Genomic DNA, 56,907 nt, shown 5'->3' with positions numbered 1-56,907 from the left:
ACCCGGATATTGGGCCACCACCTGCTGCAGAATGCCCTTGACCTTGTCAGTGTGGCCCAGACGGCGCTCTACGTCAGCCAGCTTGTACAGCGAGTCCGGCACCTTGGCATGCTTCGGATACAGCTGGGAGACCTTGGCAAATGCCTGGCCGGCACCTTGCAGGTCGCCTTTGGCCAAGTTCACTTCGCCCAACCAGTACTGGGCATTACCCGCGTATTGGCTGTTTGGGTATTTACGCAGGAACGCGGCGAAAGCCTGGCTGGCCTTGTCGAAATCCTTGGCCTTGATCAGGTCGAAGGCTGCTTCGTAATACAGCTTTTCCTTCGCCGGATCGCCCGGTTCACTGCTTGCCGCTGGAGCTTGCGAGGCCGCCCCGGCAGCTGCACCGGCGGCACTTGCATCGCCACCGGCAGAAGAATTATCAGGAGTCGCGGCAGGTGCACCGCCCGCTCCAATGCGTCGATCAAGATCCTGGTAACGCTCCAGGCTTTCCTGCTTCATACGCGCAATATCGTTTTGCAGTACTTCAATCACACCTTGTTGCCGAGCGATTTGATCCTGCATTTGCTGCAGTTGCTGGAACAGCTCGCCCTGTGCCGAGACAGGGGTCGAAACCCCTCCCCCGGCATAGGCGCCGTTCGTGCCATAACCCGCTGGCGGATAACTGCCTCCGCTATTGTTATAGCCCGAGTTGTTATCGACCACAGGAACCGCAGCCCACACCGAAAGCGGCGCGAGGCTGAGAGCCAAGACAGTTAGAGCACGACGGCACGTTCGCATGACGAATTACTTACGCAGTTCGACGCGACGGTTTTGAGCCCAGGACTGCTCGTCGTTGCCGGTAGCAACTGGACGCTCTTCGCCGTAGGAAACCAGTTCCAGCTGAGCTGGGGAAACGCCTTGCAGCACCAGGTAGCGCTGAACGGCCTTCGCACGACGCTCGCCCAGAGCCATGTTGTACTCACGAGTACCACGTTCGTCGGTGTTGCCTTCCAGAACAACGCGAGCGCCGTTTGCTTTCAGGTCCTTGGCGTGAACGTCCAGAGCGCGCATGGCTTCTGGCTTCAGGTCCGAGCTGTCGTATTCGAAGTAGAAGGTGGTGATTGCGCGCAGAGCAGCTTCTTCGCTCAGGGAGCCGTCAACTGCACCAGTGTTAGCGCCGTAACCAGCGTTTGGATCAACAGCGCCTTCACCAGCGTTGTCGCCGCCTTTGGAGGAGCAACCTACAGCTACAGCCATGGCCAGAGCCAGCGCAGCAAACTTACCAAACTTCAGCATTTCCATCGTGAAACTCCTAATGAACCCCAGTGTGTTAAGTAAAACGTAAAGCGCCGCGTCAGTTCAGGTAAGGGGACCAGGACGGTTCTCTGACTTCGCCTTGAGCGGTAGGAAGCGGGAGCCTCACGCGTCCATTAATGGACACGAGCATCAAGACTCCCCGGCCCTGCTGGCGGGTGGCGTAGATTACCATGGTGCCGTTGGGCGCAACAGTAGGCGACTCATCAAGTGTGCTGTCGGTAAGGATTTTTACGTTGCCACGCTGCAAATCCTGAGCAGCTACCTTGAAGTTTGTGAAGCCGTCCTGCCGGTGAATCATGACCAGGGTTTTTTCATCCGCGGACAGTTTCGGGTTGGCGTTGTAGTTGCCCACGAAAGTCACCCGTTCCGCACCGCCACCACCGGCACTGGTCTTGTAGATCTGTGGCTTGCCACCACGGTCCGAGGTGAAGTAGATGGTCGAACCATCCTTGCCCCAGAACGGTTCGGTGTTGATGCCCGGCCCCGCGGTCACACGCGAGATCTGACGCGAACCCAGGTTCATCACATAGATGTCCGGGTTGCCGTCCTTGGACAGCACGAACGCCAGGCGCTGGCCGTCCGGCGACCAGGCAGGCGCGCCGTTCAGGCCTTCGAAGTTGGTGATCTGCTCGCGACGGCCAGTGTCGATGTGCTGAACGAAGATGCGCGGGCGCTTCTGTTCGAACGACACATAGGCAATGCGCTTGCCGTCCGGCGCGAAGCGCGGCGACAGGATCGGCTCACGGGATTGCAGCAGGGTCACCGCGCGCGCGCCGTCATAGTCGGAGCGTTGCAGGGTGTAACGCGTGTTCTTCTCGGAGAAACGCTCTGCCGTGACGTACAGCATGCGGGTCGAGAAGGCGCCCTTGATACCGGTGAGCTTTTCGAACGACTGGTCGGAGATGTAGTGAGCCATGTCGCGCAACTGGTCGACGCTGCCCGAGACGCTGCCGGTCAGCACTTGCTGTTCGGTGGCGACGTTGAACAGGGCGTATTGCACCTGCAGGCGACCGCCCGCCGGGACAATGCTGCCGACCATGATGTACTGGGCGCCCAGGGCCTTCCAGTCACGGTAGATGACTTCGCTGGCCTGGGTCGGCAGGCTGATCATGTTCTGCTTTGGAATCGGCGAGTAGTAACCCGAGTTGCGCAGGTCGTTGCCGATGATTTCCGCCATGTCGTCGGGCAGCACGCTGCCCCCTTGCCAACCGAATGGCACTACGGCGATTGGCGTGGCCCGGTCACTGCCACTGGTGACCAGAATGTTCTTTTCATCCGCTGTCGCTATCCCTGCCATACAGCAAATAACGACAAGCAATCCTCGAAGAAGGTTTCTCACAAGGCTAGATCCTCAGGTGTGAATGTCATCTTGAATGAACGATACGGAGCGAAATCGCTCGGCTTCATTCCCTGCATTTCTGTCAAACGTCCAATGTTCTTGACCGCAGCTACCGCCGAGGCATCGAACGGACCATCGCCGCTGGACTTGGCCACCGACACGGATGTCACCGTACCATCCGGCAACATGCCGATTTGCAGCACGACAGTCATGTTGTTGCGCGCCGAAGGAGGACGAGCCCAGCCTTCCGCCGCACGAGCACGAATCAGATCGTCGAAACTGCCCGCGACTTCGTCGCCCTGCTCGTCCGCCAAGGCCTGCTGACGCTGCGGCGTGTCGGAAAGCAAATCAGCCAGGGCCTGAGCCTTTTTATCTTCGGCGGATTTACGCGCTGCTTCCTGGGCCTTTTTCTTGGCTGCGTCGGCGGCGGCTTTCTTCTTCGCGTCCTCGGCGACCTTCTTCTTCGCCTCGTCCGCTTCAGCTTTCTTCTTGGCGTCTTCCGCGGCTTTCTTCTTCGCGTCTTCGACTATCTTTTTCTTCGCCTCTTCAGCGGCCTTTTTCTTGGCCTCTTCTTCGGCGGCTTTCTTGGCTTCTTCTTCGGCTTTCTTCTTGGCTATATCAGCCAATTGTTTCTCTTCAGCCTTTTTCGCTTCCGCAGCCTTCTTCGCGTCGTCGGCTTTCTTGGCTTCATCAGCCTTCTTCGCCTCATCCGCTTTCTTGGCTTCGTCGGCCTTTTTCGCTTCCTCGGCTTTTTGAGCAGCCTCTTCTTTCTTTTGTTCCGCAGCCTTGACCGCTTCCTGCTCGACCTTTTTCTGCTCCATCTGCTCGACTTCGGTCTGGCGCGCGGCGGATTTCTTCGCCTCACCCGCAATCTTCTGATTGGTCTGGGTGGTCGCCTGACTTTTCGATTTCAGCTGATACAGGGTCGCCTGGACGATCGGCTTGGACGGCGGCAACTCCGGCGTCATGGCAAAACTGACGAACAGCATGCCGAACACCAGAACGTGCAGGGCAATTGCCCACACGCTAGGCCAGAAGTAGCTTTCCGAGGCGGACGGCTCTCGCTGTTGCTGCATCAGGGCGCCTCGGTAATCAAGCCAACGTTACCGACGCCGGCCTTCTGCAGTCCGCCCATGGCGCCCATGACGGCGCCGTAGTCGACGGACTTGTCGCCGCGAATGAACACCTGGGTATGCTTGCCGCCTTCATTGCCGGCGCGAATGATCTTGGTCACGGCGTCGGTCATCTGCGGCAAGGTCATGGCCTTGTCCATCTGCTTGTCGGTGTCGACTTCGCTGCCAAGGTTCCAGTAGTAGGTCTTGTCAGCCTTGATCGAAATGGTCAGGACCTGGGTGTTGTTGTCCTGCGGCAAGGCTTCGCTGGAAACCTTGGGCAGATCGACTTTCACGCCCTGATTGAGCATCGGCGCGGTCACCATGAAGATAACCAGCAGTACCAACATCACGTCGATGTAGGGCACCACGTTCATCTCGGCAACCGGCTTGCGTTTGTGGCGAACTCGGGCCATGGGGATTTACCTGCTCACTCTTCGCTGGTGTGCACTTTACGGTGCAGGATCGCCTGGAACTCGTCGGCGAAGGTGTAGTAACGGCTGATCAGGGTCTCGCCACGGGCCGCAAAGCGGTTGTAGGCGATAACGGCCGGGATCGCGGCAAACAGGCCGATCGCGGTGGCGATCAGGGCTTCGGCGATACCCGGTGCCACGGTCGCCAGGGTCGCCTGCTGGGCGCTGGCCAGGCCGCGGAAGGAGTTCATGATCCCCCAGACGGTACCGAACAGACCGATATACGGGCTGACCGAGCCGACAGTGGCGAGGAATGGCAGGCTCTGCTCAAGCTTCTCTTCTTCGCGGGAGATGGCGACACGCATGGCACGCGCGACACCTTCCATGACCGCCTCGGGATCAACGCCCGACTGCTGGCGCAGGCGCGAGAATTCCTTGAAGCCGGCACGGAAGATCTGCTCCACGCCCGAATCAGGGTCCGGGTTGCTGCCCGCCTGACGGTACAGCTTGGACAGGTCGATACCCGACCAGAAGCGCTCTTCGAAGCTCTCCAGCGCGCGTCGACCGGCACGCAGCAGGTTGCTGCGCTGAAAGATCATGATCCATGAGGTCACCGATGCGGCTACCAGGGTCAGCATTACCAACTGCACAACGATGCTGGCATTGCTGACCAGGCTCCACATGGAGGAATGGTCGACGACGTTAGCTTCCACGCTTTATCTCCTGCTCTGAGTGTGTACCCGCGCCGCTCACGTCGGCGAAGGCCGCACGTAGAGCTTCGGGAATGGCCCGGGGTTTCAAATTGTCGGTGCGCACACAGGCCACCAGAAACTGCCCTTCGCAGAGCAGTGCATTATCCGTGGCTCGCCTGACCTGCTGTTTGAAGCGCAGGCTGGCCCGGTTCAATTCGATGACTTCTGCACTTACCAGAAGCTCGTCGTCCAGTCGCGCCGGCGCGTGGTAGCGCGCTTCGCTGGAATGCACGACGAACAACAGGTTCTCCCCTGCCAGCTGCGATTGGGCAAAGCCCAGATCTCGTAGCCGCTCGGTTCGAGCCCGTTCCATAAACTTAAGGTAATTAACGTAATACACGATGCCGCCGGCATCGGTGTCTTCGTAATAAACGCGACAACGATGTGCGAACGACTCAAGCCCGTTTTGCGCGCGCATACTCTAGTGCTTACTCCTCAGGTTGCCAATCCGGCCGGGCAACTGTTTTTCATTCTCGAACGGCTTTCTGGCGAAATAACGACAATGCCAGCCCCCTAGGACCGCACAAGCTGCGAATAAATCGCTGCCCAAGCGGTTATTAATCGTCCACGGCATCGAGGAATTCGTCTACCACAGGCATCTCCCCCAATCGTGACGGGATGTTTAGACCGAAATGCAGATAGGCATGCCGGGTCACCACACGCCCCCGCGGCGTACGCATGATATAGCCTTGCTGGATCAGATAGGGCTCGAGCACATCCTCGATGGTATGCCGCTCCTCGCTGATGGCGGCCGCCAGGCTGTCGACCCCCACCGGCCCGCCGTCGAACTTCTCGATCATGGTCAGCAGCAGGCGCCGGTCCTGGTGGTCGAAGCCACGTTCGTCGACATCCAGCAGGTTCAGCGCCAGGTCGGCGATGGGCTTGGTGATGTGGCCCTTGGCGCGAACCTCGGCAAAGTCCCGCACCCGGCGCAACAAGCGGTTGGCGATACGCGGCGTCCCGCGGGCGCGCCGAGCGATTTCAAAGGCACCGTCCGGGTCCAGCGGCAAGCCGAGAATGCCGGCGGAGCGCCCGACAATGGTCGCCAGGTCCGCGGTGCTGTAGAACTCCAGGCGCTGGACGATACCGAAGCGATCGCGCAGCGGGTTGGTCAGCATGCCCGCGCGGGTCGTCGCCCCCACCAGCGTGAACGGCGGCAAGTCGAGCTTGATCGAACGGGCCGCCGGCCCTTCGCCGATCATGATGTCCAGTTGGAAATCTTCCATGGCCGGGTACAGCACTTCCTCGACGATCGGCGACAAGCGATGGATTTCATCGATAAACAGCACGTCGTGCGGCTCGAGATTGGTCAGCAACGCCGCCAGGTCGCCAGGGCGCTCCAGCACCGGCCCCGAGGTGCTCTTGATCGACACCCCCATTTCCTGGGCGATGATGTTGGCCAGCGTGGTCTTACCCAGGCCCGGCGGGCCGAAGATCAGGGTGTGGTCCAGCGACTCGCTGCGCCCGCGGGCAGCCTGGATGAACAGCTCCATTTGCTCGCGCACCGTCGGCTGGCCGATGTATTCGGCCAGGCTGACGGGGCGAATCGCACGGTCCTGGACTTCCTCGCGCTCACGGGGGCCCGTGGCGGCGATCAGACGATCTGCTTCTATCACTTAAATCATTCCCTTCAGGGCGCGGCGAATCATGTCTTCACTGCTCAGGCCTTTTTCCTTGATCGCGGAAACGGCCTTGCTGGCTTCCTGCGGCTTGTAGCCCAGGGAAATCAGGGCGCTGACCGCATCGGTCTCGGCACTGGCCACCGGCATCGGCGCATCCGGCTGGTTCGGCACCAGGGCAAACATGCTCGGTACGGTTTCCCAGGCCTTGAAGCGGTCCTTGAGTTCGACCAGCAGGCGCTCCGCGGTCTTTTTACCGACCCCCGGCACCTTGGTCAGCGCCGAGGTGTCCTGCGCTTGCACGCAACGCACCAGCTCGTCGACCTCCAGGCTGGACATCAGTGCCAGCGCCAGTTTCGGCCCCACGCCATTGAGGCGAATCAGTTCGCGAAAGAAGTCCCGCTCGCGCTTGCTGGCAAAACCATAGAGTAACTGGGCATCTTCACGCACGACCAAATGGGTATGCAGGGTGAGCGGTTCACCGACCGACGGCAGGCGGTACAGGGTGGTCATGGGGACTTCCACCTCGTAACCCAGGCCGTTTACATCGAGAATCAGGTACGGCGGCTGTTTTTCAGCCAAGGTGCCGCGCAAGCGTCCAATCACGTTTCAGATCCTTAGCTCAGGCCAGATCAGCGGCCGGCGAGTCATAGAGCGAAGATCCGGGCCGGGCAGACAGGCGCGGGATGCTCCACTCATCAAATGTTTGCGCAGATGCTATCAGAGACGCAGGCGGCCGCCACGACTGCGTGCGGTGCCCAGGCCGTGGGGCAGCAGGCTGGAACGGGTGTGGGCATGACAGATGGCAATCGCCAGGGCGTCCGAGGCGTCGATCTGCGGCTTGCTGGTCAACTTGAGCAAGTGCATGACCATCATTTGCACTTGTTCCTTGTTGGCCCCACCGGTGCCCGCCACGGCCTGTTTGACCTGAGTGGCGGTGTATTCGGCGATTTCCAGGCTCTCCTCGGCTCCCGCCACGATCGCCGCACCACGGGCCTGACCCAGTTTCAGGGCCGAATCGGCATTACGCGCCATGAACACCTTTTCAATGCCCATGGTCACCGGACCGTAGGTCTGAATGACCTCGCGAACCCCGCGATAGACGATTTGCAGCCGCTCATGCAGCTCGCCGGCGCCCGTGCGAATACAGCCCGAGGCCACGTACACGCAGCCACGCCCGGTATCACGTACCACGCCGTAACCGGTGATGCGCGAACCCGGGTCGATACCAAGAATAAGAGTCATAACGCCTGCAAAGAGAAAATTCGGTTGCCTAAGGTAACGCCGGGAGAAGCCGGAAAAACAAAAAATCGCAGCCTTCGACAGCTCCCCTACAGGTACAGCGTAACCCTGTGTGTAAAGGGGGGAAACCGCCGAAGGCTGCGATCTTTTATCGCGCTATCAGCCGAGTTGCTCGGCAACCGACTGGGGAATATCCGCGTTGGAGTAGACGTTCTGCACGTCGTCCAGGTCTTCGAGCATGTCGATCAGCTTGAGGATCTTCTCGGCGCCTTCCAGATCCAGCTCGGCACTGGTGGTCGGCTGCATGACGATTTCCGCGTCATCGCCTTTGAAACCGGCCTCTTCGAGCGCGTTGCGTACCGCATAGAAGCCAGTGAACGAGGTAAACACATCGATCGAGCCGTCTTCGTGAACGACCACGTCATCGGCGTCGGCTTCCAGCGCCGCATCGGTCAGTGCGTCCTCATCGACGCCCGGCGCGAAGCTGATCTGCCCCTTGCGTTCGAACAGATACGCCACCGAACCATCGGTGCCAAGATTGCCGCCACATTTGCTGAACGCATGGCGCACGGCCGCGGCGGTACGGTTGCGGTTGTCGGTCATGCACTCGACCATCACCGCCACGCCACCCGGGCCATAACCCTCATAGGTCAGCTCTTCGACGTTGTCGGCCTCGGTCGCACCCGCGCCACGGGCGATGGCGCGATCGATGATGTCGCGGCTCATGTTGGCGCCCAAGGCCTTGTCCAGGGCCAGGCGCAGACGCGGGTTGGAACCAGGCTCGCCACCGCCCTGACGAGCGGCGACCGTCAGCTCACGGATCCACTTGGTGAAGATCTTGCCTCTCTTGGCATCCTGACGCTCTTTGCGGTGCTTGATGTTCGCCCACTTGGAATGACCTGCCATAACGCGCTCCAAATTCTCTTTGAAACATTGCCCGCAACGCCTGTAACAGCGGGCGGGCAACAAATATCTCGACCCAATAGAAAAAGGCGCATCCGAAGATGCGCCTTCAGGTCGGCCTTACTCAGCCTTTGGCTGTTCGCGCAAACGGATGTGCAGTTCGCGCAGCGCCTTGGCGTCGACCAGGCCAGGAGCCTGGGTCATCACGCAAGCGGCGCTCTGGGTTTTCGGGAAGGCGATCACTTCACGGATCGACTGGGCGCCGGTCATCAGCATCACCAGGCGATCCAGGCCGAACGCCAGGCCACCGTGCGGCGGCGCGCCGTACTTCAGGGCGTCCAGCAGGAAGCCGAACTTCTCTTCCTGTTCCGCTTCATCGATGCCCAGCAGACGGAAGACCGCCTGTTGCATTTCCTTGCGGTGGATACGGATCGAACCGCCACCCAGCTCGGTGCCGTTGAGCACCATGTCGTAGGCGCGCGACAGAGCGGTCGCCGGGTTGGCTTCCAGTTCTTCCGGCGAGCATTTCGACGCAGTGAACGGGTGGTGCAAGGCGGTGAAGCTGCCGTCGTCGTTCTCTTCGAACATCGGGAAATCGACAACCCACATCGGCGCCCATTCGCAGGTCAGCAGGTTCAGGTCGTGACCGAGCTTGATCCGCAGCGCGCCCAGGGCCTCGCTGACGATCTTGGCCTTGTCGGCACCGAAGAACACGATGTCGCCGTCGACCGCACCCACGCGATCGAGGATCACATTCAGGTTGGCTTCCGGGATGTTCTTGACGATTGGCGACTGCAGACCGTCAACGCCATTGGCGCGTTCGTTGACCTTGATGTAGGCCAGGCCCTTGGCACCGTAGATGCCGACGAACTTGGTGTAATCGTCGATCTGCTTGCGCGGCATGCTCGCCCCGCCAGGAACGCGCAAGGCGGCGATACGGCATTTCGGATCGTTGGCCGGACCGCTGAACACCTTGAATTCCACGTCCTTGAGCTGGTCGGCAACGTCCACCAGTTCCAGCGGGTTACGCAGGTCCGGCTTGTCGGAACCGTAGCGACGCATGGCTTCTTCAAAGGTCATGTGGGGGAATTCGCCGAATTCCAGATCCAGCACTTCCTTGAACAGGTTGCGGATCATGCCTTCGGTCAGGCCCATGATGTCTTTTTCATCGAGGAAGCTGGTTTCGATGTCGATCTGAGTGAACTCAGGCTGACGGTCGGCACGCAGGTCTTCGTCGCGGAAGCATTTGGCGATCTGGTAGTAGCGGTCGAAGCCGGCGACCATCAGCAGCTGCTTGAACAGCTGTGGCGACTGCGGCAGAGCGAAGAAGCTGCCGGCGTGGGTACGGCTCGGCACCAGATAGTCACGCGCGCCTTCAGGGGTGGCACGGGTCAGGATCGGGGTTTCGACGTCGAGGAAACCGTTCTCGTCCAGATAGCGACGGATGCTGGTGGTCATGCGCGAGCGCAGACGCAGCTTCTCGGCCATTTCCGGACGGCGCAGGTCGATAAAGCGATAGCGCAGGCGGGTTTCTTCGCCCACGTCGGAGTATTCATTGAGCGGGAACGGCGGGGTTTCCGCTTCGTTCAGCACTTCCAGCTGGTAGCCCAGGACTTCGATCATGCCCGAGGCCATGTTGGCGTTGCCGGCACCGGCCGGACGCAGGCGCACCTTGCCGGTGATCTTGACCACGTATTCGCTGCGCACGCGGTCGGCGGCGGCGAAGGTTTCAGCGCGGTCCGGGTCGAACACCACCTGGGCCAGACCTTCACGATCACGGATATCGAGGAAGATCACCCCGCCATGGTCGCGACGACGGTGGACCCATCCGCAAAGGGTAACTTCCTGACCTTCCAGGCTTTCGTTCAGTTGGCCGCAATAATGGCTGCGCATCATGGTAGTGGTTTCACTTCTCGTAATTCGAAATTCGATGGGAGGCCTTGCGCACCTCGGGGTACCGGATAATGCAAGAGCTCGCGCGTGTCGTTCAACTTAATCAGCTTTGTCGCCACCGGCCAGGTTCTTCTTGGCGCCGGTTTTGAAGTCGGTCTCATACCAGCCCGAACCGCTGAGGCGGAAACCTGGCATGGACAGCATTTTTTTCAGCTCGGGCGCCTGGCAGGCAGGGCAATCGACCAACGCAGGCGCGCTGATCTTTTGAATGGCTTCCAGCTGATGACCACAGGAAGCACATTGGTAGTCGTACATGGGCATGAGAGCGTCTCGGCGTACTTAACGTCTGGCTTAACCCGTGCCGAGGCCCGGGTTATATAGCAAAGGGCGGGATTATATCCATTAAATCGGCCCTGTGCAGCCGTATGACGGCACCGATAGACCACCGCCCGCCGAAACAAAGCCAGCGTCCCGCTGCCATACCCCACTCATCGGGCCTGAGGACGAACAGCCATGATCGGACGACAGGTCACGCCCCATAAAGGCAAATGGCGCCGATAACGGCGCCATTCGGTCTGCGGGACTATTGCTCGCTCAACAGCGAGCGCAGCATCCACGCGGTTTTCTCATGCACCTGCATCCGCTGGGTCAGCAAGTCTGCGGTGGGTTCGTCGCTGACCTTGTCGATGATCGGGAAAATGCCACGGGCAGTGCGGGTCACAGCCTCCTGCCCCGCCACCAGTTGCTTGATCATCTCATCCGCGCTTGGCACCCCCTCTTCTTCCTTGATCGAAGAAAGACGCGCGTAGATGGAATAGGCACCTGGCGCCGGGAACCCCAGGGCGCGGATACGCTCGGCAATCAGATCCACCGCCAGCGCCAGTTCGTTGTACTGCTCCTCGAACATCAGATGCAGCGTGCGGAACTGCGGCCCCGTGACGTTCCAGTGGAAATTATGAGTCTTCAGATAAAGCACATAAGTATCTGAAAGCAGGCGAGAGAGACCCTCCACGATAGATTTGCGATCTTCTGCGCCGATACCGATATCGATTGCCATGTCTATCTCCGTTAGCACATTGAATTCAACAGGTCAGGTACCGGACCACTCTAGCAAGACTGCCCTGCACCCGCAGCCCGGGATTGCCCGAGGCACTGCGACAGATTGCCCACCAAGCGGGCGGCCAGTACCTGCAAGAAGGCCCACGCCGGTTGTGACCCGCCTGAAAAGCCGCCGTTCCACTTTTTTGGGGTGCTGGCTCTCTAGAACAAGGCTTTGCCCGATAGTCCGGTATTCCCTCAGGACAACCAGGGCTTTCTCCCTCCTCCCGGCCACAGCGCCTGATTTGAGAAGGCCTGGGCTTTGCTGTTAAATAGAGGCCGTGTCGTTGTTGCCTATTTCTCGGCCTCAGCGCATAGGCTGATCCCGCGCACGTGCTCACCGCCTCCCATTGTTCAGAAGCGAACCGTGCACGCTCAGCTCTTCCTTGTGATCCGTCTTAACGTGAGTTCATTAAAATGTTGAAAATCGTCCACCTGCTAACGGGCGCAGCAGCCTTGCTGCTGTCCTTTATCCCTAGCCTGCGATCTGAAGCCGTTCCCTTCCTGCAACAACCCGATGCTCTTTACCTGGCCTTTTTCGGCCTGCTCAACCTGACACTGGCTCCGGTTATCCCCTACTGGAACAAAGGCCCGCGTCACCAACTGCAAAACCTGGTCAGCGCGCTCCTGGTGCTGGCGGTGGTCTTGCAGACCTTGACCCTGCTGGCACCAATGCCGGTTATCGCAGGTCAACCAGCTGTGCTGTTCAGCCTGCTGACCGCGGCGATCGCCGTTCTTCTGCACCTGGCCGTCAGCTTCTACAAATCGTCTCCCTCGGCCAATACCTCGCAAACCTACGACATGAGCAATCGCGATACCGGCACCGTCAAGTGGTTCAACACTTCGAAGGGGTTCGGCTTCATCTCTCGCGACTCCGGCGATGATATCTTCGTGCACTTCCGCGCCATCCGTGGCGAAGGTCACCGCGTCCTGGTGGAAGGCCAGCGCGTGGAGTTCTCCGTCATGAATCGCGACAAGGGCCTGCAAGCCGAAGACGTGATTGCGGCATTGCCGCGGCGCTGATTCACGCCCATAAAAAAACCGCGACGCAGCCATGCTGCTCGCGGTTTTTTATTGCCTGAACGGCCAGCCGCCCGATGCTCAGTAATGTGGCGGCGGAGCCTCTTCTTCGAATGATTCGAACTGCCCCACCATTTCCTCTTGTCGCTTGAGCAAGGCGGCCATCTGCAATTGCAGACGTTCGACCACCCGCTGCTGCCCTACCAGCACGTCGTTCAGGGCTTGAATGGTGTCATCCTGAAAAGCCAATCGGCTTTCCAGATCGGTGACCCGCTCTTCCAGGTTCATGACTCAGCCCTCCAGAAACTTGAAATCATCGGTCAGGACCAGTCGTAACCGCTCACGAATCGCAACCACCTGTTCGGCATCGTAGGGCCTGGCAGGCAGCTTGCCCCATACCGGAGCAGGCCAGGCCGCATCGTCGCGTTTGCGAACGATAACGTGCATGTGCAACTGACTGACGACATTACCCAGAGTCGCCACATTCAACTTGTCCGCATCGAACGAGTCTTTAAGCAACTCCGCCAGCGCCGTGGTTTCTCGCCATAGTTGCTGCTGGTCCGCGTCATCCAATTGAAACAACTCACTGATATCTTCCCGGCGCGGTACCAGGATGAACCACGGGTAATTGGAATCGTTGGACAACAGCAGCCGGCAAAGGGGGAAATCCCCAATGGACAGTGTGTCTTGTTGAAGTCGTGGATCTAAAGCGAACACCGCGCGCACTCCCGCTCAGCTCATCAAGTTTCAGCTTAGCGAACGCCATGACCGGCTGCCCGCCAAGCGACAGAACGGCAGCATACCTGCGAAAGCTCTCCCGTTCATCGCTCTGCTGCGCAGATCCCGCCTCAACATTCATCCTCGATACCACACGTCAGAGCGCCCCGACCTGGAACATTTTCCAGCGGGCTGCACCACGACAGAACGAAGCTCATAAAAAACAAGGAGAAAACCACGAAAGAGCCCCTTGCCTGCGCATTCTTCCAGTGCCCGACGCCGGATGACGATTGAGCTGCATCAAGAAACTTTTGCACCAAAACCTCACAGTGCGTCTACGCTCAGTGCGTTAACCATCCGCCATCTACTCACTCAGCAGGGTGAACCGGTAACGTTTTGGAATGACATGCGTTTTTTTCAGGGATCAACACCAGGAGGACAGGGAACGTCAAGCCCAAACAAAACGACCTTAAAACCACTGTTTTATGCGGTTTTTACAGCCAGAAGGGCTATCACCGAAAAAAACTCGGTGCCTTTGCGTTTTGTGCACGCTTGTTGCATTCACACCCACATTGTCCCAGGAGGAGCCACCGGAAAAAGGCCTCTCCTGTGACTAATAACAATAGTGGCAAGGCTGCCCCATGGAGATTTGACTGCTTGACCAAAGTTCTTTTTGTTCCAGGTTCAAGCCTTCGAAAACAGCGCTGAAGTTGTCAGTCCGGGTACATGCGGACTGCGGATTTGCGACATTGATCGAGCATTTTGCGACAGGGTCGTAAAGAAGCTGAAAGGACTGATACGCAAGTATCGCCAACATTGTCGGCGTGATATAAGTTTGCGCCGACACAAAAAGAAAGAGCCGCCCAGATAATAAAACAGGTGGGACGGCAGTACTCTTCTAAAAACCAAAGGAGCAAATCACGATGCGCGTGATGAAGTGGAGCATGATCGCACTGGCAGTTGCAGCAGCCGCCAGTACTCAAGTGGCTACGGCCGCACCTTTTGTAAGTGACCAGTCTGAAGCCAAGGGCTTTGTTGAAGACGCCAAGTTCGACGTACTGCTGCGCAACTATTACTTCAACCGTGACAACAAAGACCACAGCAACGATCAGAAAGACTGGACCCAGGGTATCTGGGGCAACTTCAGCTCCGGTTACACCCAAGGTACCGTCGGCGTTGGCGTTGATGCATTTGGTTACCTGGCAATCAAACTGGACGGCGGCGACGGCACTGGCGGCACTGGCAACATGAGCCGCGACTCCGATGGCGACGTCAACAATAGCCAGGGCAAAGCAGGCGCTGCGGTCAAATTCCGCATCTCCAAAACCGAGTTGAAAGCTGGCGATATGCAGCCAAGCACCTCTCCGGTCTTCGCGGTCGGCGGTTCCCGGATCCTTCCTCAAACTGCCAGCGGTTTCCAACTGCAGAGCAGCGAGATCAAAAACCTTGATCTGGAAGGTGGCCACTTCTATTCGGCCACCAGCCAGGACTCCAACGCCCGTAACGGCAACTTGTATGCTAACTATGCCGGCGTGGCATCCAATAGCATCGACTACTTCGGTGGCAAGTACGGCATCACCGACAACCTGAGTGCATCGCTCTACGGTGCCAAGCTGGAAGACATCTGGAACCAGTACTACGCCAACCTGAACTACACCATCCCGATGGGTGGCGATCAGTCGCTGAACCTGGACGGTAACATCTACCGCACCACCGATGCTGGTAGCGCCAAGGCTGGTGACATCAGCAACACCACGTTCTCCCTGGCAGCTGCTTTCTCGTTCCTGAAAGCACACACCATTACCGTCGCTTTCCAGAAGGTTAATGGTGATACTCCATTCGACTACATCGGTGTAGGTGGTCACGACTCCTCCCGGCGCGGTGCCAACCGTGGCGGCGACTCGATCTTCCTCGCCAACTCCATCCAGTACTCTGACTTCAACGGCCCGAACGAGAAGTCCGCACAGATCCGTTACGATCTGAAAATGGCCGAGTACGGCGTTCCTGGTCTGAGCTTCATGACCCGTTATGTTAAAGGCTGGGACATCGACGGCACCGGTCTGGCTGACAACAGCGCGTACCGTAAAAGCAACGGCGATCCGATTTACGGTGCCGATGGCAAACACAACGAGACCAACTTCGAAGCCAAGTACGTTGTGCAGTCTGGCCCGGCAAAAGATCTCTCCTTCCGCGTGCGCCAAGCTTGGCACTTCGCTAACAGCGACCAGGGTGAAGGCGATATCAAAGAGTTCCGCCTGATCGTCGACTACCCACTGTCGATCTTGTAATAGCGGTTACTTCGCAAGTAATAAAAAAGGCCCATCATTCGATGGGCCTTTTTATTGGGGCTGGCAGCTCGCTGAAGCTCCGGTTGTCGACAGCCTATTGTTACAACCAGGTTTCAAACACTCTCCAGCAAGTATCGCGTTAAAAGCCTGACCACTCGATCAGACTTTTAATCCCTATCCCCGTTACTTACTCAAACAGCCGCTTCCTGAACCACACGAATCACTCGTTGTGGAAAGGGGATATCAATACCCGCTTCCTTCAAGCGATCACGGGACAACTCGTTGAAGCGGAACATCACGTCCCAGTAGTCCGCGGTCTTCACCCAGACTCGCAAGGAAAGGGTAATGGCGCTGTCACCCAGCATGGAAACCACCGCCACCGGCTCCGGATCGGCCAGCACACGCTCGTCCTTGGCCAGGTCCAGCAGAACCTCACGGGCCTTTTGCAGGTCAGCCTCGTAGTTCACGCCGACATCGAAGATCACTTTGCGGGTCAGCTGGCGGTTGTGGTTGGTGATGATGCCGTTGGACAGGTTGCCGTTAGGCACGATGACGGTCTTGTTGTCACCGGTACGCAGCACCGTGTGGAAGATCTGGATGCTGTCGACCGTGCCGCTGATGCCTTGGGCTTCGATCATGTCGCCGATGCGGAAAGGACGGAACAGCAGGATCAGCACGCCACCGGCGAAGTTGGCCAGGCTGCCTTGCAAGGCCAGGCCGATGGCCAGGCCCGCCGCACCGATCGCGGCAACGAACGAAGTAGTTTCGACACCGATCATCGAGGCCACGCTGACAACCAGCAGCACCTTGAGAATGACGTTCGCCAGGCTGCTGATAAAACCCTGCAGGGCCTGGTCGGCATTACGCAGCGCCAGCAGCTTGCCGACTTTTTGCGTCAGACTGTTGATCAGCCACCAGCCGATGGCCAGCGTGATGACGGCCAGCAGTACCCGACTGCCGTATTCCATGATCATCGGAATCCAGGCTTGGGAAGCCTTGACCAGGTTGTCCACTTCAGCATTCAAATCCATCTATCTCTCCTGACTCCCGGCTGCCGGGCACACAAAAAACAAGGGCAGAACGAGTAGCTTTCTTTATAAAGGCTTAATCGTTTCTGCCCACTACTCGGGCCTCGGACGCCAATAAACTCGCGAGGTTCCCGAAAAATCCCATCAATCGCGGAAGTTGTTGAACTGCAGCGGCATGCCGAACTCTTTCGCCCGCAGGGCGGCGATGGCTTCCTGCAGATCGTCGCGCTTCTTGCCGGTCACCCGTACCTGCTCACCCTGGATCGCAGCCTGGACCTTCAGCTTGGCGTCCTTGATGTGGGCAACGATCTTTTTCGCCAGCTCTTTGTCGATGCCTTCCTTGAGGGTGGCTTCCTGCTTCATCACCTTGCCCGAAGCGTAAGCGTCCTTGACCTCAAGGCACTGCACATCGATCTTGCGCTTGACCAGGGCCAGCTTGAGGATCTCGATCATCGCTTCCAGCTGGAATTCGGCTTCAGCGGTCAGGTTGACGGTGAGTTCCTTTTCCTTGAACTCGAAGCTGCCCTTGCCCTTCAAGTCATAGCGGCGGTCCAGCTCCTTGACGGCGTTTTCCACTGCGTTGGTGACTTCGTGTTTGTCCAGTTCGGATACCACGTCGAACGACGGCATGTAATTTCTCCAATAAAAAAGGGGCGCAGCTCGATAAAGATGGAGCACGCCCGGTTTGCGGTTAAAATCCGGGCTCATTATAACGGGTCTTTCCCCTCCTTCACTGCGAGCCTCGCATGCGCCTGCCAAACCGAGCACCACGCTGATGTCGACTATCTGGCACATTCTGGGCGCGGGCAGCCTCGGCACCCTGTGGGCGACACGCCTGGCCCGGGCCGGCTTGCCGGTACGCCTGATCCTGCGCGACCAGGCTCGCCTGCAGGCCTACCAGGCCGCGGGCGGACTGACGCTGGTGGAACAAGGGCAGGCCAGTTTTCATGCCATTCCCGGCGAGACGGTCGACAGCCCTGAGCCCATCACTCGCCTGCTGGTGGCCTGCAAGGCCTATGACGCGCAACAGGCCGTCAGCCAGCTGGTCTCGCGCCTGACGCCGGATGCCGAACTGGTCCTGCTGCAGAACGGCCTGGGCAGCCAGGACGCCGTGGCCGCCCAGGTGCCGCAGGCCCGCTGCATTTATGCCTCGAGCACCGAAGGCGCCTTTCGCGATGGCGACTGGCGCGTGGTGTTCGCCGGCCATGGCTACACCTGGCTGGGGGACGCCAGCCACCCTACCGCGCCCTTCTGGCTCGACGACCTGAGCGCCAGCGGCATCCCCCATGAGTGGAGCGCGGATATCCTGACCCGCCTCTGGCGCAAGCTGGCGCTCAACTGCGCGATCAACCCCCTGACGGTCCTGCACGACTGCCGCAACGGCGGCCTGCTGCAACACCATTGCGAAGTGGCGATGCTGTGCGTCGAGCTGAGCGAACTGCTGGAACGTTGCGGCCAGCCCGCCGCGGCCGAGAACCTGCAGCAGGAAGTGGAGCGGGTGATCCAGGCGACCGCCGCCAACTACTCCTCCATGTACCAGGACGTCGCCAGCCGGCGCAGGACCGAAATCAGCTACTTATTGGGGCATGCCTGCGACGTTGCCGCCAGGCACCAGCTGCATCTGCCCAACCTCGGCCGCCTGCGCCGGCTATTGGTGGAACACCTGCAGCAGCGCGGATTGCCCAGCGACTGAGCAGCGGCTACGCTGCCCACGTGTTCCTCTCTAGCGACGTCCCCGATGCCATTGCGCCAGCGCCTTGAAAACCTGCCGGTCGGCCAAAAACTGCTGGCCGCCTTGCTCGTCCTGCTGATTACCGTACTGCTGGTCGCCAACCTGACCTTTATCAGCGCCGCCTACTGGATCTCTCAGGAAAGCATGGCGCCGCAAGCCTTGCAGACCATCGGCCGACTGGTATCCAACCCGACCCTGGCCGCACAGGCGCTGGACTCGCCACAAAATGCCGAGAAGCTGCTCAACGAACTCAACAGCTACTCTCCCCTGCGCGCCGCAGCGATCTATGACGGCAAGGGCACGCGCCTGGCCCAGTTGCAACATGGCGAACGCCTGAATCTGCCGGAACGCTATCGGCATATCGAAGCCTGGCAACTGACCGAATTTCGCAGCAACCAGATCATCACCCTGCCCCGCGCCGGCCAGCCCCCCGGCCACCTGTTGCTGGTGGCCAGCAGTGAGCTGCCGATGGCCTTCTACACCGGCACCCTGACCGCGAGCCTGGGCATCCTGATCTTCAGCGTGCTGCTGTGGCTGATCATTGCCCGACAGATCAAACGGCTGATCACCCAACCCATCCATCAGCTGGAAGAACTGTCCCGGCAGGTGACACGCGAGGAAAACTATTCCCTGCGCGCCGCCCGTGGCAACCACGATGAAATCGGCAGCCTGGCCGAGGCCTTCAACACCATGCTGTCGCGCATCGAAGCGCGAGAACAGCAACTCAAGCGGGCCCGCGACGACTCCCAGGCGGCCTATGACCAGGCCCAGGGGCTGGCCGAGGAAACCCGTCACACCAACCGCAAGCTGGAGCTGGAAGTCCAGGTGCGCAGCAAGATCGAAAAGAAACTCACCGGCTTTCAGAACTACCTCAACAGCATCATCGACTCGATGCCCTCGGCCCTGATCGCCCTCGACGAGCAGCTCTATGTCACCCAATGGAACCAGGAGGCCAGCGCCCTCTCCGGCACCCGCCTGGACGAAGCGCTGAATCAGCCGATCTTCCTCGCCTTCGAACCGCTCAAGCCGTTCCTGCCGCAACTCAAGGAAACCGTGGAGCAACATACGGTCACCAAGGTCGAGCGGGTCACCTGGGTCAAGGACGACGAAGCCCGGCATTACGCCCTGACCTTCTACCCGCTGATGGGCGGTGCCGGGCGCGGCGTGGTGATCCGGATCGACGACATCACCCAGCGCCTATCCCTGGAAGAAATGATGGTGCAGTCGGAAAAAATGCTCTCCGTGGGTGGCCTGGCCGCCGGCATGGCTCACGAAATCAACAACCCGCTGGGGGCCATCCTGCACAACGTGCAGAACATTCGTCGGCGCCTGTCCCCCGAGCTGCCGAAGAATCAGGAACATGCCGAGCAGATCGGCATCGAGCTGGAAACCGTCAACCGTTACCTGCAGAGCCGCGAAGTGCCGCAACTGCTCGATGGCATTCAGCAGGCTGGCGCCCGGGCGGCGAAGATCGTGACCCATATGCTCAGTTTCAGCCGGCGCAGCAACCGGCAGATGGCGCCCTGCGACCTGCCGGCATTGATCGACCAGGCCGTGGAGATTGCCGGCAACGACTTCGACCTGGCCATAGGCTTCGACTTCAAGGGCCAGGCCATCATCCGCCAGTTCGACTCGCAACTGGGGCCGGTGCCCGGCACCGCCAACGAACTGGAGCAGGTCCTGCTCAACCTGCTGAAAAACGCCGCCCAGGCCATTCACCAGCGGGTAGACGACAGCGAACCCGGGCGCATCATCCTGCGCACCCGGCTGAACCCGCCCTGGGCGGAAATCCAGGTCGAGGACAACGGCATCGGCATGAGCGAAAACGTGCGCAAGCGTACCTTCGAGCCGTTCTTCACCACCAAGGAAATCGGCCAGGGCACCGGCCTTGGGCTTTCGGTGTCTTACTTCATCATCACCAACAACCACAAAGGCCAGATGGAAGTGCAGTCGACGCAGGGCCAGGGCACTTGCTTCACCTTGCGTTTGCCATTGGCGGGCAGTCAGCCGCCACCACTGGAACATCCCCCACTGGAGAGGTAAGCATGGGCTTTCGCTTGTCGAAGATTTACACCCGCACCGGCGACAAAGGCGAAACCGGGCTGGGTGACGGGCGCCGGGTTCCCAAGGACCATCCGCGGGTCGAGGCCATCGGCGAAGTCGATACGCTGAATAGCCAGCTGGGGCTGCTCTTGGCCGGGCTGGCGGAACAGCGTCTAGAGCATCCCGGCTTGCAAGAGCTGATCGACGTCCTGGCGCCTTGCCAGCACCGCCTCTTCGACCTGGGCGGCGAGTTGGCCATGCCGGTGTATCAGGCACTCAATACCGCGGAAGTCGAACGCCTGGAAGCGGCCATCGATGCCTGGAACGAAGAGTTGGGGCCGCTGGAGAATTTCATCTTGCCGGGCGGTTCGACCTTGATCGCCCAGGCCCATGTCTGCCGCAGCCTGGCGCGCAGTGCCGAGCGACGCTGCCAGCATCTGAATGCCGTGGAACCGCTGGAGGGGGTCGGCCTGGCCTACATCAATCGCCTGTCCGACCTGCTGTTCGTGGCGGCGCGCCTGATTGCCAAGCGCCAGGGGATTGCCGAGATTCTCTGGCAAGCAGCAGCGAAACCCGAATAGCGGGCGTTTCCTGTTGATCGCGAGCCAGCTCGCCCCTGCGGCTCATGCAGGAGCGAACTGGCGGGTGAATGGCCTCAGGGCCAGAACGCGCGAATCCCCGCCACCCCTTGCGCACCGGCCTGCCAGGCCTGCTCGCGCTGATCCGGACCGACGCCGCCCAGCAGGTACACCGGCTTGTTGAAACCGCTGATCAGTCGGGCGGCCTGCTCCCAACCCAGTGGCTGCGCCTCAGGGTGGGTCTGGGTCGGCTGGACCGGCGACAGCGTCACGAAGTCCACATCCATCTGCTGCGCCAATGACAACTCTTCAGCATTATGGCAAGACGCTGCCAGCCAGCGCTCCTTGCCAAAGGGACGCCCGGCGCTGGCGTATTTGCGCAGCTGCGCCGAAGTGATATGCCAGCCCGCCGAGGGGAAATCCCCCAGCCATTCGAACGGCCCCTTGAGCATCAATTGCGCCTTGCCCGCGCACAGGCCGACCGCATCCACCGCCAGGTCGCGGTATTGCGGGTCGTAGCCGTTGGGCGCGCGTAGCTGGATCAACTTGCTGCCGCCGGCAATGGCCTTCTGCATGCCCCGCAACAGCGCCGGTGTTTCCAGGCCTTCCGGGGTGATCAGGTAGTCACTCGGCAAGCGCGCCGCCGCCACGATCGGCTGGTTGGCCGCCGGGAACTCGTAGTTCTCCAGCTCACGGGCCGTGACCCAGGCCAAAGGCTGGCCCTCGGCGCCATGGGGTTCGCCGGTAAAGGCGCACACTTCCCAGACATCCAGCAACACCTGCTTGTCCGGGTAATCGTGCTGCACTTTGATTAAAGGCCGCGCCTGGGACACCAGAATGCCCAGTTCCTCCTGCAGCTCACGGGTCAACGCCGCTTCCACCGCCTCGTCCGCTTCGACCTTGCCGCCGGGAAACTCCCAGAGGCCGCCCTGATGCTGGGTATCGGCACGTCGGGCAATCAGGATCCTGCCGTCGGCATCACGGATAACGGCCGCCGCCACATATACTCGTTTCACCGCACTGCTTCCTCTAAACCGGCTTTCTGCCAGGCCTTGAAGGCTGGCCATTGATAGATCGTTTCAACATAGGCGGCATCGACAGCCGGCAGCGCCACCCGATAGGTACGCAGGCGCACGGCGATTGGCGCAAAAAAGGCGTCCGCCAGGCTGACCCGGCCAAACAGGAAAGGCCCTGGCTCCGTCGCGGCCGCGCGACATTCGGCCCATAACGCCAGCATCCGCTCAATATCGGCCTGGGCCTCGGGCGGCATGGGTGAAAGCGCGGCATCGCGGCTCAGGTCGAACGGCAGATTGCCGCGCAAGCCGAAAAAGCCACTGTGCATCTGCGCGCAGGCGGAGCGGGCCTGGGCACGGGCCGCCACATCCCGCGGCCAGAGCTCGGCTTCGGGAAAACGCTCGACCAGGTATTCGGCAATCGCCAGGGAGTCGGCAATGGTGCCGTGCTCGGTCTTCAGCAAAGGGACTTTGCCGGTCGGCGAATGCTTGAGAATCAGCTCGCGGGTATCGGGCTGGTTCAGCTTGATCAGTTCTTCAGTGTAAGTCGCGCCGGCCAACTCAAGCGCCAGGGCGGCGCGCAGCGACCAGGAGGAATAGAGTTTGTCGCCGATGATCAGGTGAAGATTCATGTCGGGCACCTTTCAGAGGAGATGGAGGCCCGGGGCCTCCATCGCGAGCAGACTCGCTCCTACACGTGATGCGTCGCGTCCATGTAGAAGCGAGTAGCGGTGTATCAGGTACGGTATTCCGCGTTGATTTTCACGTACTCGTGGGACAGGTCGGTGGTCCAGATGGTTTCGCTGCAAGCACCGCGTCCCAGCTCGATGCGGATGGTGATTTCTTCCTGCTGCATCACCGCCGCGCCTTGGGCCTCGGTGTAGGTGGCGGCACGCGCGCCACGGCTGGCGATACACACCTCACCGAGGAAAACGTCGATCTTGCTCACATCCAGGTCCGGCACGCCGGCACGACCGACGGCGGCCAGGATACGCCCCCAGTTCGGGTCGGACGCGAACAGCGCAGTCTTGATCAGCGGCGAGTGGGCCACGGTGTAGCCGACATCCAGGCACTCCTGATGATTGCCGCCGCCGTTGACTTCGACCGTCACGAACTTGGTCGCGCCTTCACCGTCACGCACGATGGCCTGGGCCACTTCCATGCACACGTCGAACACTGCCTGTTTCAGCGCGGCGAACAGCGGGCCGCTGGCTTCGGTGATTTCCGGCAGGGCTGCCTGGCCGGTGGCGATCAGCATGCAGCAGTCGTTGGTGGAGGTATCGCCATCGATGGTGATGCGGTTGAACGACTTGTTGGCGCCGTCCAGTAGCAGGTTCTGCAGCACATCACGGGAGACTTTGGCGTCGGTGGCAATGTAGCCGAGCATGGTCGCCATGTTCGGACGAATCATGCCTGCGCCCTTGCTGATGCCAGTGACGGTGATGGTCACGCCGTCGTGCTGGAACTGGCGGCTGGCACCCTTGGGCAGGGTGTCGGTGGTCATGATGCCCGTGGCGGCGGCGGCCCAGTTGTCCACGGACAGGTCATCCAGTGCGGCCTGCAGCGCGCCTTCGATCTTCTCGACCGGCAGCGGCTCGCCGATGACCCCGGTGGAGTATGGCAGTACGGCGCTGGCATCGACGCCAGCCAGCTCGGCCAGCTTGGCGCAAGTGCGGGTCGCGGCGGCCAGGCCTGGCTCACCGGTGCCGGCGTTGGCGTTGCCGGTGTTGGTCAGCAGGTAACGCACAGGGCCCTGCACTCGCTGCTTGGCCAGGATCACCGGAGCGGCGCAGAACGCGTTCAAGGTGAACACACCGGCCACCGTAGAGCCCTCGGCACAGCGCATGACCACAACATCCTTGCGCCCCGGGCGCTTGATGCCCGCCGAAGCGATACCAAGTTCAAAACCGGCAACCGGGTGCAACGTTGGCAAAGGACCAAGACCAACAGCCATGAATGCGCTCCTCTTTAACCTGATGTGTGCACCGCCATCGCAAAAGGCAGTGCGGCGAATGGAAAAACGCCGCGACGGCTGATGCCGGTCGCGGCGCGGGTATTTCAGTGTCTGGCGAAAATCTTAGTTGATCTGGCCGTGACAGTGTTTGTACTTCTTGCCCGAACCGCAGTAGCACAGTTCGTTGCGGCCCAGTTTCTGCTCGTTGCGTACCGGAGCCGAAGCCAGGGCCACGTCGACATCGACGCCCTCTTCCAGCGCTTCCGGCTGCTCCAGGCCCGGGGCTTCGGCATGCTCGAACTGCATGCGCTGGGCCAGTGCCTCGGCTTCCTGGCGCAGGCGCGCCTCTTCCTCGACCGGATCCTCGCGGCGAACCTGAACGTGCGACAGCACACGGATCGAGTCGCGCTTGATGGAATCCAGCAGCTCGGAGAACAGGGTGAAAGACTCGCGCTTGTATTCCTGTTTCGGGTTCTTCTGCGCATAACCGCGCAGGTGAATACCGTGACGCAGGTGATCCATGGTCGACAGGTGGTCTTTCCACAGGTCGTCCAGTACGCGCAGAACGATTTGTTTCTCGAAGGTGCGCAGTGCTTCGGCACCGGCCTGGTCTTCTTTCTCGTTGTACGCCGCCACCAGCTCGTTGAGCAGTTTCTCGCGCAGGGTTTCTTCGTACAGGTGATCGTCTTCGTCGAGCCATTGCTGGATCGGCAGGGTCACACCGAAGTCGCTTTGCAGCGCAGCTTCCAGACCGGCCACGTCCCACTGCTCAGGCAGCGATTGTGGAGGAATGTGCGCGCTGACGGTGGCGTTGAGCACGTCCTGGCGGAAGTCGGAGATGGTCTCGCCGATGTTGTCCGCGGCCAGCAACGTGTTACGCATGTGATAGATCACTTTACGCTGTTCGTTGTTGACGTCGTCGAACTCGAGCAGTTGCTTGCGAATGTCGAAGTTGCGGCCTTCTACCTTGCGCTGGGCCTTTTCGATGGCGTTGGTCACCATGCGGTGCTCGATCGCTTCGCCGGACTGCATGCCCAGGGCCTTCATGAAGTTCTTCACCCGGTCGGAGGCGAAGATGCGCATCAGGCTGTCTTCCAGGGACAGGTAGAAACGGCTGGAACCGGCGTCGCCCTGACGACCGGCGCGACCACGCAGCTGGTTGTCGATACGGCGCGATTCATGACGCTCGGACGCGATCACCTGCAGGCCGCCGGACTCCAGCACTTGCTGGTGGCGCTTCTGCCAGTCGGCCTTGATCTGGGCAATCTGCTCAGGAGTCGGGTTTTCCAGGGAGGCGACTTCGACTTCCCAGTTACCGCCCAACAGGATATCGGTACCACGACCGGCCATGTTGGTGGCGATGGTCAGGGCGCCCGGACGACCGGCCTGGGCAATGATTTCCGCTTCTTTTTCGTGGAACTTGGCGTTCAGGACCTTGTGCTCGATGCCTTCCTTCTGGAGCAGGTTGGACATGTGCTCGGAAGTTTCGATGGTCGCGGTGCCCACCAGAACCGGACGGCCCTGGGTCATGCATTCCTTGATGTCGTTGATGATCGCGGCGTATTTCTCGTCCGCGGTCAGGAACACCAAGTCGTTGTAGTCTTTGCGAGCCAGCGGCTTGTTCGGTGGAATCACCATCACCTGCAGGCCGTAGATCTGATGGAACTCGAACGCTTCGGTGTCCGCGGTACCGGTCATGCCAGACAGCTTGGTGTACAGACGGAAGTAGTTCTGGAAGGTGGTCGACGCCAGGGTCTGGCTTTCGGCCTGGATGTTGAGGTTTTCCTTGGCTTCGATGGCCTGGTGCAGGCCCTCGGACAGACGGCGACCCGGCATGGTACGACCGGTGTGTTCGTCCACCAGGACCACCTGGCCATCCTGGACGATGTATTCGACGTTGCGGTTAAACAGCTTGTGCGCGCGCAGACCGGCATAGACGTGGGTCAGCAGGCCCAGGTTGTGCGCCGAGTACAGGCTCTCGCCTTCCGCCAGCAGGCCGACCTGGGTCAGCATCTCTTCGATGAACTGGTGACCGGCTTCGTTGAGTTCGACCTGACGGGTCTTCTCGTCGACGGTGAAGTGACCGGCCTTGGTGACCTCGCCTTCCACTTCCTCGACGTGCAGCTCAAGGCGCGGGATCAGCTTGTTGATTTCGGTGTACAGGCGGGAACTGTCTTCAGCCTGGCCGGAGATGATCAGCGGGGTACGGGCCTCGTCGATCAGGATCGAGTCGACTTCGTCGATCACGGCAAAATTGAGCTCGCGCTGGAACTTGTCTTCCATGCTGAAAGCCATGTTGTCGCGCAGGTAGTCGAAACCGAATTCGTTGTTGGTGCCGTAGGTGATGTCGGCGGCGTAGGCGGCGCGCTTCTCTTCCGGCGGCTGGAACGGCGTGACCACACCGACCGTCAGGCCGAGGAATTCATACAGCGGGCGCATCCAGTTGGCGTCGCGGCGGGCCAGATAGTCGTTCACCGTGACCACGTGCACGCCCTTGCCGGACAGCGCGTTGAGGTAAACGCCCAGTGTTGCCACCAGGGTCTTGCCTTCACCGGTACGCATTTCGGCGATCTTGCCTTCATGCAAGGTCATGCCGCCGATCAACTGTACGTCGAAGTGGCGCATACCCATGACCCGCTTGCCGGCTTCGCGGGCGACCGCAAAGGCTTCGGGAAGCAGTTTGTCGAGGGTTTCACCTTTGGCTATGCGGGCCTTGAACTCTTCGGTCTTGGCGCGCAACTGATCGTCCGAAAGGGCCACCATTTGCTCTTCGAAGGCATTGACGATCTGTACCGTCTTGAGCATGCGTTTGACTTCACGCTCGTTCTTGCTTCCAAAAAGTTTCTTTAACAAAGGCGCAAACATATCGGCAGGATCTTCCACACATAGGGATGGAGGGCGGCCCCGTGAGTCGCCCGTGCAGCCCTCATGGCCGCATGCGAACGAGCATTCTACCCGGAAACGATGGTGAGGAAAGTGGCGTTATTCCACGATGCTGGTACAGCGCTGTGACGGGGCTCACTTACAATAAGGCCTTTTGCGCCAGTTTCAACCCGGACGAGTACGAAGTTAACCATTGATTTAATGGATAAAGCCTCGTCGCAGCGATGAGCGAGGTCCGGCCAGCGCTTTCTGCTACCATGGCGGCTCTGTAACTTCAGGTGTCTGATCATGGCATTTCGCCCTCTTACGGCCAGAGCACCCGCCGTACTCCTTCGCGAAGCCAAGCCTCTCAAAGCCATACTCGGCCACGCCCAGCGCCTGGCGCATCTGCAGCGCCTGCTGGAAAGCCAGCTGCAACCGGCCGCACGCGAACACTGCCATGTCGCCTCCTGGCGCGAAGGCAGCCTGCTGCTGATCGTCACCGACGGCCACTGGGCGACGCGCCTGCGTTATCAGCAAAAACGCCTGCAACGTCAGCTTTTGGAGTTCAATGAGTTCAACAATCTGACGCGGATTCTGTTCAAAGTGCAGCCCCCAACCGTGCAACGAGGCGCAGCCGGCCACACCATGGACCTGTCGAGCAACGCTGCCGAGACCATTCAGGCCACCGCCGACGGCATCACCGATCCCAACCTGCGCGCTGCCCTGGAGCGGCTGGCCAGCCACGCCAAACCACGGGCGTAACTGGCCAGCCGCCGATCAGCGGCGCTTGCTGCCACCCAGCAAAGATCCCATCAACCCGCGCACCAACTGCCGTCCCAACTGGTTGGCGGCCTGACGCATGGCGGATTTCAGGGCCTGACCGGCGGCAGTGCCGAGGAACTCTCCGGCCCGATCGGTAAAGCTCGGCTCCTCTGCGGCCGGTTTGCCCGGCGCAGCCTCGGCCTCCGGTGCCAGGCCCTTGCGTCCCATCAGCACTTCATAAGCGGACTCGCGGTCGACCGGCTTGTCATAGCGGCCGACCAACGGTGAACTGTTGATCAGCGCGGTACGTTCGGCCTCGGTCAGCGGCCCGATGCGCGATTGCGGCGGTGCCACCAGCACTCGCTGGACCATCTCCGGCGTGCCTTTTTCCTGCAGCGTACCAACCAGCGCCTCGCCGATCCCCAGCTCGGTCAACACCGACAGCGCATCGAACGCCGGGTTCGGCCGGAAGCCGTCCGCCACGGCGCGCAAGGACTTCTGTTCCTTGGCGGTGAAGGCCCGCAAGCCGTGCTGGACGCGCAGCCCCAGTTGCGCCAGCACGTCGTCCGGCAAGTCGCCTGGCGACTGGGTGACGAAGTACACGCCCACGCCTTTGGAGCGAATCAGCCGCACCACCTGTTCCAGCCGGTCCTGCAACGCCTTGGGCGTGCCGGCGAACAGCAGGTGGGCCTCGTCGAAAAACAGCGCCAGCAGCGGCTTTTCCGCATCGCCGCGCTCTGGCAGTTGCTCGAACAGCTCGGCCAGCAGCCACAACAGGAAGGTCGCATAGACCTTGGGCGCCTCGTGCACCAGGCGACTGGCGTCGAGCAGGTGGATCCGCCCGCGCCCGTCACTGGCCGGCTGCAGGATGTCTTCCAGTTGCAGGGCCGGCTCGCCGAACAGGGCCTCGGCGCCCTGCTGTTCCAGGGTCGCCAGGCGCCGCAACAAGGCCTGGCTGGAGCCGGTGGTCATCAGCGCCGCGTCATCCCCCAACAACTGCGGGTTGTCCTTGAGGTGGTTGAGCAACGCCTTGAGGTCTTTCAGGTCGAGCAGCAACAGCCCTTCGCGGTCAGCCACCTTGAATGCCGCGTACAACGCCGATTGCTGGCTGTCGGTCAGTTCCAGCAGGCTGCCCAGCAACAGCGGGCCCATTTCACTCAGGGTAGTGCGCAGCGGGTGCCCGGACTGCCCGTGAATGTCCCACAACGTGACCGGATAAGCCTGGGGCTTGTGGTTCAGCCACGGCATCCCGGCAATACGTTCGGCGACCTTGCCCTGGGGATTGCCCGCGGCGCCCAGGCCACACAGGTCACCCTTGATGTCCGCGGCGAACACCGCGACACCGGCATCGCTGAACGCTTCCGCCAGTCGCTGCAAGGTGACGGTTTTCCCTGTCCCGGTAGCGCCTGCCACCAGCCCGTGACGATTTGCCAGGCGCATGGCCTGGGCAATCGGTTGCCCCGCGAGATCGGCACCGATAACGAGTTGCGATGAATCCGGCATTTTGTCACCCATGGTTAATCTTTAGCCTTGACCGGCCGATAGATCAGAAAAGACTGAAAAATAGTTCAGATAATTCCCCAAGGAGAGGTGGAAATATCAACTTACTTTCAACCCCGCCCATTTTGCGCGCTTTTATAAGAGCACGCTCGTGACATTAAGACCTAGCGGACACCACAAGCCATGAACAAAAACCTGCGCTTCAGCCATAAAATCCTGCTTGCCGCCGCCCTCATCGTTATTGCCGCCTTCGCTTCCTTCACGCTGTACAACGACTATTTACAGCGCAATGCGATCCGCGAAGACCTGGACAATTACCTGCATGAAATGGGCGATGTGACCGCCAGCAACATCCAGACCTGGCTCACCGGGCGCATCCTGCTGATCGAGAACCTGGCGCAAAACCTGGCGATCGACCCGCAATCGACCAAGGTGGCCAGCCTGCTCGAACAGAAGGCCCTGACCTCGACCTTCATGGCCTCCTACCTGGGCGATGCCAGCGGCAGCTTCACCATCCGCCCGGACGCGAAGATGCCCGACGGCTTCGACCCGCGCGTTCGCCCCTGGTACAAGGGCGCCGAAAGCAGCAGCGGCTCGACCCTCACCGAACCCTATATAGATGCAGCCACCGGCCAGTTGATCATTTCCGTCGCCACCGCCTCGCGTAACGGCGGGCAGAGCATCGGCGTGGTGGGCGGCGACCTGAGCCTGCAAACCCTGATCGAAACCCTCAATGCCCTGGATTTCGACGGCATGGGCTATGCCTTCCTGGTCAGCGCCGACGGCAAGATCCTGGTGCACCCGGACAAGGCGCTGGTGATGAAGAGCCTGAGCGAGGCCTACCCGCAGAACACGCCACGCATCAATGGCGATTTCAGCGAAATCGAAGTCGAGGGCAAGACCCGCATCGTCACCTTCACCCCGATCAAGGGCCTGCCGTCGGTGAACTGGTACATCGGCCTGTCCGTGGACAAGGACAAGGCGTTCTCGATGCTCAGCGAGTTCCGCACTTCGGCCATTATTGCCACCGTCATCGCCGTGGCCATCATCATCGCCCTGCTGGGCATGCTGATCCGGGTGCTGATGCAGCCCCTGCATGTCATGACCCGCGCCATGCAGGACATCGCCGACGGCGAAGGCGACCTGACCCGCCGCCTGACCATCCAGAACCAGGATGAATTCGGCATCCTCGGCACCGCGTTCAACCGCTTCGTGGAGCGCATCCACGGTTCGATCCGCGAAGTCTCGTCGGCCACCGAGCACGTCAACGAAGTCGCCCTGCGCGTGGTCAGCGCCTCCAATTCGTCGATGCTCAATTCCGACGAGCAGGCCAGCCGCACCAACAGCGTGGCCGCGGCGATCAATCAGCTCGGCGCCGCCGCCCAGGAAATCGCCCGCAACGCCGCCCAGGCCTCGCAGCAGGCCAGCGACGCGCGCAACCTGGCCGAGGACGGCCAGCAAGTGGTGGACCGCAGCATCCTGGCGATGAACCAGCTGTCGGACATGATCAGCGCCTCCAGCAGCAACATCGAAACCCTCAACAGCAAGACCGTGAACATCGGGCAGATCCTCGAAGTCATCACCAGCATCTCCCAGCAGACCAACCTGCTGGCCCTCAACGCGGCCATCGAGGCGGCGCGGGCGGGCGAAGCCGGGCGCGGCTTCGCCGTGGTCGCCGATGAAGTGCGCAACCTGGCCCACCGCACCCAGGAATCGGCGCAACAGGTGCAGACCATGATCGAGGAACTGCAGGTTGGTGCCCGCGAGTCGGTCAGCACCATGAGCAACAGCCAGCGCCACAGCCAGGACAGCGTGGAGATCGCCAACCAGGCCGGCGAGCGCCTGAATAGCGTGACCCAGCGCATCGGCGAGATCGACGGCATGAACCAGTCCGTGGCAACCGCCACCGAGGAACAGACCTCGGTGGTGGAGTCGATCAACATGGACATCACCGAGATCAACACCCTGAACCAGGAAGGGGTGGAAAACCTGCAATCGACCCTGCGCGCCTGTTCCGACCTGGAACAGCAGGCCGCACGCCTGAAGCAACTGGTCGGCAGCTTCCGTATCTGATCCCTTCAGCCATCCGGTGCCTGGGCAAAACCCAGGCACCGGACTGCCGACAATCCCTCCCGCATCCGCAGCAAACCGTTCATCCAGACGCATCGCCAACCGCCACGGCATCCCGACCGAACATCTATCCTTGATAAGGGTCAACCCTAGGGAGAACACCGGATCGGAGGGATGATCATCGTGCATATCGCTGACATAACCATGTTCTACGCCCCTGCCAGCGGTGGCGTGCGCACTTATCTGGACGCCAAGCATCGTCGCCTGGGACGCCAACCAGGAATCCGCCACAGTTTGCTGATCCCCGGGGCCCACTTCAGCGAACGCGACGGCATCTATAAAGTCCCCGCTCCCGCCCTGCCCTTTGGCAAGGGCTACCGTTTTCCCCTGCGCCTGGGGCCCTGGCGCAATATTCTCCATGACCTGCAACCGGACCTGATCGAAGTCGGCGACCCTTACCTCACCGCCTGGGCGGCCCTGGATGCGCGGCGCCAGCTGGACGTACCTGTGATCGGCTTTTATCACTCGGACCTGCCGCTGCTGGTCAGCAACCGCATGGGCCCCTGGTTCACTCCGAATGTCGAGGCCTACGTGCGCAAGCTGTACGGCAACTTCGACCGGGTCCTGGCCCCCAGCCAGGTCATGGCCGAAAAACTGATCGGCCTGGGCGTGCGCAACGTCTATGTGCAGCCACTGGGCGTCGACCTGCAAACCTTCCACCCGAGTCATCGCGACCCTGCCCTGCGCACCGAACTGGGGATTGCCGAAGACAGCCGCCTGCTGATCTTTGCCGGTCGCGGTTCCAAGGAAAAGAACCTGCCGGTGTTGCTCAACTGCATGCAGCGCCTGGGCAAGCGCTACCACCTGCTGCTGGTGGGCTCGGCCATGCCGACCGCCGTGCCGGAGAATGTCACGGTGATCGACGAGTTCTGCCCGGCCCCTCAGGTCGCCCGCCTGATGGCCAGCGCCGATGCCCTGGTCCACGCCGGGGACCAGGAAACCTTTGGCCTGGTGATCCTCGAAGCCATGGCCAGCGGCATTCCCGTGGTGGCGGTGGCCGCCGGGGCCTTCCAGGAAATCGTCACCGCGGAAGGCGGCTTGCTCTGTGCGCCGAACAATCCGCTGGCGATGGCCCATGCCGTGCAGGAGCTGTTCGCCCAGGGCTGCGCCGAGCGGGGCCAACGGGCGCGCCGCCATGTCGAACGTTATTACGCCTGGGATACGGTGGTCGCCAGCCTGCTGGAGCACTATCGCGCCGTGCTCGGCACCCAGCAGCCGATGCTGGCCCATGGTTGAGTCCGCCGGGATGCCCAGCGTGCTGCTGGTATTGCACGATGTCGCGCCACAAACCTGGATCGACTACCAACCCTTCGTCGAAGCCGTCGACGCCATGGGCAATGTGCCGATGACCTGGCTGGTGGTACCGGATTTTCACCGGCACAACCCGCTCGATGCTCATCCCGGCTTTCGCCGGCTGCTCAGCGCGCGCCTGGAACGCGGCGACGAACTGGTGCTGCACGGTTACTTCCATTGCGACGAGGGCCCGCCACCGCGCACCCCGTATGACTGGTTCATGCGTCGCGTGTACACCCATGAGGGTGAGTTCTACAGCCTCTCGGAAAACGCCGCCCTGGCACGCCTGCATGCCGGCCTGGAACTGTTCCAGCGTTACAACTGGCCCCTGCAGGGGTTCGTCGCCCCCGCCTGGCTGATGAGCCCGGGTACGCGCCAGGCCCTGCGCCAACTGCCCCTGCGCTACACCAGCGGCCCGCAGCATCTGTACCGGCTGCCGGACTTCTCGCCGATCGCCGCCCCCGGCCTGGTGTGGAGCGCCCGCAGCGCCTGGCGCCGCAAAGCCTCCCGGCTGCTCAGCCTGCAACGCGAACGACGCTGGCAGCAGGCAGCGGTGATTCGCCTCGGCCTGCACCCGGTGGACATGCGTCACCCCGACTCGCGCCAGTACTGGCTGGACACCCTCGAACGCCTGCTGGAGCAAGGACGCCAGCCACTGACCAAGGCCGACTGGCTCGACACCCAGCCGCCAAGGGCACGCGGTACCCCATGAGCCGGGCGATCTGGCTGGCCATGGCCTCGTTGGCGGCGCTCCTGGTCCCGCTGCTGCTGGGCGGCGGCGAACTGTGGGGGCGGGTCCAGCGTTTTTCCCTGCCGTTGCTGCTGGGCATGCTGAGCATGATTCTGCTGTGCTGGGTCATCAATTCGCTGCGCCTGAGCCTGCTGCTGGGTCGACACCGCGGCCGGCTGGGACGCTGGAAGAGTCTCGCAGTAGTGATGTCCACCGAGTTCGCCATGTGCGCCACGCCCGGCGGCAGTGGCGGCCCCCTGACCTTGATGGCCCTGCTGGCGCGTAACGGCGTGCGCCCGGCTCGCGGCAGCGCGGTGTTTGCCATGGATCAATTGAGCGACCTGCTGTTCTTCCTCTGCGCGCTGCTGGGGATCCTGTTCTACGCGCTGTTCCAGAACCTCAGCCAGCGCCTGGAATGGCTGCTGGCCCTCAGCAGCCTTTCGCTGTTCGGCGGGTTATGCATCTGCCTGGCGATAGCCCGCTACCACCGTCGCCTGATCCTGCTCAGTGGCCATCTGCTTGCGCCCTTCAAGATTCGCCCCGCGACCCGTCGGCGCCGGGCGCGCAAATGGCTGCATTTTCTCAAGGCCTTCGGCGATAGCCTGAAACTGCCCTGGCAGACCCTGACGGGGGTCTTTGCCCTGACCTGCATGCATTGGGCGCTGCGCTACAGCGTGCTGTACCTGGCGTTGCGCGGGCTGGGGGTGGACCTGCAATGGGCCTGGACCTTTCTGATCCAGATGCTCGCCCTGAGCGCAGGGCAATTCAGCTTGCTGCCCGGCGGCGCGGGAGCGGCGGAGCTGACATCGGCGGCGCTGCTGGCGCCCATGGTGGGAAAATCGACGGCGGCCGCGGCCATCCTGATCTGGCGGGCCGTCACCTACTATTTCTATCTGCTGGCCGGCGGCCCGGTATTCCTGATGATGGTCGGGCGCCCCTTGCTGCGCACCCTGATGAAGCTCAAGCAGGCTTAGGCGGCTCTGTATCCGGGGCATCCTGCTGCAACTGCTGCCACAACTCGGCGGCGCCGGGAAACTCGGTGCCGTCCTCGACGCTCATGTCGTCCGGGTCGTAACGGCTCAGGCAGCCCTCGCCGAGGGTGGCGGGTGCCTTGGATGTGGCTTTGTCCAGTGGATCACTCATCGGTCGATCCTCATGAAAAATCGCCGGACCTGGGGCTTGAATGCCCGGGCCCGGCGGATTCGATCAGAGCGCTTTTAATCAGAACACTCTGGATCAGAACACGACAGTCTTGTTGCCGTGCACCAGCACGCGGTCTTCCAGGTGGTAGCGCAGGCCGCGGGCCAGGACCATTTTCTCGACGTCACGACCGAAACGCACCATGTCTTCGATGCTGTCGCTGTGGCTGACACGGACCACGTCCTGCTCGATGATCGGGCCGGCATCCAGCTCTTCGGTCACGTAGTGGCAGGTCGCGCCGATCAGCTTCACACCACGCAGGGAAGCTTGGTGGTAAGGCTTGGCGCCGACGAACGACGGCAGGAAGCTGTGGTGAATGTTGATCACCTTGTGCGCGTATTCGCTGCACAGTTCCGGCGGCAGGATCTGCATGTAGCGCGCCAGCACCACCACTTCGGCGTCGTGCTGCTTGACCAGGCGCGAGACCTCGGCGAACGCCGGCTCCTTGTCCTGAGGGTTGACCGGCACGTGGTAATAAGGAATGCCATGCCACTCGACCATGCTGCGCAAGTCGTCGTGGTTGGAAATCACACAGGAGATCTCGCAGTCGAGTTCGTCGCTGTGCCAGCGGTGCAACAGGTCCGCCAGGCAGTGGGACTCACGGCTCGCCATCAACACCACGCGCTTCTTCTGCGCGGTATCGGTGATGCGCCAGTCCATCGAGAACTCTTCGGCAATCGGCGCAAAGGCTTCACGAAAGGCTTCAAGGCCGAACGGCAAAGAGTCGGCACGTATTTCGTGACGCATGAAGAACCAGCCACTCAGGTCATCCGAGTGGTGACTGGCTTCGGTGATCCAGCCGTTGTGGGACGCCAGAAAGTTACTGACTTTGGCAACGATGCCAACGCGGTCCGGGCAGGAAATCACCAACCGAAAAGTGCGCATGAGGGGGAAACTCCAGAACTTCGCAAAGGCCGCCATTCTAGCGATTGCGCGACAAAACTGCAGTATTCGTGATGTCGGAATCCGATTCCTCTGAGCAGTCTGTAGGGCTCATGCCCGATGCGAGAGGGAAATCAGTCACACTTGGAAATAGTCCTATAACTTTGTGGGAAATAGTCGTGCGGACTCGTTCACAATATTTAACTCATCAATCAGGATCTTTGCTAAACACTCTAATCAAATTAAATAAAAGCTGGCTTTATTGTTTACTTGAGGAAACTGCCTGACTATTATTACGCCACTGTCACCTGCCACTCAGCACTCAACATAAGGCAATTCTCATGTCCCTGATCAACGAATACCGCGCCACAGAAGAAGCTATCAAAGAGCTGCAAGCCCGTTTGAAGAACCTGTCGCAAGACGACAAACTGCAAGCCGAGCTGGAATTCGAAGGCAAACTGCGCGCCCTGATGGGTGAATACTCCAAGTCCCTGCGCGACATCATCGCGCTGCTGGATCCGGACTCGAAAGTTAAGGCGCCACGTGTTGCCGCCAAAACTACCGGCACCAAGCGCGCACGCAAGGTCAAACAATACAAGAACCCGCACAACGGCGAAGTCATCGAAACCAAGGGCGGCAACCACAAAACCCTGAAAGAGTGGAAAGCCAAGTGGGGCGGCGACGTGGTCGAAGGCTGGGCAACCCTGCTGGGTTAAGCCGTATACCCGTCACAGAGGGATTTGCGACCTTATGAAAAAACGCCAGCTTGCTGGCGTTTTTTTATTTCCGGCAAATGCCCGGAATGTACTAAGCCGAACAATCAAAGCCCGAAACGCAGGGCCAGCGACCGGCTGTAATCCTGCCATTCATCCAGCACCTGACGCTGAATCGATGTAGCACTCACCCGTAGTTCGGCAGCCGCCTGATTGAAACTTTCCAGGGTATTGGGCGCTCCCCACTGCGGGTCGCACAGGCGCTGCTGACAGAATGACTTCCAGCGCTCTTGCTCCTCCCCGTTCAAGGTTTCAGGAAAGTTACGGGCGCGATAACGAAATAATAATTCAGGCAAACGTTCATCATCGAACGGCCATTGCTCTTGCCCTAAATGAAGCGGCTCGGCATTGCGCACTTGTTCGCATAAGCGTCGGTCGCGATCGCCGATAAAACCGTCGTACAACTGCTGCTCGGGATCGATGCTGGGGGCAAAATCCTCGCTGGCATAAATTGCCGCAAGTTTATCCCGCCAAACTTCTTGTGCGTCACTTAGCCGCAGCGTCCGGGCCTTATATTCCGCCATGTCCAGTTGCAAACGCTGCTGGTCCTCGCCACGCAATACATTCAGCGGTGCGACGACCGGGCAGCGGTTGACATGGATCAGCTTCAACGGCACCGGCAACTCGCCTTCGGCCAGGTCTTCGCGGCGGGTATACAAACGCTGGCGCAGCGTCTCGGCGTCCAGGTCGAGCAATCCCTGTGGGTCCAGGTGCAGGTCACAGACAATCAGGGCGTTGCGGTTGCGCGGATGCCAGGCCAGCGGCAGGACCACGCCGACATAACTGCGCGCCGCGGAAAAGCGTCCGGAAATATGCACCAGCGGTTGCAACAGACGAACCTGGTCCATGACTTTCTGCTTGCTGCGCAACTGGAACAGCCATTCATACAACTTCGGCTGCTTGTCCCGAATCAGCCTGGCCAGGGCAATAGTGGCGCGCACATCGGACAGCGCTTCGTGGGCATGTCCGTGATCGATGCCATTGGCGGCGGTCAGGCGCTCCAGCTTCAGGGTCACCCGCCCCTCCTCGTCCCGCGGCCAGACAATCCCTTCCGGGCGCAAGGCGTAGGCGGTGCGCACCACATCGATCAGGTCCCAGCGGCTGTTGCCGCCTTGCCACTCGCGGGCATAAGGGTCGAAGAAATTCCGGTACAGGCTGTAGCGGGTCATCTCGTCGTCGAAGCGCAGGGTGTTGTAGCCGGCGCCACAAGTACCCGGTGCCGCCAACTGAGCATGCACCCGGGTCATGAAATCGGCTTCGCTCAGCCCCTGTTCGGCCAGCCGGCTCGGGGTAATACCGGTGATCATGCAGGCCGCTGGATGAGGCAGGATGTCGTCGCTGGGCTGACAGTAAAGATTGACTGGCTCGCCGATCTCGTTGAGTTCGAAGTCGGTGCGAATCCCCGCCACCTGCAACGGCCGATCGCAGCGCGGGTTGATGCCGGTGGTTTCGTAGTCGTACCAGAAGATGGAAGTCACGGGCTGTTCCTGAGCAAAAGACCGGCAAAGTCTAGGCGCTTGGCACCAGCCGCGGCCAGCCTTGTGATGATTCAAGGGTAACGGCGCACGTCACGCGGCACAGTTAATGATGTCGTTCGTCCCTCCGACACTGCTAGCATCAGGCGGTCATCCATCGCCACCAGGCCAGCCTCAAGTTGCCTATGCTCGAGACGACAGCACTGCCAGGGAAAGCATTGCCCCCGCCACTGGACACCCGCTACCAGGTCGAAACGCCAGAAGGCATCGACCTGCCGCTGCGGCCGGCGGGGCTGATGTCGCGTGCCCTGGCCTTTGCCATCGACCTGGGCTTTCGTGGCCTGATCCTCGGTGTGCTGTTTATTGTCCTGGGGTTTCTCGGCCAGCTCGGCATGGGGCTGGGCTCGATCCTGCTGTTTCTGGTCAGCTGGTGGTACATGGTGCTGTTCGAGGTGTTGAACCAGGGCTGCTCGCCAGGCAAGCAGCTGATGGGCCTGCGGGTCGTGCAGGACGATGGCACACCCATCGGCTGGGGCCCTTCCCTGACCCGCAACCTGCTGCGTTTTGTCGACATGCTGCCGTTCGGTTATTGCCTCGGCGCCATCAGTTGCCTGCAACACCCGACCTTCAAGCGCCTCGGCGACCTGGCCGCCGGCACCCTGGTGATCTACCGCGAGCAGCCGGTGGTTCGCCCGACCTTGCCGGCAGTGCCCGCCAGGACCGCCGCCTTCGCCCTGAGCCTGACTGAACAACGGGCCATCCTCAGCTTCGCCGAACGCCAGGAACAACTGTCCGCGGACCGGGTCCAGGAGCTGGCCGCGCTACTCGCCGAACCTCTGCATGTAACGCCCGCGCAGGCCCGTGACGAACTCAATGGCATCGCCCGCGGACTGCTGGGGCCGACATGAAACAGAGCCTGTTCGAAAACCGTCATCAAGCCTTGTGGCAGCGCCTGCGCGAACAGCTCGAACAACTGGAACGCGGCCAGGCGACGCCCGAGACCCATGCCCGTTTCCCCGAGGATTACCGCCGCTTGTGCCAACACCTGGCCCTGGCCCAGGAACGCGGCTACAGCAGCTTCCTGGTCGACCCGTTGCAGCAACTGGCGCTGCGCGGCCATCAGCAGCTCTATCGCCAACGCAGCCCGTTGGGCGCCCGGGTCCTGGGCTTTGTCCTGGCCGGTTTCCCGCAGTTGGTGCGCGAACAATGGCGCTTCGTCCTGGCCGCCAGCCTGGTGTTCTTTGGCAGCCTGCTGGGTATCGGCCTGCTGGTGTACCTGGTGCCCGAACTGATCTACAGCGTGGTCAGCCCGCAACAGGTGGCCGAAATGCAACGCCTCTACGATCCAGATGCCAGTCGCCTGGGCCGCCTCGCCAACCGGGCCGCCGGCGAAGACTGGATGATGTTCGGCTACTACATCATGAACAACATCGGCATCGCTTTTCAGACCTTTGCCAGCGGCCTGCTGTTTGGCCTGGGGAGCCTGTTCTTCCTGTTCTTCAACGGCCTGACCATCGGCGCGGTGGCCGGGCACCTGACCCAGATCGGCTATGGCGCCACCTTCTGGTCGTTTGTCGTCGGCCACAGTGCCTTCGAGCTCAGCGCCATCGCCCTGGCCGGCGCGGCGGGATTGAAAATGGGCTGGGCGCTGATCGCCCCCGGACGCCTGCCCCGCGGCGAAGCCTTGCTGCTGGCCGCGCGCACCAGCGTGCGGTTGATCTGCGGGGTCATCCTGTTCCTGCTGATCGCTGCCTTTATCGAAGCCTATTGGTCCTCCCTGACCTGGCCCGCGGCCTGGATCAAATACCTGGTCGGCGGCATCTGCTGGCTGCTGGTCCTGGCCTACCTGATATTCGCTGGACGCCGCCATGCGCCTGAGTGAAGCCAGCGTGGTGATTCGCCCGCGCACGACTTGGGAAGCCATGGACCTGGGAGTACTGCTGAGCCAGCGCCACCGACGCCTGCTGATGACCAGCTGGGCGCTGATCACCCTGCCGGTATTCGCCCTGCTCAGCCTGTTGCTCTGGGACTCGCCTACCCTCGCCCTGCTGCTGTTCTGGTGGCTCAAGCCGGCCTTCGAACGGCTGCCGCTGTACATCCTCGCCAAGGCCCTGTTCGGCGAAACCCCGACCTTGCGCCAGGCCCTGCGCCAATGGCCCAGGCTGCTCAAGCCGCAGCTGCTGGCCAGCCTGACCTGGCGCCGCCTGAGCCTGAGTCGCAGTTTCATCATGCCCGTGGTGCAGCTCGAGGGCCTGAGTGGCGAGGCGCGCCAGCAACGGGTGCGGGTGCTGCAACAGCGCAATGCCGGGGCCGCGCACTGGCTGACCCTGATCGGCGTGCACCTGGAAGGCATCTTGTGGATCGGCCTGCTGGCGTTGTTCTATCTATTGCTGCCACAACAGATCGAGCTGGACTGGGACTGGCAGACGCTGATTGCCGCCGCCGAGCAGGATTGGCTCTGGCTCGAACACCTGACCAACGCTTTTTACGCGCTGGTCCTGATTGTCTGGGAGCCGGTGTACGTCGCCTGCGGCTTCAGCCTCTACCTCAATCGCCGCACGCTGCTGGAGGCCTGGGATATCGAACTGGTGCTGCGCCGCCTGCGGCAGCGCTTGAGTGGCGCCGCCCTGCTGCTGGTCCTGGGCAGCCTGAGCCTGCTACCCCTGCCGTCCGATGCCTGGGCCGCCGAGCCGGCCACTGGCCCTGACAGCCCGCGCCTGCTGGATCAGCCGCTGACCAGCCAGGCCGCGAAAGACAGCATCAACCAGATCCTCGACCAGCCGCCCTTCAAGAACCCGCAGACCGTGACCCGTTACCGGTTCGACGAAGACAGCCCGAAAAGCGCTGAACAATCTGAGCTACCGGGCTGGCTCAAGGCCCTGACCGACCTGCTGGACAGCAGGGCCTTTGGCGTCGCGGCCAAGGCCCTGGAGATCCTGCTCTGGGCCCTGCTGCTGGGGGCGCTGGCCCTGCTGGTGTGGCGTCATCGTGAATGGTTGCGGGCCTTTGTCGGCCGCCGTCCGCTGCCGGGCAAGCTACCCGCGCGAGCCGCTCCGCACCAGCTGTTCGGCCTGGACCTCAGCCCCGACGCCTTGCCCGAGGATGTCGCTAGCGCTGCCGAGGCGCTCTGGCCACAGCAGCCACGCGAAGCCCTCGGGCTGTTGTACCGCGCGCTGCTGAGCCGGCTCCTGCATGACTTCCGCCTGCCGTTGAAACCGGCGGACACCGAGGGCCAGGTCCTTGAGCAGATCAAGGCTTTGCAGTTGCCCCAACTGCAGGCGTTCAGCAACAGCCTGACCCAGCACTGGCAGAACCTGGCCTACGGTCATCGCCTGCCTCCCGCGCAATTGAAGCAGGAACTGTGCGATGGCTGGCGCACCCTGTTCGGCCCGGGAACCCCACGATGAACCGGCGCCTGCTGCCGCTGCTCGCGCTACTGGTCGCTGGCCTGCTCGGCGGCTTGCTGCTGTACCTCTACCTCAACGCCAGGCCCTACCAGGAAACCATCGATCACGGCCCCTCCCCGCAAGCCCGCGCCAACCCATACCTGGCGGCGGAAATGTTCCTGCGCCAGCGCGGCTTGCAGGTTCACCACGCCAACGGCCTGGAGGTGCTGCCGACCCTCAAGCCGCAGCAGAACAGCCTGTTGCTGCTGGGCGAGCGCTCGAACATGACGCCGCAGCAGGTCGAGCAACTGCTGGACTGGGCCAGGGCCGGCGGGCGCCTGCTGTTCGTCGCCGAAGCGCTGTGGAACAAAGAGGCCGGACGCAGCGGCGACCTGTTGCTCGATCGCCTGCACCTGCGCCAGTTTCTCAGCAAGGACCTCAAAGCCCCGCCGCCAGGCGCCGGCAAAGAGCCCTACCCGAAACTGACCAAGCTCTACCTGGAAGACGAAGACGCGCCGGCCTACATCGGTTTCGATACCGACTTCCACCTGGAAGACCCGGACAACCTCGCCCAGTCCTGGGCCAACAGCGCCCGGGCCACCCACATGATGCAACTGAGCTACGGCCAGGGTTCGGTGACCGTGCTCACCGACGCCGAGATCTGGAAGACGCCGTTGATTGCCAAGTACGACAACGCCTGGCTGCTCTGGTACCTGAGCGCCGACAGCGACGTCACCCTGCTGTTCGACACCGATCACGACAGCCTCTGGAGCCTGCTGCTGAAGTACTTCCCCCAGGCACTGGTGGCCCTGGCGGCACTGCTCGGCCTGTGGTTGTGGCATGTCGGGGTTCGCCACGGACCGATGCAGGCTCCGATGCCCAGGGCCCGGCGCCAGTTGCGCGAGCACCTGCAAGCCAGCGCCCACTTCCTGTTGCGCCACACCGGTCAGCAGGGGCTGCTGCATAGCCTGCAGCAGGACATTCTGCGCCGCGCCCAGCATTGTCATCCCGGTTTCGAACGACTCACCGCCGCCGAACAAGGGCAGGTCCTGGCCCGCCTTACCCGGCAACCGGACAGCGTCATCAGCCAGGCCCTGGCTCCCCAGCCGGCACAACGCCTTTCCAGCGCCGACTTCAGCCGCCTGGTCACCCACCTGCAAACTCTCAGGAATGCCCTATGAGCGACCTTCCCGCCGAACCGCTTCCCGCCACCGAGCCCGGTCATGCGCAAGCGCATGCCGTCCAGCAACGCCAGCGCGCCAGCCAGTTGGCCCAGGCCCTGCGCCACGAACTGCAAAAGGCGGTGATCGGCCAGGACGCGGTGATCGACGACGTGCTCACCGCCCTGATCGCCGGTGGCCACGTGCTGCTCGAAGGCGTGCCCGGGCTGGGCAAGACCTTGCTGGTGCGCGCCCTGGCCCGTTGCTTTGGCGGCGAGTTCGCGCGCATCCAGTTCACCCCGGACCTGATGCCCAGCGACGTCACCGGCCATGCGGTCTACGACCTGCAGACCGAGCAGTTCAAGCTGCGCAAGGGCCCCTTGTTCACCAACTTACTGCTGGCCGACGAGATCAACCGCGCGCCGGCCAAGACCCAGGCCGCCCTGCTCGAAGCCATGCAGGAGCGCCAGGTCACCCTCGAAGGCCGGGCGCTGCCCATCGCCCAGCCCTTCATGGTCCTGGCCACGCAGAACCCGATCGAACAGGAAGGCACCTACCCGCTGCCGGAAGCCGAACTCGACCGTTTCATGCTCAAGCTGCGCATGGATTACCCGGACAGCGACCAGGAATTGCACATGGTCCGCCAGGTCACCCGCTCACCCCGGGCCGACATGCTCGACGTGCAGCCGCTGCGCACCCTGCTGCAGGCCAAGGACGTGCTGGCCCTGCAGCGGATCGCCAGCGACCTGCCGCTGGACGAGCAGGTCCTCGACTATGCCGTGCGGCTGGCCCGGGCCACCCGCAGCTGGCCGGGGCTGACCCTCGGCGCCGGGCCGCGGGCGTCGATCGCCCTGGTCCGTGGGGCCCGGGCCAGGGCCTTGCTGCGCGGCGGCGAGTTCGTCATTCCGGACGACATCAAGGGCTGCGCCCTGGCGGTGCTGCGGCATCGCGTGCGGATCGCCCCGGAGCTGGATATCGAAGGCTTGTCGGTGGAGCAGGTGCTCAAGCAACTGCTCGATCAAGTGCCGGCGCCGCGACTGTGAGCCCGCCAAAGCGATGAAACCCTCACGTCTGTTTCTGACCTGGCTCGGCGTATTGCTGGCGCTGGACGTGCTGCTCGGCGCTGCGCGGGCCTACGGCCTGGCGGTCGCGGCCAGCCTGCAAGCGATTGCCTGGGGCCTGCTCCTGGCCCTGTTGCTGCTGGCCGTGCTGGACGCCTTCCGGCTCAGGCGCCTGCCTTCGCCCCAGCTCCGACGCCAGTTGCCCGGCAGCCTGCCCCTGGGGCGCTGGAGCGAAGTGCGCCTAGAGGTTCGCCACGACTTTACCCAGCCGCTGACCCTGGAGCTGTTCGATCATGTGCCCGATGGCCTGGGCTTCGAATACCTGCCGCAGTCGCTGCTCCTGGAGCCGGGCCAGTCGCAGGAACTGGGTTATCGGGTGCGCCCGCTCAAGCGCGGCCATTTCAACTTCGAGCGCTGCGAGGTCAGCCTGCCCAGCCCGCTGGGCCTGTGGTCGGCGCGTCGGCTGCTGAAGCTCGACGACAGCACGCGCGTCTACCCGGATTTCGCCCGCCTCTACGGCGCCCGGCTGCTGGCCGTCGACAACTGGCTGAACCAGATCGGCGTGCGGCAACAGCCGCGCCGTGGCCTGGGCCTGGAGTTCAACCAGCTGCGCGAGTTTCGCGAGGGCGACAGCCTGCGCCAGATCGACTGGAAAGCCACCGCCCGGCAACGCACGCCGATTGCCCGCGAGTACCAGGACGAACGCGACCAGCAGATCGTCTTCATGCTCGACTGCGGACGGCGCATGCGCAGCCAGGACGGCGAACTGGCGCATTTCGACCACGCGCTCAACGCCTGCCTGCTGCTCAGTTATGTCGCCTTGCGCCAGGGCGACGCGGTAGGCCTCTGCACCTTTGCCGGCGAACGCCGCCGCTATCTGGCGCCGGTCAAGGGCGCGGGCCAGTTGAGCGCCTTGCTCAACACCGTCTACGACCTGGACAGCAGCCAGCGCTGCGCCGACTTCCAGGCCGCCGCCAGCGAGCTGCTGGCCCGGCAGAAACGCCGGGCCCTGGTAGTGCTGGTGACCAACCTGCGGGACGAAGACGACGAGGAACTGCTGACCGCGGTCAAGCGCCTCGGGCGCCAGCACCGGGTGCTGGTGGCCAGCCTGCGCGAGGAAGTCCTCGATCAGTTGCGCCAGGCGCCGGTGCACAACCTGCCCGATGCCCTGACCTACTGCGGCACGATCAATTACCTGAATGCCCGCACCGACCTGCATGAACGCCTGAGCGCCCAGGGCGTTGCCCTGCTCGATGTGCGGCCGGGTGAACTGGGGGCGGAACTGGTGACCCGTTACCTCAGCTGGAAAAAGGCCGGGACCCTGTAGCGGTCAGGCGGAGGTCTGCACCGGGTAGAAACTGAAGTAGCTGCGCAAGGCCGTCACCAGCTCGCGGTACTCGGGAGGCGAACGCAGCAGCACGAAGCCGGTGTCGTAATGATGGGGCGTGACATCTTCATGGCACCAACGGCAAGAGGCGGTGATCTCGATCGGTTGCAGCTGGCCGTCGCGGCCGGGAACCTGCAGGCGCAACTCGAAATCGGCGCCGATCAGCATCGGCAACTGGCTGATCAACATGAAGCCATCTTCGGAAACGTTGCCCAGATAACCGATGGGTCGATCGGTCAGCCGATTGAAGACTTTCAAAAAACACGGCAACTGGTGCCGCTCGATCCGCCGGTCCGTGAACATGTCATGCATCGCTATTTAGGAAGGTCATTGCGCATCGTCGCGCCGAGGACTGTCGGCCCCGGCCGGCCCATTTTAGAAACGATACTCTAAAACAGGCCCACAGATGTTAGCTCAAGGCTCACGCGGGATCAGCAATAGCCTGATGACGAGTATTACAACGCGGTCGGACGCGCCTGAGCGCTGTTGCGCGAAGGGTAATGACCCAGTTGCTGCAGGGTTTCCAGGCGTGCGCGGGCACGGTAGGCGTACTCGCTGCTCGGGTGTTCGGTGATGATGTACTGGTAGGTCTGCGCGGCATCGAGGAACAGCTTCTGCCGCTCCAGGCACTGTCCGCGCAGCATCGATACCTCGGGCTGGATATAAGGGCGCGAACGACTTGTGCGATCGACCTGGCTCAGTTCGAGCATCACCCGTTCGCAGTTGCCGGCGTCGTAGGCGCGGTAGGCGGTATTCAGATGATGGTCCATCGACCAGCGGGTACAGCCGACAACACTGACGGCCAGGGCAGCAATGAGCACGAATCGCATGGGGGTTCTCCTGTCTTGTGCACGTTATCGACCCGCGTTGGAAAATCTTCAGGAATGTTCGTTTAAAGAAACAAACGAATAAGTAGTGCAAACGAACAATGACTACAGCTGCGGACCATAGTAGCCTCTCGTTGCGCTTGAACTCAGGAGTCTTTGCATGTCCGTCCGTCGTACCAAAATCGTCGCTACCCTTGGCCCGGCCAGTAACTCGCCGGAAGTTCTCGAACAGCTGATTCTGGCTGGCCTGGACGTCGCCCGCCTGAACTTCTCCCACGGCACCCCGGACGAGCACAAGGCTCGCGCCAAGCTGGTGCGTGACCTGGCCGCCAAGCATGGGCGCTTCGTCGCGCTGCTGGGTGACCTGCAAGGCCCGAAGATCCGTATCGCCAAATTCGCCAACAAGCGCATCGAGCTGAAGATCGGTGACAAGTTCACCTTCTCCACCAGCCACCCGCTGACCGAAGGTACCCAGGACATCGTCGGCATCGACTATCCGGACCTGGTCAAGGACTGCGGCGTGGGCGACGAGCTGCTGCTCGACGACGGCCGCGTGGTGATGCGCGTCGACACCGCCACCAGCACCGAACTGCATTGCACCGTGACCATCGGCGGCCCGCTGTCGGACCACAAGGGCATCAACCGTCGCGGTGGTGGCCTGACCGCCCCGGCCCTGACCGAAAAAGACAAGGCCGACATCAAGCTGGCCGCGGCCATGGACCTGGACTACCTGGCCGTGTCCTTCCCGCGCGACGCCGCTGACATGGAGTACGCCCGCCAACTGCGCGACGAGGCCGGCGGCACCGCCTGGCTGGTGGCGAAGATCGAGCGCGCCGAAGCCGTGGCCAACGACGAAACCCTCGACGGCCTGATCAAGGCCTCCGACGCCGTGATGGTGGCCCGTGGCGACCTGGGCGTGGAAATCGGCGACGCCGAGCTGGTGGGCATCCAGAAGAAAATCATTCTGCACGCCCGTCGCCACAACAAGGCGGTGATCGTCGCGACCCAGATGATGGAGTCGATGATCCAGAACCCGATGCCGACCCGCGCCGAAGTGTCCGACGTGGCCAACGCCGTGCTCGACTACACCGACGCCGTGATGCTCTCGGCCGAATCCGCCGCCGGCGCCTACCCGCTCGAAGCCGTCCAGGCCATGGACCGCATCTGCATCGGCGCGGAAAAGCATCCGACCAGCAAGACCTCCAGCCACCGCATCGGCAAGACCTTCGAGCGCTGCGACGAGAGCATCGCCCTGGCCACCATGTACACCGCCAACCACTTCCCGGGCGTGAAGGCGATCATCGCCTTGACTGAAAGCGGCTACACCCCGCTGATCATGTCGCGTATCCGTTCCTCGGTGCCGATCTACGCGTTCACCCCGCACCGCGAAGCCCAGGCCCGCACCGCGATGTTCCGTGGCGTCTACACCATCCCGTTCGACCCGGCGTCCCTGCCGCCAAGCGAAGTCAGCCAGAAGGCCATCGACGAGCTGGTCAAGCGCGGCGTCGTGAAGAAAGGCGACTGGGTGATCCTGACCAAGGGCGACAGCTACCACACCACCGGCGGCACCAACGGCATGAAGATCCTGCACGTTGGCGACCCGATGGTCTAAGCCACCTGACGCAACAATAAAAAGCCCCGCAGTGAAGACTGCGGGGCTTTTTTATGGAGGGCATATTTATGGAACTCACGAACCTGTAGCCGCTGCCGTCAGGCTGCGATGAGGCCGCCAGGCCTTCAGCGATCTTGGGACCTTACGCCCCCTTCGTCGGAATGCCGTCCAAATCGATCGCAACCTCCGGCAGCGGCTACACGAGCGGTGCCGATTTCAGCTTTTAGCGAAAAAGCCCGACAAGGCCGCCAGCGCTTCCGGCGAATGCAGGCGCTGGGTGAACAGGGCGCCCTCCTCCTCGATCACCTTGCGCAGCTGTTCGCGATCGGGCGTACGCATCAGCTGCTTGCTGATCTGCACCGCCTGCGGCGCCAGCTTCTCGAAACGCAGCGCCATCTCCCGGGCCTTGTCCAGGGTCGCCGCACCATCGGCCAAGGCCTGGTTGGCAATGCCCCACTGCGCAGCCTGTTCACCGCTGAAACCTTCGCCCAGCAGCAACAGTTCGGCGGCCCTGGCCTGCCCAAGCAAGCGCGGCAGGATCAGGCTGGAACCAAACTCGGGGCACAAACCGAGATTGACGAAAGGCATGCGCAACCGGGCATCGCGGCTGACGTACACCAGGTCGCAATGCAGCAGCAGGGTGGTGCCGATCCCCACGGCCGGCCCGGCGACCGCGGCGACCACCGGCTTGCGGCATTCGAACAGGCTGAGCATGAACTGGAAGACCGGGCTGTCGAGACCGGTAGGTGGTTGCTGGAGGAAGTCGGCAATGTCGTTGCCGGCGGTAAAGCAGTCGCTGCTGCCGCTGAGCAGTACCGCGCGGACCTCAGGGTCGGCGTCGGCTTGCCGCAGCCCTTCGGCCAGCTGGCTGTACATGGCCCGGGTCAGGGCATTTTTCTTGTCCGGGCGATTCAGGCGCAGGGTCAGCAGCCCGCCCTCGCGTTCAAGCAGGATGGTATCGGTCATGGGTGGTCTCGCTCAGGACGGATCAGCGCTCAGCCGCGGGGCAGGAATACGTCGGCCAGCAGTTGATTGCGCGGCAGCCCCGCCAGGTACAAGCGTCGGGCGAAAGCATCGACGCTGTCGGGGTGCCCGCAGAGTAAAGCCTGGGTTTGCCGTGAAACAAGCCGCAGTTGTGCCAAAGCCGCTGGCAGCTCGGTCGCGGTCAACAGCTCGACACTGAGGTTGGCGTGGCTCGCCGCCAGCGCCGCCAGGGGCTTGGCCAGGTAATGTTCGCTGGCGTCATGGGCCAGGTGAATGACGCGGATGTCGCCCTGATGATCCTGGCGCAAAGCCTCGCGCAGGATACCGAACAAGGGCCCCAGCCCGGTGCCCGCCGCCAGCAGCCACAATGGCCGGTTTTGCCAGTCCGGGTCGTAGTGCAGTGCCCCGCCGCGCAGCTCGCCCAGACGCAACCCATCGCCGGGCTTGAGCTGGCGCGCCGCGTCGCTGAACGCGCCGGGCTGGCGGCAATCGAGGTGGAACTCAAGAAAGCGGTCTTCGCCAGGCAGGCTCGCCAGCGAATACGGCCGCGCCACGCCGGAAGCCGTCCACAGCACCAGGTGCTGGCCGGCCTGATAACGCAGGTTGCGCTCCGGCTGCAAACGCAGGCGCAGCACCGTGGCCGACAGCCAGTCCACACCGACCACCTCGGCCGGCGCGCCATCGCGCAGCGGGTCGTAGGTTTCGACCCGCAGGTCTTCCACCACCTGACACTGACAGGCCAGCCGCCAGCCGCGCTGGCGCTGATCGTCGCTCAAGGCATCGGGCCGGCTGTCGCTGGGCAGGCCCTCGACGCAGTGCACCAGGCAGGCGTGGCAACTGCCGGCGCGGCAGCTGTAAGGCACCGCCACGCCGGCCTGATTCAAGGCATCCAGCAGATTGCTGCCCGCGACCACCGACCACTGCCGCTCACCGACACGCAGCTCAGGCATCGATATTTTCCCAGGCCGCGGCGCAGCGATTGCGTCCGTCGCGCTTGGCCCGATACAGCGCCTGGTCGGCACGTTGCAGGGCATCGTCCAGGTCGTCGCCCAGCTCCACCAGGGTCATGCCGACGGACAGGCTCAGGCCAGGCACCTCGACCCCGATCAACTGGGCGTCCATAAAGGCCACGCGCAGACGCTCGCAGCAGGAGGTCAGGCGCTCAGGATCGCAATCGGGCAACAACATGACAAACTCCTCGCCGCCGTAGCGGGCCAATACATCACCATCGCGCAAGCAGGCGCTGGCTACGGCGGCGAACGCCTGCAGCACCTGATCGCCCGCGGCATGGCCATGCACGTCGTTGATCCGCTTGAAGTGATCAAGGTCGATCAGCGCCAGGCCATGCATCTGCTCCAGGCTCATCGCGTGCAGTTCGCGCGACGCCAGCCGCAGGAAATGCCGTCGATTGTACAGGCCGGTCAATTCGTCGGTGGCAACCAGATCCTCCAGTTGTCGCATCATGCCGCGCAAGGTGTCCTGGTGCGCCTGCAAGGCGAAGCGCCGTTGCCGCATGCGCTGCCGGGAAGTCTGCACATAGCTGGCGTACAGGCACAGCCAGATCAGCACCGCGAACAGCACGCACACCTGCAGGACGGCGAGCATCGGATCGGCCAGCCGGAAGTGGTAGCCGTCCCACAGCGTGATTCCGGCAAAGCCGATGAAAATGCACAGGGCACAGCGCACGAAGGCCCGGCGCGGAAGGTGGAACAGGCCGAACAGCAGCGTCAACAGATAGAACACCAGGAAGGTGCCGCGCGCCGTATCGAGGTGGGCCAGCAGCCAGGTCTGCCAGCCGATGGCCAGGAGTATCTGGATCTCGGTCAGGCTCGGGTCGCGAAAGCGCAGGTTGCGTCCGGAGACAAACAGCCAGAACAGCAGCGCCTGGCTCAGCACCACCAGGCCGGTATCGATCAGCGCCGAATGCACCGGCGCCGAATAGTAGCCACTGAAAATGGCCAGCCAGAGCAGCAGCAACGCCAGTCCATAGGTACCCGCCGCAAGAACGAAGCGCTTGAGTAAAAGACTCTGGATAGCGTTATGGGTCAATCGTTGACTCACCATGCGAAAGGGGGCTTTAAAGAGTTTCCTACCCTACAGGCCACTTGCCACTTTAGTGGTGTCGCCAAAAAATAACTATCCCATTTTTGTTCCCGCCCAGCGCCATCCGGCCCGGGGCCGCGCCCACCGTCATGCCTGGCGCCATCCCCCGACTGGCGCATCCCCGGCATGCGACTTTGGTTTGACTGCCGGCGCGTGTGCCCGGCTCCGAGGCGCGGTATACTGCCGCGCCTTTTTAGCGTCGCGCCAGTGTGTCCGGCGTGCCTTGAAGGTGCTTGCAACCGACCGATGCACCCAAGCTGCAAGCACCTTATTAAATGTTCCCGTCTTTTAGAGGAGCGCGACTCATGACCGTGATCAAGCAAGACGACCTGATTCAGAGCGTTGCCGACGCCCTGCAATTCATTTCCTACTACCACCCCGTGGACTTCATCCAGGCGATGCACGAAGCCTACCTGCGCGAAGAATCGCCAGCGGCCCGTGACTCCATGGCGCAGATCCTGATCAACTCGCGCATGTGTGCCACCGGCCACCGCCCGATCTGCCAGGACACCGGTATCGTCACCGTATTCGTACGCGTGGGCATGGACGTGCGCTGGGACGGCGCGACCATGAGCCTGGACGACATGATCAACGAAGGCGTGCGTCGCGCTTACAACCTGCCGGAAAACGTCCTGCGGGCTTCGATCCTCGCCGACCCGGCGGGCGCTCGTAAAAACACCAAGGACAACACCCCGGCGGTCATCCACTACTCCATCGTTCCCGGCAACACCGTGGAAGTGGACGTGGCGGCCAAGGGCGGCGGCTCCGAGAACAAGTCGAAAATGGCCATGCTCAACCCGTCCGACTCGATCGTCGACTGGGTGCTGAAAACCGTTCCGACCATGGGCGCCGGCTGGTGCCCGCCGGGCATGCTCGGCATCGGTATCGGCGGCACCGCCGAGAAAGCCGCGGTGATGGCCAAGGAAGTGTTGATGGAATCCATCGACATCCACGAACTGAAGGCCCGCGGCCCACAGAACCGTATCGAAGAGATGCGCCTGGAGCTGTTCAAGAAGGTCAACCAGCTGGGCATCGGCGCCCAGGGCCTGGGCGGCCTGACCACCGTGCTCGACGTGAAGATCATGGACTACCCGACCCACGCCGCCTCCCTGCCGGTGTGCATGATCCCGAACTGTGCCGCAACCCGTCACGCGCACTTCGTGCTCGACGGCTCGGGCCCTGCGTCCCTGGAAGCGCCACCTCTGGACGCCTACCCGGAAATCGTCTGGGAAGCCGGTCCGTCGGCCCGTCGCGTCAACCTCGACACCCTGACCCCGGAAGAAGTGCAGAGCTGGAAGCCGGGCGAAACCGTCCTGCTCAACGGCAAGATGCTCACCGGTCGCGACGCCGCGCACAAGCGCATGGTCGAGATGCTGAACAAGGGCGAAACCCTGCCGGTGGACCTCAAGGGTCGCTTCATCTACTACGTCGGCCCGGTCGATCCGGTCGGTGACGAAGTGGTTGGCCCGGCTGGCCCGACCACCGCGACGCGGATGGACAAGTTCACCCGCCAGATCCTCGAGCAGACTGGCCTGCTGGGCATGATCGGCAAGTCCGAGCGCGGCCCGACCGCGATCGAAGCGATCAAGGACAGCAAGGCCGTGTACCTGATGGCCGTCGGCGGCGCTGCCTACCTGGTAGCCCAGGCGATCAAGAAGTCCAAGGTCCTGGCCTTTGCCGAACTGGGCATGGAAGCGATCTACGAGTTCGAAGTCAAAGACATGCCAGTCACTGTCGCGGTCGACAGCAAAGGCGAGTCGGTGCACATCACCGGTCCTGCCATCTGGCAGAAAAAGATCAGTGAAAGCCTGGCGGTAGAAGTGCAGTAAGCGCTGCTTGCTGTTACCCAAGGCGGCGTTGCTCGATGAGCAGCGCCGCCTTTTTCATGCCTGGCCGGGCAAGGACTGTCCACGATCAACGAAGCCTCGGACAGGCGTGTTATCTTTCCTGCCCCCTTTCAGCCTGCCCTTGACTCATGGTCCAGATCTCCCGCCCGCTGCGCTTGACCTTCTATACCCTGGTGATTCTCGCCGGCGCCATGGTCAGCGCGACCTTCGCCATGCGCCATGCCGAGCGCCAGGCGCTGGAGGACGATGCCGCCCGCGCCAGCGAGCAACTGGCGCTGTATGCCAACTCCCTGCATACCCTGATCGAGCGTTACCGCGCCCTGCCCGCCGTGCTGGCGCTGGACCCGGAACTGCGCTCGGCACTCAAGGGCCCGGTCGGCCCGCAACAGCAGGACGCCCTGAACCGCAAACTGGAACAAATCAACGGCGCCGCCCGCTCCTCGACCCTGGAACTGCTGGACCACACCGGCCTCGCCGTGGCCGCCAGCAACTGGCGCCTGCCCAGCAGCTATGTCGGGCACAACTACGGTTTTCGCCCCTACTTCAGCCAGACCCGCAGCCAGGGCAGCGGACGCTTCTATGCGGTGGGCGTCACCAGCGGCATTCCCGGTTATTTCCTCTCCAGCGCGGTCAAGGGCGAGCAGGAGCAGTTCCTCGGCGCCATGGTGGTGAAACTGGAGTTCCCCGAACTGGAGCGCGAATGGAGCCAGGGCAGCGACACCCTGCTGGTCAGCGATGCCCGGGGCATCGTGTTCATCGCCAACCAGCCGGGCTGGCGTTATCGCCAGCTGCGCCCGTTGTCGGACAGCGACCGCGCCGAACTCCAGGCCACCCGGCAATACGACAAGCAACGGCTGACGCCGCTCGAACACCGGCCGCTGCGACGCTTTGACGACGACAGTACGCTGACCCGGGTCGAGGGCCCGGACGGCAGCGTCGACTACCTGTGGGAATCCCTGCCCCTGGCCACCGAAGGCTGGACCCTGCATTTGCTGCGCCGCCCGCAGATCGCTTTTGAGGACCGCCGCAATGCCGGCCTGGCCGCGGCTGGCGCCTGGCTGACCCTGGTGTTCCTGCTGCTGTTCCTCAACCAGCGCTGGCGCCTGGCCAGGCTGCGCCAGCGCAGCCGCGAGGAGCTCGAACGCCTGGTCGAGGAGCGCACTCGCGATCTGCGTACCGCCCAGGACGGCCTGGTGCAATCGGCCAAGCTGGCGGCCCTGGGGCAGATGTCCGCGGCCCTGGCCCATGAAATCAACCAACCGCTGACCACCCAGCGCATGCAGCTGGCCACCCTGCGCCTGCTGCTCGATCACGGGCGGATCGACGAGGCCTACCAGGCCCTGAAACCGCTGGACGATATGCTGACCCGCATGGCCAGCCTCACCGGCCACCTGAAAACCTTCGCCCGCAAAAGCCCCAGCGGCCTGCGCGAACGCCTGGACCTGGCGGCGGTGGTGGATCAGGCCCTGCAACTGCTGGACACCCGGCTGCGCGACGAACAGATCGACACACACCTGCAACTGATGCGCCCGGCCTGGGTCCGCGGCGATGCCATACGCTTGGAGCAGGTGCTGATCAACCTGCTGCGCAACGCCCTGGACGCCATGCGCGACAAGCCCCTCAAGCACCTGGAAATCCGCCTCGAAGCCGACCAGCAGCTGTGGAGCCTGAGCGTCATCGACAGCGGTGGCGGCATCGCCGAAGAACACCTGCCGAACGTCTTCGATCCGTTCTTCACCACCAAGCCGGTGGGCGACGGCCTGGGCCTCGGCCTGGCGGTGTCCTACGCTATCGTCCACGAACTGGGCGGGCGCCTGAGCGCCGGCAATCAAGGCCAGGGCGCGATCTTCACCCTGAGCCTGCCCATCGACCTGGAGGCACATATCCCATGTTGAATTCGGTGATGCTGGTCGACGACGAAGCCAGTATTCGCACCGCCGTCGAACAATGGCTGAACCTGTCGGGCTTCGCGGTGCAGCTGTTCAGTCGCGCCGAGGACTGCCTGGCCCGGTTGCCCAGGGACTTCCCCGGGGTGATCCTCAGCGACGTGCGCATGCCCGGCATCAGTGGCCTGGAGCTGCTCAAAGAAGTGCAGCAGCGCGACGCCGACCTGCCGGTGATCCTGCTGACCGGCCACGGCGACGTGCCGATGGCGGTGGAAGCGATGCGCGACGGCGCCTACGACTTCCTGGAAAAACCCTTCAGCCCGCAAACCCTGCTGAGCAGCCTGCGCCGGGCCCTGGACAAACGCGGCCTGATCCTGGAGAACCGACGCCTGCACGAACAGGCCGATACCCGGGAGAAAATCGACTCCACCCTGCTCGGCGTGTCCCGCGCCTTGCAGACCCTGCGGCGCCAGGTGGTCGACCTGGCCGCGCTGCCGGTCAACGTATTGATCCGCGGCGAGACCGGCAGCGGCAAGGAACTGGTCGCCCGCTGCCTGCACGACTTCGGGCCGCGCGCCGACAAACCTTTTGTCGCCCTGAACTGCGCGGCGATCCCCGAGCAACTGTTCGAAGCCGAACTGTTCGGCCATGAAAGCGGCGCCTTTACCGGCGCCCAGGGCAAGCGCATCGGCAAGCTGGAATACGCCGACGGCGGCACCCTGTTCCTCGACGAGATCGAAAGCATGCCGCTGGCCCAGCAGGTCAAGCTGCTGCGGGTGCTGCAGGAACAGAAGCTCGAACGCCTAGGGTCCAACCAGAGCATCGAGGTGGACCTGCGGATCATTGCCGCGACCAAGCCGGACCTGCTGGACGAAGCCCGCGCCGGGCGTTTTCGCGAAGACCTGGCCTACCGCCTGAACGTCGCGCAACTGCGCCTGCCGCCGCTGCGCGAGCGGCGCGAGGACATCCCGCTGCTGTACGAACATTTCGCCCACGCCGCCGCCGAGCGCCTGGGCCGTAGCGTCGCGCCCCTGAGCGGGGCGCAGTTGAGCCGCCTGCTGAGCCACGACTGGCCGGGCAACGTGCGCGAACTGGCCAACGTCGCCGAACGCCAGGTGCTTGGCCTGGGCGAGCCCGAGCCGGAAACCATCGACCCCGGCCAGTCCCTGGCGGCGCAGCAGGAAGCTTTCGAGGCGCAATGCCTGCGGGCCGCGCTGACCCGGCACAAGGGCGACATCAAGGCGGTGCTCGTTGAGCTGCAACTGCCGCGCCGCACCTTCAATGAAAAGATGCAGCGCCATGGGCTGGCGCGGGAAATGTTTCTCGGGGAGGAGTGATGCCCGAGGTCCTATCGCGAGCAAGCTCGCTCCTACAGGGATCACGTAGCTTCTGTAGGAGCGAGCTTGCTCGCGAAGACGCCCTCACCCACACCACCTTCATCGGCAATTTTCCGCTCACGCACTTTCGCCAATGAGCGGATTTCCGCTCATTAAAATCTCAAGACCCTTCTAAACCGGGCCTTTCGGCTCCTGGCACAGCTCCTGCTATAGCTCCAGCAGGCTGCGTTTCGGCGCGCTCCACAAAAACAATTAAATGAAGGATCCGTCATGGATAACTCGCAAACCCTGCCTCTTGGGTCGGCAGCTGCGCCTGCCAAAGAAAAGACCACCGCCAGCCGCCTGAAATCGATCTTCAGCGGTTCGGTCGGCAACATGGTCGAGTGGTACGACTGGTACGTCTACGCCGCCTTCTCCCTGTACTTCGCCAAAGTCTTCTTCCCCAAGGGCGACACCACCGCACAACTGCTGAACACCGCCGCGATCTTCGCCGTGGGCTTCCTGATGCGTCCGATCGGCGGCTGGCTGATGGGGCTCTACGCTGACCGCAAGGGCCGCAAGGCCGCGTTGATGGCCTCGGTGCTGCTGATGTGCTTCGGCTCGCTGATCATCGCCCTGACTCCCGGCTACGAGACCATTGGCGTCGGCGCCCCGATCCTGCTGGTGCTGGCGCGCCTGATGCAGGGCCTGTCGGTCGGCGGTGAATATGGCACCTCGGCCACCTACCTCAGCGAGATGGCGACCAAGGAACGTCGGGGTTTCTTCTCCAGCTTCCAGTACGTGACCCTGATCTCCGGCCAGCTCATCGCCCTGGCGGTCCTGATCGTGCTGCAGAACGTGCTGACCACCGAAGAGCTGCAATCCTGGGGCTGGCGCATTCCGTTCGGCATCGGCGCCCTGTGCGCGATCGTCGCGCTGTACCTGCGTCGTGGCATGGAAGAAACCGAGTCCTTCACCAAGAAGAAGGAAAAGCCGAAAGAAAGCCTGATGCGCACCCTGATGCGTCATCCGAAAGAGCTGATGACCGTGGTCGGCCTGACCATGGGCGGCACCCTGGCCTTCTACACCTACACCACCTACATGCAGAAATACCTGGTGAACACCGTCGGCATGAGCATTTCCGACTCCACCACCATTTCCGCGGCGACCCTGTTCCTGTTCATGTGCCTGCAACCGGTGGTCGGCGCGCTGTCGGACAAGATCGGCCGCCGTCCGATCCTGATCGCCTTCGGCATCCTCGGTACCCTTTTCACCGTGCCGATCCTCACCACCCTGCACACCGTCCAGAGCTGGTGGGGCGCGTTCTTTCTGATCATGGCGGCGCTGATCATCGTCAGCGGCTACACCTCGATCAACGCGGTGGTCAAGGCCGAGCTGTTCCCGACCGAGATCCGCGCCCTGGGCGTGGGCCTGCCCTACGCGCTGACCGTATCGATCTTCGGCGGCACCGCCGAATACATCGCGCTGTGGTTCAAGAGCGTCGGCATGGAAACCGGTTACTACTGGTATGTCACCGCCTGCATCGCCGTGTCGCTGCTGGTCTACATCACCATGAAAGATACGCGCAAACACTCGCGGATCGAGACTGATTGACCGACAAAAAAGCGCGAGGGTGCAAGGCCCTCGCGCTATGGTGTCATCAGGTAAAGCCTATCGCGGGCAAG

53 protein-coding genes and 1 pseudogene (1 of these 54 only partly in view) are annotated in these 56,907 nt (G+C 62.3%); 23 read left to right on the top strand and 31 right to left on the bottom strand.

The features are described 5' to 3' along the window. The 14 genes from ybgF to J4E58_RS14645 all read right to left on the bottom strand — a co-directional run. Positions 1-780, bottom strand: partial view of a tol-pal system protein YbgF gene (gene ybgF / locus J4E58_RS14710; RefSeq protein ID WP_007931106.1) — the 5' portion only. It extends 45 nt beyond the left edge of the window; 780 of the gene's 825 nt are visible here — the first part of the coding sequence; the start codon lies at positions 778-780; its stop codon lies beyond the left edge, outside the window. 6 nt (positions 781-786) lie between these two features. After that, positions 787-1,284 (bottom strand): peptidoglycan-associated lipoprotein Pal, encoded by a 498-nt coding sequence (gene pal, locus J4E58_RS14705; protein WP_003178634.1) that lies wholly within the window; start codon positions 1,282-1,284, stop codon positions 787-789. Between the two features lie 52 nt (positions 1,285-1,336). Beyond that, the gene (tolB, locus tag J4E58_RS14700) at positions 1,337-2,596 is read right to left on the bottom strand and encodes a Tol-Pal system beta propeller repeat protein TolB (protein WP_007931107.1); all 1,260 of its coding nucleotides are present in this window, start codon (positions 2,594-2,596) and stop codon (positions 1,337-1,339) included. 38 nt (positions 2,597-2,634) lie between these two features. Next, the gene (tolA, locus tag J4E58_RS14695; protein WP_007931108.1) at positions 2,635-3,714 is read right to left on the bottom strand and encodes a cell envelope integrity protein TolA; all 1,080 of its coding nucleotides are present in this window, start codon (positions 3,712-3,714) and stop codon (positions 2,635-2,637) included. Further along, positions 3,714-4,166 (bottom strand): protein TolR, encoded by a 453-nt coding sequence (gene tolR, locus J4E58_RS14690; protein WP_007931110.1) that lies wholly within the window; start codon positions 4,164-4,166, stop codon positions 3,714-3,716. The genes tolA and tolR overlap by 1 nt, the downstream gene beginning before the upstream one ends. Positions 4,167-4,180: 14 nt before the next feature. After that, positions 4,181-4,876, bottom strand: coding sequence for a protein TolQ (gene tolQ / locus J4E58_RS14685; protein WP_007931111.1), 696 nt, complete (start codon positions 4,874-4,876; stop codon positions 4,181-4,183). Next, the gene (ybgC, locus tag J4E58_RS14680) at positions 4,866-5,333 is read right to left on the bottom strand and encodes a tol-pal system-associated acyl-CoA thioesterase (RefSeq protein ID WP_025805902.1); all 468 of its coding nucleotides are present in this window, start codon (positions 5,331-5,333) and stop codon (positions 4,866-4,868) included. The genes tolQ and ybgC overlap by 11 nt, the downstream gene beginning before the upstream one ends. A 139-nt stretch (positions 5,334-5,472) precedes the next feature. Continuing rightward, positions 5,473-6,531, bottom strand: a complete 1,059-nt coding sequence (ruvB, locus tag J4E58_RS14675; protein ID WP_062824837.1) for a Holliday junction branch migration DNA helicase RuvB — start codon at positions 6,529-6,531, stop codon at positions 5,473-5,475. Then, on the bottom strand, positions 6,532-7,140 hold the full coding sequence (gene ruvA / locus J4E58_RS14670) for a Holliday junction branch migration protein RuvA (RefSeq protein WP_007931117.1): 609 nt from the start codon (positions 7,138-7,140) through the stop codon (positions 6,532-6,534). Between the two features lie 114 nt (positions 7,141-7,254). Then, positions 7,255-7,779 (bottom strand): crossover junction endodeoxyribonuclease RuvC, encoded by a 525-nt coding sequence (gene ruvC / locus J4E58_RS14665; protein ID WP_007931118.1) that lies wholly within the window; start codon positions 7,777-7,779, stop codon positions 7,255-7,257. Positions 7,780-7,935: 156 nt separating this feature from the next. After that, a complete protein-coding gene (locus tag J4E58_RS14660) occupies positions 7,936-8,682 on the bottom strand; it encodes a YebC/PmpR family DNA-binding transcriptional regulator (protein ID WP_007931120.1) in 747 nt (248 codons plus the stop codon). A 117-nt stretch (positions 8,683-8,799) separates the two neighbouring features. Then, a complete protein-coding gene (aspS, locus tag J4E58_RS14655) occupies positions 8,800-10,575 on the bottom strand; it encodes an aspartate--tRNA ligase (RefSeq protein ID WP_087090248.1) in 1,776 nt (591 codons plus the stop codon). A gap of 96 nt (positions 10,576-10,671) precedes the next feature. After that, positions 10,672-10,893 carry an FmdB family zinc ribbon protein gene (locus tag J4E58_RS14650; RefSeq protein ID WP_007931131.1) on the bottom strand — a complete coding sequence of 74 codons (222 nt, stop codon included), beginning with the start codon at positions 10,891-10,893 and terminating at the stop codon, positions 10,672-10,674. 262 nt (positions 10,894-11,155) lie between these two features. After that, positions 11,156-11,629, bottom strand: coding sequence for a Dps family protein (locus J4E58_RS14645; RefSeq protein WP_007931133.1), 474 nt, complete (start codon positions 11,627-11,629; stop codon positions 11,156-11,158). Between the two features lie 458 nt (positions 11,630-12,087). On the opposite strand from J4E58_RS14645, the gene J4E58_RS32115 reads away from it, so the two are divergent. Beyond that, positions 12,088-12,693 carry a cold-shock protein gene (locus J4E58_RS32115; protein ID WP_007931134.1) on the top strand — a complete coding sequence of 202 codons (606 nt, stop codon included), beginning with the start codon at positions 12,088-12,090 and terminating at the stop codon, positions 12,691-12,693. Between the two features lie 78 nt (positions 12,694-12,771). Here J4E58_RS32115 and J4E58_RS14635 read toward each other — a convergent pair whose 3' ends face one another. Together J4E58_RS14635 and J4E58_RS14630 are read right to left on the bottom strand one after the other, a co-directional pair. Beyond that, positions 12,772-12,978, bottom strand: a complete 207-nt coding sequence (locus J4E58_RS14635) for a SlyX family protein (RefSeq protein ID WP_007931136.1) — start codon at positions 12,976-12,978, stop codon at positions 12,772-12,774. A 3-nt stretch (positions 12,979-12,981) separates the two neighbouring features. After that, positions 12,982-13,407, bottom strand: a complete 426-nt coding sequence (locus tag J4E58_RS14630) for an HIT domain-containing protein (protein WP_087090246.1) — start codon at positions 13,405-13,407, stop codon at positions 12,982-12,984. Between the two features lie 923 nt (positions 13,408-14,330). Between J4E58_RS14630 and J4E58_RS14625 the strand changes: the two genes are divergently transcribed. Continuing rightward, entirely contained in the window at positions 14,331-15,695 is a 1,365-nt protein-coding gene (locus J4E58_RS14625) for an OprD family porin (protein WP_087090244.1), read from the top strand. Positions 15,696-15,886: 191 nt separating this feature from the next. Here the strand turns inward: J4E58_RS14625 and J4E58_RS14620 are convergent, their stop codons facing one another. Beyond that, the gene (locus J4E58_RS14620) at positions 15,887-16,726 is read right to left on the bottom strand and encodes a mechanosensitive ion channel family protein (protein ID WP_087090242.1); all 840 of its coding nucleotides are present in this window, start codon (positions 16,724-16,726) and stop codon (positions 15,887-15,889) included. Between the two features lie 141 nt (positions 16,727-16,867). Then, positions 16,868-17,353 (bottom strand): YajQ family cyclic di-GMP-binding protein, encoded by a 486-nt coding sequence (locus J4E58_RS14615; RefSeq protein ID WP_007931144.1) that lies wholly within the window; start codon positions 17,351-17,353, stop codon positions 16,868-16,870. A gap of 145 nt (positions 17,354-17,498) precedes the next feature. Between J4E58_RS14615 and J4E58_RS14610 the strand changes: the two genes are divergently transcribed. The 3 genes from J4E58_RS14610 to J4E58_RS14600 are packed head-to-tail and all read left to right on the top strand — an operon-like array spanning position 17,499 to position 21,079. After that, the gene (locus J4E58_RS14610) at positions 17,499-18,416 is read left to right on the top strand and encodes a putative 2-dehydropantoate 2-reductase (RefSeq protein ID WP_087090241.1); all 918 of its coding nucleotides are present in this window, start codon (positions 17,499-17,501) and stop codon (positions 18,414-18,416) included. Between the two features lie 45 nt (positions 18,417-18,461). Then, a complete protein-coding gene (locus J4E58_RS14605) occupies positions 18,462-20,498 on the top strand; it encodes an ATP-binding protein (protein WP_087090239.1) in 2,037 nt (678 codons plus the stop codon). Positions 20,499-20,500: 2 nt separating this feature from the next. Then, a complete protein-coding gene (locus J4E58_RS14600) occupies positions 20,501-21,079 on the top strand; it encodes a cob(I)yrinic acid a,c-diamide adenosyltransferase (RefSeq protein WP_087090236.1) in 579 nt (192 codons plus the stop codon). Positions 21,080-21,153: 74 nt separating this feature from the next. On the opposite strand, the gene J4E58_RS14595 is transcribed toward J4E58_RS14600, so the two are convergent. The 4 genes from J4E58_RS14595 to secA form a co-directional block, all read right to left on the bottom strand. Then, positions 21,154-22,092, bottom strand: a complete 939-nt coding sequence (locus tag J4E58_RS14595) for a Nudix family hydrolase (protein ID WP_087090233.1) — start codon at positions 22,090-22,092, stop codon at positions 21,154-21,156. After that, positions 22,089-22,721 carry a glutathione S-transferase gene (locus tag J4E58_RS14590; RefSeq protein WP_087090231.1) on the bottom strand — a complete coding sequence of 211 codons (633 nt, stop codon included), beginning with the start codon at positions 22,719-22,721 and terminating at the stop codon, positions 22,089-22,091. The genes J4E58_RS14595 and J4E58_RS14590 overlap by 4 nt, the downstream gene beginning before the upstream one ends. Positions 22,722-22,825: 104 nt before the next feature. Then, positions 22,826-24,043 carry a bifunctional glutamate N-acetyltransferase/amino-acid acetyltransferase ArgJ gene (gene argJ, locus J4E58_RS14585; protein WP_087090229.1) on the bottom strand — a complete coding sequence of 406 codons (1,218 nt, stop codon included), beginning with the start codon at positions 24,041-24,043 and terminating at the stop codon, positions 22,826-22,828. 123 nt (positions 24,044-24,166) lie between these two features. Next, complete coding sequence (secA, locus tag J4E58_RS14580; protein ID WP_007931158.1) at positions 24,167-26,908, bottom strand: preprotein translocase subunit SecA; 2,742 nt, start codon at positions 26,906-26,908, stop codon at positions 24,167-24,169. A gap of 306 nt (positions 26,909-27,214) precedes the next feature. Here secA and J4E58_RS14575 point away from each other — a divergent pair, with 306 nt between their 5' ends. Beyond that, the gene (locus J4E58_RS14575) at positions 27,215-27,670 is read left to right on the top strand and encodes a DUF721 domain-containing protein (RefSeq protein WP_007931160.1); all 456 of its coding nucleotides are present in this window, start codon (positions 27,215-27,217) and stop codon (positions 27,668-27,670) included. A 15-nt stretch (positions 27,671-27,685) separates the two neighbouring features. Here J4E58_RS14575 and J4E58_RS14570 read toward each other — a convergent pair whose 3' ends face one another. Beyond that, entirely contained in the window at positions 27,686-29,173 is a 1,488-nt protein-coding gene (locus J4E58_RS14570) for a helicase HerA-like domain-containing protein (RefSeq protein ID WP_009045300.1), read from the bottom strand. A 180-nt stretch (positions 29,174-29,353) separates the two neighbouring features. Between J4E58_RS14570 and J4E58_RS32280 the strand changes: the two are divergent. The 5 genes and pseudogenes from J4E58_RS32280 to J4E58_RS14550 all read left to right on the top strand — a co-directional run. Beyond that, positions 29,354-30,385, top strand: a pseudogene (locus J4E58_RS32280) (cache domain-containing protein); the annotation flags it as partial. Between the two features lie 93 nt (positions 30,386-30,478). After that, a complete protein-coding gene (locus J4E58_RS32275) occupies positions 30,479-31,243 on the top strand; it encodes a methyl-accepting chemotaxis protein (protein ID WP_370686811.1) in 765 nt (254 codons plus the stop codon). Between the two features lie 171 nt (positions 31,244-31,414). Continuing rightward, positions 31,415-32,536 carry a glycosyltransferase family 1 protein gene (locus tag J4E58_RS14560; protein ID WP_087090227.1) on the top strand — a complete coding sequence of 374 codons (1,122 nt, stop codon included), beginning with the start codon at positions 31,415-31,417 and terminating at the stop codon, positions 32,534-32,536. Positions 32,537-32,546: 10 nt separating this feature from the next. Next, on the top strand, positions 32,547-33,305 hold the full coding sequence (locus J4E58_RS14555) for a DUF2334 domain-containing protein (protein WP_087090225.1): 759 nt from the start codon (positions 32,547-32,549) through the stop codon (positions 33,303-33,305). Next, positions 33,302-34,297, top strand: a complete 996-nt coding sequence (locus tag J4E58_RS14550; protein ID WP_087090223.1) for a lysylphosphatidylglycerol synthase transmembrane domain-containing protein — start codon at positions 33,302-33,304, stop codon at positions 34,295-34,297. Before J4E58_RS14555 ends, J4E58_RS14550 begins: the two co-directional genes overlap by 4 nt. Here J4E58_RS14550 and J4E58_RS14545 read toward each other — a convergent pair. Next, a complete protein-coding gene (locus J4E58_RS14545; RefSeq protein WP_087090221.1) occupies positions 34,284-34,466 on the bottom strand; it encodes a hypothetical protein in 183 nt (60 codons plus the stop codon). The genes J4E58_RS14550 and J4E58_RS14545 overlap by 14 nt on opposite strands. 93 nt (positions 34,467-34,559) lie before the next feature. Further along, complete coding sequence (gene purU, locus J4E58_RS14540) at positions 34,560-35,408, bottom strand: formyltetrahydrofolate deformylase (protein ID WP_007931173.1); 849 nt, start codon at positions 35,406-35,408, stop codon at positions 34,560-34,562. Between the two features lie 338 nt (positions 35,409-35,746). Between purU and mvaT the strand changes: the two genes are divergently transcribed. Further along, positions 35,747-36,121, top strand: coding sequence for a histone-like nucleoid-structuring protein MvaT (gene mvaT / locus J4E58_RS14535; RefSeq protein WP_007931174.1), 375 nt, complete (start codon positions 35,747-35,749; stop codon positions 36,119-36,121). Positions 36,122-36,225: 104 nt separating this feature from the next. Here mvaT and sbcB read toward each other — a convergent pair whose 3' ends face one another. Continuing rightward, positions 36,226-37,656, bottom strand: a complete 1,431-nt coding sequence (gene sbcB, locus J4E58_RS14530) for an exodeoxyribonuclease I (RefSeq protein WP_087090219.1) — start codon at positions 37,654-37,656, stop codon at positions 36,226-36,228. Positions 37,657-37,838: 182 nt separating this feature from the next. Between sbcB and J4E58_RS14525 the strand changes: the two genes are divergently transcribed. Genes J4E58_RS14525 through J4E58_RS14500 form a run of 6 tightly spaced genes read left to right on the top strand, consistent with a single transcriptional unit; the run spans position 37,839 to position 44,587 of the window. After that, positions 37,839-38,561, top strand: a complete 723-nt coding sequence (locus J4E58_RS14525; RefSeq protein WP_009045307.1) for an RDD family protein — start codon at positions 37,839-37,841, stop codon at positions 38,559-38,561. Then, positions 38,558-39,535, top strand: coding sequence for a stage II sporulation protein M (locus tag J4E58_RS14520; protein ID WP_087090217.1), 978 nt, complete (start codon positions 38,558-38,560; stop codon positions 39,533-39,535). Before J4E58_RS14525 ends, J4E58_RS14520 begins: the two co-directional genes overlap by 4 nt. Then, entirely contained in the window at positions 39,522-41,060 is a 1,539-nt protein-coding gene (locus J4E58_RS14515; protein WP_087090215.1) for a DUF4129 domain-containing protein, read from the top strand. Before J4E58_RS14520 ends, J4E58_RS14515 begins: the two co-directional genes overlap by 14 nt. Further along, positions 41,057-42,220: a DUF4350 domain-containing protein gene (locus J4E58_RS14510; RefSeq protein ID WP_087090213.1), complete on the top strand. Its 1,164-nt coding sequence runs from the start codon at positions 41,057-41,059 to the stop codon at positions 42,218-42,220. Before J4E58_RS14515 ends, J4E58_RS14510 begins: the two co-directional genes overlap by 4 nt. After that, complete coding sequence (locus J4E58_RS14505) at positions 42,217-43,242, top strand: MoxR family ATPase (RefSeq protein WP_087090210.1); 1,026 nt, start codon at positions 42,217-42,219, stop codon at positions 43,240-43,242. Before J4E58_RS14510 ends, J4E58_RS14505 begins: the two co-directional genes overlap by 4 nt. Before the next feature lie 13 nt (positions 43,243-43,255). Next, the gene (locus J4E58_RS14500) at positions 43,256-44,587 is read left to right on the top strand and encodes a DUF58 domain-containing protein (protein WP_007931181.1); all 1,332 of its coding nucleotides are present in this window, start codon (positions 43,256-43,258) and stop codon (positions 44,585-44,587) included. A 3-nt stretch (positions 44,588-44,590) separates the two neighbouring features. Here the strand turns inward: J4E58_RS14500 and J4E58_RS14495 are convergent, their stop codons facing one another. Together J4E58_RS14495 and J4E58_RS14490 are read right to left on the bottom strand one after the other, a co-directional pair. Then, complete coding sequence (locus J4E58_RS14495; RefSeq protein WP_037035875.1) at positions 44,591-44,950, bottom strand: PilZ domain-containing protein; 360 nt, start codon at positions 44,948-44,950, stop codon at positions 44,591-44,593. A gap of 152 nt (positions 44,951-45,102) precedes the next feature. Then, complete coding sequence (locus tag J4E58_RS14490) at positions 45,103-45,477, bottom strand: hypothetical protein (RefSeq protein WP_009045314.1); 375 nt, start codon at positions 45,475-45,477, stop codon at positions 45,103-45,105. A 157-nt stretch (positions 45,478-45,634) separates the two neighbouring features. Between J4E58_RS14490 and pyk the strand changes: the two genes are divergently transcribed. Next, positions 45,635-47,086, top strand: a complete 1,452-nt coding sequence (gene pyk, locus J4E58_RS14485) for a pyruvate kinase (RefSeq protein WP_007931191.1) — start codon at positions 45,635-45,637, stop codon at positions 47,084-47,086. Positions 47,087-47,302: 216 nt separating this feature from the next. Here pyk and J4E58_RS14480 read toward each other — a convergent pair whose 3' ends face one another. From J4E58_RS14480 to J4E58_RS14470, 3 genes are read right to left on the bottom strand one after another with little or no spacing between them, the layout of a single operon-like run. After that, positions 47,303-48,052: an enoyl-CoA hydratase-related protein gene (locus J4E58_RS14480; RefSeq protein WP_053262416.1), complete on the bottom strand. Its 750-nt coding sequence runs from the start codon at positions 48,050-48,052 to the stop codon at positions 47,303-47,305. A 29-nt stretch (positions 48,053-48,081) separates the two neighbouring features. Further along, entirely contained in the window at positions 48,082-49,020 is a 939-nt protein-coding gene (locus J4E58_RS14475; protein WP_087090208.1) for an iron-sulfur-binding ferredoxin reductase, read from the bottom strand. Next, a complete protein-coding gene (locus J4E58_RS14470; RefSeq protein WP_087090206.1) occupies positions 49,013-50,119 on the bottom strand; it encodes a diguanylate cyclase in 1,107 nt (368 codons plus the stop codon). The genes J4E58_RS14475 and J4E58_RS14470 overlap by 8 nt, the downstream gene beginning before the upstream one ends. A gap of 359 nt (positions 50,120-50,478) precedes the next feature. On the opposite strand from J4E58_RS14470, the gene J4E58_RS14465 reads away from it, so the two are divergent. The 4 genes from J4E58_RS14465 to J4E58_RS14450 all read left to right on the top strand — a co-directional run bounded on the left by J4E58_RS14465 (position 50,479) and on the right by J4E58_RS14450 (position 56,836). Continuing rightward, positions 50,479-52,002 carry a fumarate hydratase gene (locus J4E58_RS14465; RefSeq protein ID WP_087090204.1) on the top strand — a complete coding sequence of 508 codons (1,524 nt, stop codon included), beginning with the start codon at positions 50,479-50,481 and terminating at the stop codon, positions 52,000-52,002. Positions 52,003-52,148: 146 nt separating this feature from the next. Continuing rightward, positions 52,149-53,915 carry an ATP-binding protein gene (locus J4E58_RS14460; protein WP_007931198.1) on the top strand — a complete coding sequence of 589 codons (1,767 nt, stop codon included), beginning with the start codon at positions 52,149-52,151 and terminating at the stop codon, positions 53,913-53,915. Continuing rightward, a complete protein-coding gene (locus J4E58_RS14455) occupies positions 53,909-55,243 on the top strand; it encodes a sigma-54 dependent transcriptional regulator (protein WP_087090202.1) in 1,335 nt (444 codons plus the stop codon). The genes J4E58_RS14460 and J4E58_RS14455 overlap by 7 nt, the downstream gene beginning before the upstream one ends. Before the next feature lie 270 nt (positions 55,244-55,513). Then, a complete protein-coding gene (locus J4E58_RS14450) occupies positions 55,514-56,836 on the top strand; it encodes an MFS transporter (protein ID WP_007931214.1) in 1,323 nt (440 codons plus the stop codon). The last annotated feature ends 71 nt before the right edge of the window (positions 56,837-56,907 follow it).

The organism is Pseudomonas sp. FW305-25 (assembly GCF_017351415.1).
GTDB lineage: Bacteria > Pseudomonadota > Gammaproteobacteria > Pseudomonadales > Pseudomonadaceae > Aquipseudomonas > Aquipseudomonas chlororaphis.
Note: the sequence above shows the minus strand (reverse complement) of the source record. Positions and strands in the feature narration are given on the sequence as shown.

Coding starts and splice junctions, on each gene's coding strand:
- J4E58_RS14560 (WP_087090227.1), top strand. CDS start 31,415: ATGATCATCGTGCATATCGCTGACATAACCATGTTCTACGCCCCTGCC.
- J4E58_RS14650 (WP_007931131.1), bottom strand. CDS start 10,893: ATGCCCATGTACGACTACCAATGTGCTTCCTGTGGTCATCAGCTGGAA.
- J4E58_RS14490 (WP_009045314.1), bottom strand. CDS start 45,477: ATGCGATTCGTGCTCATTGCTGCCCTGGCCGTCAGTGTTGTCGGCTGT.
- J4E58_RS14545 (WP_087090221.1), bottom strand. CDS start 34,466: ATGAGTGATCCACTGGACAAAGCCACATCCAAGGCACCCGCCACCCTC.
- J4E58_RS14590 (WP_087090231.1), bottom strand. CDS start 22,721: ATGAATCTTCACCTGATCATCGGCGACAAACTCTATTCCTCCTGGTCG.
- aspS (WP_087090248.1), bottom strand. CDS start 10,575: ATGATGCGCAGCCATTATTGCGGCCAACTGAACGAAAGCCTGGAAGGT.
- J4E58_RS14600 (WP_087090236.1), top strand. CDS start 20,501: ATGGGCTTTCGCTTGTCGAAGATTTACACCCGCACCGGCGACAAAGGC.
- J4E58_RS32115 (WP_007931134.1), top strand. CDS start 12,088: ATGTTGAAAATCGTCCACCTGCTAACGGGCGCAGCAGCCTTGCTGCTG.
- J4E58_RS14495 (WP_037035875.1), bottom strand. CDS start 44,950: ATGTTCACGGACCGGCGGATCGAGCGGCACCAGTTGCCGTGTTTTTTG.
- J4E58_RS14625 (WP_087090244.1), top strand. CDS start 14,331: ATGCGCGTGATGAAGTGGAGCATGATCGCACTGGCAGTTGCAGCAGCC.
- purU (WP_007931173.1), bottom strand. CDS start 35,408: ATGCGCACTTTTCGGTTGGTGATTTCCTGCCCGGACCGCGTTGGCATC.
- secA (WP_007931158.1), bottom strand. CDS start 26,908: ATGTTTGCGCCTTTGTTAAAGAAACTTTTTGGAAGCAAGAACGAGCGT.
- J4E58_RS14550 (WP_087090223.1), top strand. CDS start 33,302: ATGAGCCGGGCGATCTGGCTGGCCATGGCCTCGTTGGCGGCGCTCCTG.
- J4E58_RS14615 (WP_007931144.1), bottom strand. CDS start 17,353: ATGCCGTCGTTCGACGTGGTATCCGAACTGGACAAACACGAAGTCACC.
- J4E58_RS14515 (WP_087090215.1), top strand. CDS start 39,522: ATGCGCCTGAGTGAAGCCAGCGTGGTGATTCGCCCGCGCACGACTTGG.
- tolR (WP_007931110.1), bottom strand. CDS start 4,166: ATGGCCCGAGTTCGCCACAAACGCAAGCCGGTTGCCGAGATGAACGTG.
- J4E58_RS14645 (WP_007931133.1), bottom strand. CDS start 11,629: ATGGCAATCGATATCGGTATCGGCGCAGAAGATCGCAAATCTATCGTG.
- pyk (WP_007931191.1), top strand. CDS start 45,635: ATGTCCGTCCGTCGTACCAAAATCGTCGCTACCCTTGGCCCGGCCAGT.
- J4E58_RS14620 (WP_087090242.1), bottom strand. CDS start 16,726: ATGGATTTGAATGCTGAAGTGGACAACCTGGTCAAGGCTTCCCAAGCC.
- J4E58_RS14510 (WP_087090213.1), top strand. CDS start 41,057: ATGAACCGGCGCCTGCTGCCGCTGCTCGCGCTACTGGTCGCTGGCCTG.
- J4E58_RS32275 (WP_370686811.1), top strand. CDS start 30,479: ATGCTCAATTCCGACGAGCAGGCCAGCCGCACCAACAGCGTGGCCGCG.
- J4E58_RS14520 (WP_087090217.1), top strand. CDS start 38,558: ATGAAACAGAGCCTGTTCGAAAACCGTCATCAAGCCTTGTGGCAGCGC.
- tolB (WP_007931107.1), bottom strand. CDS start 2,596: ATGGCAGGGATAGCGACAGCGGATGAAAAGAACATTCTGGTCACCAGT.
- J4E58_RS14635 (WP_007931136.1), bottom strand. CDS start 12,978: ATGAACCTGGAAGAGCGGGTCACCGATCTGGAAAGCCGATTGGCTTTT.
- J4E58_RS14605 (WP_087090239.1), top strand. CDS start 18,462: ATGCCATTGCGCCAGCGCCTTGAAAACCTGCCGGTCGGCCAAAAACTG.
- J4E58_RS14460 (WP_007931198.1), top strand. CDS start 52,149: ATGGTCCAGATCTCCCGCCCGCTGCGCTTGACCTTCTATACCCTGGTG.
- argJ (WP_087090229.1), bottom strand. CDS start 24,043: ATGGCTGTTGGTCTTGGTCCTTTGCCAACGTTGCACCCGGTTGCCGGT.
- J4E58_RS14575 (WP_007931160.1), top strand. CDS start 27,215: ATGGCATTTCGCCCTCTTACGGCCAGAGCACCCGCCGTACTCCTTCGC.
- J4E58_RS14555 (WP_087090225.1), top strand. CDS start 32,547: ATGCCCAGCGTGCTGCTGGTATTGCACGATGTCGCGCCACAAACCTGG.
- J4E58_RS14505 (WP_087090210.1), top strand. CDS start 42,217: ATGAGCGACCTTCCCGCCGAACCGCTTCCCGCCACCGAGCCCGGTCAT.
- J4E58_RS14455 (WP_087090202.1), top strand. CDS start 53,909: ATGTTGAATTCGGTGATGCTGGTCGACGACGAAGCCAGTATTCGCACC.
- J4E58_RS14450 (WP_007931214.1), top strand. CDS start 55,514: ATGGATAACTCGCAAACCCTGCCTCTTGGGTCGGCAGCTGCGCCTGCC.
- J4E58_RS14610 (WP_087090241.1), top strand. CDS start 17,499: ATGTCGACTATCTGGCACATTCTGGGCGCGGGCAGCCTCGGCACCCTG.
- mvaT (WP_007931174.1), top strand. CDS start 35,747: ATGTCCCTGATCAACGAATACCGCGCCACAGAAGAAGCTATCAAAGAG.
- J4E58_RS14465 (WP_087090204.1), top strand. CDS start 50,479: ATGACCGTGATCAAGCAAGACGACCTGATTCAGAGCGTTGCCGACGCC.
- J4E58_RS14475 (WP_087090208.1), bottom strand. CDS start 49,020: ATGCCTGAGCTGCGTGTCGGTGAGCGGCAGTGGTCGGTGGTCGCGGGC.
- J4E58_RS14480 (WP_053262416.1), bottom strand. CDS start 48,052: ATGACCGATACCATCCTGCTTGAACGCGAGGGCGGGCTGCTGACCCTG.
- J4E58_RS14500 (WP_007931181.1), top strand. CDS start 43,256: ATGAAACCCTCACGTCTGTTTCTGACCTGGCTCGGCGTATTGCTGGCG.
- tolA (WP_007931108.1), bottom strand. CDS start 3,714: ATGCAGCAACAGCGAGAGCCGTCCGCCTCGGAAAGCTACTTCTGGCCT.
- ybgC (WP_025805902.1), bottom strand. CDS start 5,333: ATGCGCGCGCAAAACGGGCTTGAGTCGTTCGCACATCGTTGTCGCGTT.
- ruvC (WP_007931118.1), bottom strand. CDS start 7,779: ATGACTCTTATTCTTGGTATCGACCCGGGTTCGCGCATCACCGGTTAC.
- J4E58_RS14570 (WP_009045300.1), bottom strand. CDS start 29,173: ATGCCGGATTCATCGCAACTCGTTATCGGTGCCGATCTCGCGGGGCAA.
- pal (WP_003178634.1), bottom strand. CDS start 1,284: ATGGAAATGCTGAAGTTTGGTAAGTTTGCTGCGCTGGCTCTGGCCATG.
- J4E58_RS14525 (WP_009045307.1), top strand. CDS start 37,839: ATGCTCGAGACGACAGCACTGCCAGGGAAAGCATTGCCCCCGCCACTG.
- J4E58_RS14660 (WP_007931120.1), bottom strand. CDS start 8,682: ATGGCAGGTCATTCCAAGTGGGCGAACATCAAGCACCGCAAAGAGCGT.